The organism is Phocaeicola intestinalis (assembly GCF_014837065.1).
GTDB classification, from domain to species: Bacteria; Bacteroidota; Bacteroidia; order Bacteroidales; family Bacteroidaceae; genus Phocaeicola; species Phocaeicola intestinalis.
Map to the genome: position 1 here is coordinate 115343 of NZ_JACSPP010000002.1, position 48149 is coordinate 163491.

The 48149-nt window shown below is 47.8% G+C and carries 37 protein-coding genes and 1 pseudogene; 22 read left to right on the forward strand and 16 right to left on the reverse strand.

Annotated elements, in window-relative coordinates:
• Positions 1-222: 222 nt before the first annotated feature.
• Positions 223-1527: a Na+/H+ antiporter NhaC family protein gene (locus H9625_RS01130; RefSeq protein ID WP_087406219.1), complete on the forward strand. Its 1305-nt coding sequence runs from the start codon at positions 223-225 to the stop codon at positions 1525-1527.
• 38 nt (positions 1528-1565) lie between these two features.
• On the opposite strand, the gene H9625_RS01135 is transcribed toward H9625_RS01130, so the two are convergent.
• The 6 genes from H9625_RS01135 to H9625_RS01160 all read right to left on the reverse strand — a co-directional run bounded on the left by H9625_RS01135 (position 1566) and on the right by H9625_RS01160 (position 6742).
• Positions 1566-1745, reverse strand: a complete 180-nt coding sequence (locus H9625_RS01135) for a hypothetical protein (protein ID WP_191762769.1) — start codon at positions 1743-1745, stop codon at positions 1566-1568.
• A 112-nt stretch (positions 1746-1857) separates the two neighbouring features.
• Positions 1858-2460, reverse strand: a complete 603-nt coding sequence (locus H9625_RS01140) for a tetratricopeptide repeat protein (protein WP_087247445.1) — start codon at positions 2458-2460, stop codon at positions 1858-1860.
• An 84-nt stretch (positions 2461-2544) separates the two neighbouring features.
• Positions 2545-3999 (reverse strand): sodium:solute symporter, encoded by a 1455-nt coding sequence (locus tag H9625_RS01145; RefSeq protein WP_191762770.1) that lies wholly within the window; start codon positions 3997-3999, stop codon positions 2545-2547.
• A 2-nt stretch (positions 4000-4001) separates the two neighbouring features.
• Positions 4002-4343, reverse strand: a complete 342-nt coding sequence (locus H9625_RS01150; RefSeq protein WP_191762771.1) for a type II toxin-antitoxin system RelE/ParE family toxin — start codon at positions 4341-4343, stop codon at positions 4002-4004.
• Entirely contained in the window at positions 4333-4575 is a 243-nt protein-coding gene (locus H9625_RS01155; RefSeq protein ID WP_022038978.1) for a hypothetical protein, read from the reverse strand. Before H9625_RS01155 ends, H9625_RS01150 begins: the two co-directional genes overlap by 11 nt.
• Positions 4576-4660: 85 nt before the next feature.
• Positions 4661-6742: a TonB-dependent receptor gene (locus H9625_RS01160; protein ID WP_191762772.1), complete on the reverse strand. Its 2082-nt coding sequence runs from the start codon at positions 6740-6742 to the stop codon at positions 4661-4663.
• 558 nt (positions 6743-7300) lie between these two features.
• On the opposite strand from H9625_RS01160, the gene H9625_RS01165 reads away from it, so the two are divergent.
• The 5 genes from H9625_RS01165 to H9625_RS01185 all read left to right on the forward strand — a co-directional run bounded on the left by H9625_RS01165 (position 7301) and on the right by H9625_RS01185 (position 11402).
• Positions 7301-8803, forward strand: coding sequence for a sensor histidine kinase (locus H9625_RS01165; RefSeq protein WP_191762773.1), 1503 nt, complete (start codon positions 7301-7303; stop codon positions 8801-8803).
• Between the two features lie 2 nt (positions 8804-8805).
• On the forward strand, positions 8806-9516 hold the full coding sequence (locus tag H9625_RS01170) for a response regulator transcription factor (protein ID WP_191762774.1): 711 nt from the start codon (positions 8806-8808) through the stop codon (positions 9514-9516).
• A gap of 230 nt (positions 9517-9746) precedes the next feature.
• The gene (gene recR / locus H9625_RS01175; protein ID WP_013617063.1) at positions 9747-10367 is read left to right on the forward strand and encodes a recombination mediator RecR; all 621 of its coding nucleotides are present in this window, start codon (positions 9747-9749) and stop codon (positions 10365-10367) included.
• 34 nt (positions 10368-10401) lie between these two features.
• Positions 10402-10863, forward strand: a complete 462-nt coding sequence (locus tag H9625_RS01180) for a hypothetical protein (protein WP_022039251.1) — start codon at positions 10402-10404, stop codon at positions 10861-10863.
• On the forward strand, positions 10860-11402 hold the full coding sequence (locus H9625_RS01185) for a GNAT family N-acetyltransferase (RefSeq protein WP_022039252.1): 543 nt from the start codon (positions 10860-10862) through the stop codon (positions 11400-11402). Before H9625_RS01180 ends, H9625_RS01185 begins: the two co-directional genes overlap by 4 nt.
• Positions 11403-11490: 88 nt before the next feature.
• On the opposite strand, the gene H9625_RS01190 is transcribed toward H9625_RS01185, so the two are convergent.
• Genes H9625_RS01190 through H9625_RS01205 form a run of 4 tightly spaced genes read right to left on the reverse strand, consistent with a single transcriptional unit; the run spans position 11491 to position 14095 of the window.
• On the reverse strand, positions 11491-12438 hold the full coding sequence (locus H9625_RS01190; RefSeq protein WP_191762775.1) for a phosphatase PAP2 family protein: 948 nt from the start codon (positions 12436-12438) through the stop codon (positions 11491-11493).
• 7 nt (positions 12439-12445) lie between these two features.
• The gene (locus H9625_RS01195; protein WP_087208616.1) at positions 12446-13126 is read right to left on the reverse strand and encodes a CDP-alcohol phosphatidyltransferase family protein; all 681 of its coding nucleotides are present in this window, start codon (positions 13124-13126) and stop codon (positions 12446-12448) included.
• Entirely contained in the window at positions 13104-13622 is a 519-nt protein-coding gene (locus H9625_RS01200) for a GtrA family protein (RefSeq protein ID WP_394354906.1), read from the reverse strand. Before H9625_RS01200 ends, H9625_RS01195 begins: the two co-directional genes overlap by 23 nt.
• Positions 13619-14095: a phosphatidylglycerophosphatase A family protein gene (locus H9625_RS01205; RefSeq protein WP_022039256.1), complete on the reverse strand. Its 477-nt coding sequence runs from the start codon at positions 14093-14095 to the stop codon at positions 13619-13621. Before H9625_RS01205 ends, H9625_RS01200 begins: the two co-directional genes overlap by 4 nt.
• A gap of 236 nt (positions 14096-14331) precedes the next feature.
• Here H9625_RS01205 and H9625_RS01210 point away from each other — a divergent pair, with 236 nt between their 5' ends.
• From H9625_RS01210 to H9625_RS01235, 6 genes are all read left to right on the forward strand, one after another.
• Positions 14332-16968, forward strand: coding sequence for a DUF5686 and carboxypeptidase-like regulatory domain-containing protein (locus H9625_RS01210; protein WP_191762776.1), 2637 nt, complete (start codon positions 14332-14334; stop codon positions 16966-16968).
• Positions 16969-17065: 97 nt separating this feature from the next.
• A complete protein-coding gene (locus tag H9625_RS01215; RefSeq protein WP_191762777.1) occupies positions 17066-18328 on the forward strand; it encodes a sigma-54 interaction domain-containing protein in 1263 nt (420 codons plus the stop codon).
• Positions 18315-18842, forward strand: a complete 528-nt coding sequence (lptE, locus tag H9625_RS01220; protein ID WP_022039259.1) for an LPS assembly lipoprotein LptE — start codon at positions 18315-18317, stop codon at positions 18840-18842. Before H9625_RS01215 ends, lptE begins: the two co-directional genes overlap by 14 nt.
• Positions 18843-18844: 2 nt before the next feature.
• A complete protein-coding gene (locus tag H9625_RS01225; protein WP_022039260.1) occupies positions 18845-19579 on the forward strand; it encodes a hypothetical protein in 735 nt (244 codons plus the stop codon).
• A gap of 6 nt (positions 19580-19585) precedes the next feature.
• Positions 19586-19948, forward strand: a complete 363-nt coding sequence (gene secG / locus H9625_RS01230) for a preprotein translocase subunit SecG (RefSeq protein ID WP_087208620.1) — start codon at positions 19586-19588, stop codon at positions 19946-19948.
• Positions 19949-20147: 199 nt separating this feature from the next.
• On the forward strand, positions 20148-20891 hold the full coding sequence (locus H9625_RS01235) for a NigD1/NigD2 family lipoprotein (protein ID WP_087208622.1): 744 nt from the start codon (positions 20148-20150) through the stop codon (positions 20889-20891).
• Here H9625_RS01235 and H9625_RS01240 read toward each other — a convergent pair.
• A complete protein-coding gene (locus H9625_RS01240; protein ID WP_191762778.1) occupies positions 20888-21058 on the reverse strand; it encodes a hypothetical protein in 171 nt (56 codons plus the stop codon). The genes H9625_RS01235 and H9625_RS01240 overlap by 4 nt on opposite strands.
• Positions 21059-21446: 388 nt before the next feature.
• Positions 21447-23036 (reverse strand): DUF6377 domain-containing protein, encoded by a 1590-nt coding sequence (locus tag H9625_RS01245; protein ID WP_087247464.1) that lies wholly within the window; start codon positions 23034-23036, stop codon positions 21447-21449.
• Between the two features lie 272 nt (positions 23037-23308).
• Between H9625_RS01245 and H9625_RS01250 the strand changes: the two genes are divergently transcribed.
• The 9 genes from H9625_RS01250 (at position 23309) to H9625_RS01290 (ending at position 40134) form a co-directional block, all read left to right on the forward strand.
• The gene (locus tag H9625_RS01250; protein WP_191762779.1) at positions 23309-25165 is read left to right on the forward strand and encodes a glycoside hydrolase family 13 protein; all 1857 of its coding nucleotides are present in this window, start codon (positions 23309-23311) and stop codon (positions 25163-25165) included.
• A gap of 247 nt (positions 25166-25412) precedes the next feature.
• Positions 25413-27596 (forward strand): glycoside hydrolase family 97 protein, encoded by a 2184-nt coding sequence (locus H9625_RS01255; protein WP_087407010.1) that lies wholly within the window; start codon positions 25413-25415, stop codon positions 27594-27596.
• A gap of 160 nt (positions 27597-27756) precedes the next feature.
• Positions 27757-30849, forward strand: coding sequence for a SusC/RagA family TonB-linked outer membrane protein (locus H9625_RS01260; protein ID WP_191762780.1), 3093 nt, complete (start codon positions 27757-27759; stop codon positions 30847-30849).
• 15 nt (positions 30850-30864) lie between these two features.
• Positions 30865-32484: a RagB/SusD family nutrient uptake outer membrane protein gene (locus tag H9625_RS01265; protein WP_087247472.1), complete on the forward strand. Its 1620-nt coding sequence runs from the start codon at positions 30865-30867 to the stop codon at positions 32482-32484.
• Positions 32485-32515: 31 nt separating this feature from the next.
• Positions 32516-33637, forward strand: coding sequence for a SusE domain-containing protein (locus tag H9625_RS01270; RefSeq protein ID WP_158100098.1), 1122 nt, complete (start codon positions 32516-32518; stop codon positions 33635-33637).
• Positions 33638-34015: 378 nt separating this feature from the next.
• Positions 34016-34852 (forward strand): peptidylprolyl isomerase, encoded by an 837-nt coding sequence (locus H9625_RS01275; protein ID WP_191762781.1) that lies wholly within the window; start codon positions 34016-34018, stop codon positions 34850-34852.
• Positions 34853-34927: 75 nt separating this feature from the next.
• Entirely contained in the window at positions 34928-36169 is a 1242-nt protein-coding gene (locus H9625_RS01280; protein WP_087247478.1) for a M16 family metallopeptidase, read from the forward strand.
• Entirely contained in the window at positions 36166-37500 is a 1335-nt protein-coding gene (locus H9625_RS01285; RefSeq protein ID WP_191762782.1) for an MATE family efflux transporter, read from the forward strand. The genes H9625_RS01280 and H9625_RS01285 overlap by 4 nt, the downstream gene beginning before the upstream one ends.
• 138 nt (positions 37501-37638) lie before the next feature.
• Positions 37639-40134: a hybrid sensor histidine kinase/response regulator gene (locus tag H9625_RS01290; RefSeq protein ID WP_022040070.1), complete on the forward strand. Its 2496-nt coding sequence runs from the start codon at positions 37639-37641 to the stop codon at positions 40132-40134.
• A 307-nt stretch (positions 40135-40441) separates the two neighbouring features.
• Here H9625_RS01290 and H9625_RS01295 read toward each other — a convergent pair whose 3' ends face one another.
• Together H9625_RS01295 and H9625_RS01300 are read right to left on the reverse strand one after the other, a co-directional pair.
• On the reverse strand, positions 40442-41659 hold the full coding sequence (locus H9625_RS01295) for a glycoside hydrolase family 88 protein (RefSeq protein ID WP_191762783.1): 1218 nt from the start codon (positions 41657-41659) through the stop codon (positions 40442-40444).
• Positions 41660-41678: 19 nt separating this feature from the next.
• Entirely contained in the window at positions 41679-43616 is a 1938-nt protein-coding gene (locus H9625_RS01300) for a glycoside hydrolase family 97 protein (protein ID WP_191762784.1), read from the reverse strand.
• A 167-nt stretch (positions 43617-43783) separates the two neighbouring features.
• Between H9625_RS01300 and H9625_RS01305 the strand changes: the two genes are divergently transcribed.
• Complete coding sequence (locus tag H9625_RS01305; RefSeq protein ID WP_191762785.1) at positions 43784-45019, forward strand: DUF4861 domain-containing protein; 1236 nt, start codon at positions 43784-43786, stop codon at positions 45017-45019.
• Between the two features lie 379 nt (positions 45020-45398).
• On the opposite strand, the gene H9625_RS01310 is transcribed toward H9625_RS01305, so the two are convergent.
• Together H9625_RS01310 and H9625_RS01315 are read right to left on the reverse strand one after the other, a co-directional pair.
• A complete protein-coding gene (locus tag H9625_RS01310) occupies positions 45399-47462 on the reverse strand; it encodes a beta-L-arabinofuranosidase domain-containing protein (RefSeq protein WP_225226176.1) in 2064 nt (687 codons plus the stop codon).
• Positions 47463-47468: 6 nt separating this feature from the next.
• Positions 47469-48149, reverse strand: a pseudogene (locus H9625_RS01315) (hypothetical protein); the annotation flags it as partial.

Here is a 48149-nt window from a genome sequence, read left to right on the forward strand (position 1 = left end):
TTGTTTTGAATATCCGCAAACATCCCAATGGATGAAAAGGAGTCATGCCCGCTTCGCTCACAGAAGTTAAATGCCAATAGCCCTGCTATGGTTTCCATTAGTAAAAGTATTGGCTTCTAACTCCCTTTAACTCCCTGAAATAACTCCTTATTGGTGAAATGCGGACATTCATATAAAAATATTATCTTTGCACCAGCTTTCATTTTACAGATTTTTCGACTCATGGACTATAACAAACTGACTCCCATTGTAAACAAGCCGAACGGATGGGCACTGATGCCGCTCGTCGTTTTTCTGTGCCTGTACCTGATAACCTCCATCATCGTCAACGACTTTTACAAAGTTCCCATAACCGTGGCGTTCCTGGTAGCTTCGGTTTATGCCGTCGCCACAACCAAAGGGCTTTCGCTGAACGACCGCATCCTGCAATACTCTTCGGGAGCCGCCAATACCAACATCATGCTGATGATTTGGATATTTATCCTTGCCGGAGCCTTTGCCCAGTCGGCAAAAGCCATGGGAGCCATTGATGCTACCGTCAATCTTACCCTCTGGCTCCTTCCGGAAAACCTGTTGCTTGCCGGCGTATTTCTCGCCTCGTGCTTTATCTCGCTCTCCATCGGCACCTCGGTAGGCACCATTGTCGCCCTTGCTCCGGTAGCTGCAGGCATTGCCGCCAAGACCGACATCAGCATGGCGTTTATGACGGCAATCGTCGTTGGAGGGGCTTTCTTTGGTGACAATCTTTCTTTTATTTCCGATACCACCATTGCCGCGACACGCACCCAAGGCTGCGTGATGCGCGACAAGTTCCGTGTCAATTTTCTGATTGCTCTCCCGGCAGCCCTGCTGGTATTGATATACTACATTGTATACGGAATGCAAACCGAAGCCCATCCCGACATCTCTCCCATCGAATGGGTGAAAATCATCCCCTACCTTATCGTGCTGGGGACTTCCATCGCCGGAATGAATGTCACACTGGTATTGCTCTTAGGCTTGCTGTCGACCGGCATCATCGGATGGGGATACGGCACATTCGACCTTTTCGGATGGTTTGGCGCAATGGGAGAAGGTGTACTGGGAATGGGGGAACTGATTATCATCACGCTGATGGCAGGCGGTATGCTGGAACTCATCCGGTTCAATGGAGGCATCGACTATATCCTGCACCGGCTGACCGAACGCATCAACAACAACCGGGGAGCCGAATTCAGCATTGCCGCCCTCGTCAGCCTTGCCAATTTCTGTACCGCCAACAATACGATTGCCATCATCACAGTGGGTCCACTCGCCAGCCGCATAGCGGAAGAATACCGGGTAGACAAGCGGAAAAGTGCCAGCATACTCGACACATTCTCGTGCGTAATACAGGGCATTATCCCCTATGGGGCACAGATGCTGATTGCAGCCGGACTGACCCAATTGTCTCCACTCGACATTATTCCCTACCTTTATTATCCGATGGCATTAGGAATATTCGCCATCCTAAGCATCGCATTCCGTTTCCCACGACGGTACTCCTGATGGAATATTATAAAAAGCACCACAGATTACACGGATATTCAATTTTTCGATTTACGAAGTACGATTTTAGAAGCTGTTTTGAATTTCTCCAAAAAGTTTTTCTTGGCTTGATGTATCCGTTTTCGTGTGTGCTTTGGGCGATTTTTTGGTCCTTTCCGCTCCTGTTCTTCGTCAGATAGCCCGCTATCTTCCTCATCACAAAAGCGAAAATGCCTCAAAAACTCATCCCAAATCAGCGCACGATAAATTCAAAACAGCTTCTTAATATCAAAAATAGTAAATTATCAAATCGTAAATTGATTAATCTGTGTAATCTGTGGTGAAAAAGCGTCAACGCGCTGCCGTGGCATTGCTGAATGCACTGGTCACCTCATCGAAGAAAACCGGGTCGGGATTTGCCTGAAGCAACTGCATCATCAAATCATATACATCGGCATGGCTGTCCAATTTCATCGCCATCTGCAAATCGGCCAATGACTCTTCATACTTGCCGTTGTTCATATAAACTTCTGCACGTGCCTTATAGTTTTCCACATCCGAAGGAGTCAGGCGGATAGCCTCATCCAAATCGTCTTCCGCTTCGGCGTATGCCTTGGCATTCATCAGCAGCATGCCTCGCGTATAATACGCAAACGCACGATACTCGGTATCCGCTTCGGGTATAAAGCGTAAGCTTTCGTTTACTGCATGGAAAGCCAACTTAGCATCTCCGCAAAAATTACAGACCAAAGCCATATAGCAATGGGCATAGCCATTCTCCGGATTGGCGTTCAGTTCGTTAGTCAGATAAGTATAAGCCTGTTCGATATTACCTTCGTTCAAAGCCTCTACCCCTTTTTGATAATCGGCCGTAACCGGACGCTCGAAACCTTTTGCAAAAAGGGAATTTACCGCCAGCAGCCCGCAAATCAATGTTATAATCAGTGTCTTCATGATACCATTAGGTTGTTTTTGATTGTTGGCTGCGAAATTACAAGCTTTTCTCCGAACAACAAATACCTTTTTTTATGTTCTGCATCAGCTTTTTAACACTTTCCTGCTCAATGACCACAAACCTAAGAAGGTCAGCAGCCCGTTGAACATCAACATTTCATAACCGAAAGCATATCCTGCCAGGTAAAAACACAGGCGGTCGGTGGCATAACACACCAGCGGAGAGAGCAACGCCACATAAGGAACAAACCGGTCGCGAGGCAACCTGCGGGTAAACATTCCGAAAGCAAACATGCCCAACAGCGGCCCGTACGTATAGGCTGCCAGTACATAAATCGTATCGATAATACTCTGACTGCCTACCGCCTTGAACACCAACATACAGCCGATAAAAACAACAGAAATACCTATATGTACACACCGGCGGATGCGTTGTGCCTTACCCTCCGAAAACTGTCCTACCTCCAGAATGTCAATACAGAAACTGGTGGTCAATGCCGCCAATGCCGAATCGGCACTGGAAAAAGCCGCAGCGATTATGCCGATGGTAAAGAGCACCAGCACCACCGGACCTAAATATCCCTCGGCGGCAAACATCGGAAGAATATCATCCCCCTTGGCTGGCAAGTCTACCCCCAACCGGGAAGAAGCCAGCAACAACAATATCCCCAACACCAGAAACAGGAAATTGACCGGCAAAAACGAGAAACCGTAACAATACATATTCTTCTGCGCCTCCTTCAGGTTACGGCACGAAAGGTTCTTCTGCATCATATCCTGATCCAGCCCTGTCATAACGATGGTAATGAAAATGCCGCTGAAGAACTGCTTGAAAAAGTTTTGCTTCGAATGCCAGTCGTCGAGCACAAAGATACGGCTGTGCGCATTATCCGCCACAGCACCGGCAACCGATGGCCAGTCGCCACCGAGCATCGCCACTACCTTGTATATAATAAGGACTAAAGCCGCCAGCAGGCAGAAGGTCTGCAGGCTATCGGTCCAGACAATGGTACGTATTCCGCTCTTATGCGTGTATAGCCAGATGAGGACTACCGTACCGATGGCAGTCAGCAAAAAAGGGACACCGTATGCGTCGAACACATAATGCTGCAAAATCAGACAGACCAAGTACAGACGCGCGGACGCTCCCAGCAATTTAGAGACCAGAAAAAAAGAAGCGCCCGTCTTATAAGAACAGACACCGAAACGTTCTTTCAAATAAGTATAAATGGAAATCAGGTTCAGCCGGTAATAAAGCGGAAGCAGCACATGGGCTATCAGCAGATAACCGACAAAAAAGCCCAGACAGGTCTGCATATACGTCATATCAATGCTCCGCACCATGCCGGGCACCGAAACAAACGTCACGCCCGAAAGCGAAGCCCCTATCATACCGAACGACACAATGTACCACGGCGACTGGCGGTTGCCCCGGAAAAAAGCATCGTTGTCGCTGCTGCGAACCGACGTGATATGCGCCACCAGCAAAAGGATGCCGAAATAAACCGCTATGGTAACAAGGATGAATATGCCGTTCATTGTCATTTCAATCCATTCAACCGAAGCAGCTCTTCGATTTCTTTCTTGCTGATAGAAGAACGCTCCGCCTTATCGTAAATGTAAAGCAAGTTGATTTCGCTCTCTTCCACCGCTACCACTACCGTAAAGGTAATAACCCGCGCGCCGCCGCTCTTGCCTTTCCCTTTCGAGGTGATAGCCATGCGAATCTTGCGCAATCCGCCGCCCAAGTCGGTACCGAGGTGCGGATTGGCTGAAATCTCAAGAAGCAGTTTCGCATAATCGTCAGCAATGGACGCATAACGTTTACCTAATCTTTTAATTTCCTTATCAAAAGATTTTGCCGTTTTTATCTTATAGTCCATTCCGAAGCTCCTCTAATAATTCTTCGGCAGGCCGTGTTCGTCCAGCCTTCATATCTTTCAGCCCCGCGTCAATCCCCGCGAGGATTTCTTCCTTGCTGATATACTCGGTTTCCTCTTCCTCCTTGCGGGTGCCTTCCAGCAATTTGTCGGCAAGCCATATACGGTTCCGCTCGCTAAGCGAAAGCGACTGGATATATTGCCAAAGACTTTCCATCGATGCTGATACTCTCATAGCGTATTCCTCCTTATATGATTAAGTGACAAGGCAAAGATAGCAAAATATCTTCAAACTCCGCTACAAACGCACGAAAAAGACACTATTTGAAACGGGACGTATCCACCGCTTCCCGACGCTTCTCCTGATAGCCGCCGAACTTCCACGTAAACGACAAGCCTACGGAACGGTAGCACGAATAATCGTTCGTCACCCACTGGCGGGCGATGCGGATATACGGGTCGATGCCCGCGGTCTCGAAAATATCCTTGCACCAAACCGAGAGGATGCAGTTCTTGCCGGCGAAAGCGTAACGCAACGCTACGTCCACATTCCCGCTGGCAGGCAAATCGTACGTGCCTTGATGAGCTTTGCTGCGCACGAAACCATTCAGTGTCAGACGCAAGTCCGGACGAGTGGAAAGCGTAACTGTATTGTTCCACACCGCCATGCCGTAAGCGATGCGCCGGTCGAAAGGCATATCATAGAAGTCGGCGTCTTTCTCGCGCGTCCATACGCCTATCAGCGTCAGGCGCGAGTCGAGCCATTTCTTTATCTTGAACGGAAGGGAAGCCTGAATGCCCGCCTGACGCTGGAAATCAAAATTCAGATAACGGTAAATCTCCACCAAGCGTTCGGGCGACTGGTAAAGCGTCTGCGTGGCATAATCTTCCGTATGACTGAACCAGGCAGAAAAGATATACTTCGATTTCAAGACATACACCAACCTCACATCGTAATCTTTCGAAGGCTTCAGCAACGGATTGCCCTGCACTTCCGAATAACCTCCGCCCAGATAAGACACCGCATCCTGCACCGCCCAGTAACCGGGATAACGCTTGTCGCTGCTGAAAGAAAGCTGCACGATATGGCTGGCGGAAGGTTTATACGTAGCCGTCAGATTCGGATACCAACTCCATTCGTCCCACACCGGAGTCCGGTAACGCTCGGCTGCAAGCGAAAAGTCCACCGACAAATCTTCGCCGAACGACTTGCTGAAGCCCGCATATACGTTCAGCGTCTGTTCCCTCCGGCGCGAATCCATGTCCGAAGGCAATCCTTCATTCCCCGAATAACGCTGGTACGAATTGTCCACACTCGTAGAATACACCACTCCATAGTTCAGTCCCCAGCCGTGCTTCAGCTGATGTTCTTGCGACACGTAGAACTTCCAGGCATTGATGCGCTGCGCGTCTTCGGTATAAAAGTCCATGTCCGTCTCCTCCATTTCGCTGGCGAGACGCTGGCTGCCTGGCGCATGATACCATGTAAACTCTACGCCTGCCTTCAGCCCGAACGGAACCTGATAATCCAACCGCCCATCGTGAAGCCATGATTCCTGATTGCCCAAGGTCGTTGCAGTCTGTGTGCCCGTAGTATATTGGTTATAATGGCTGGTATCGTAACTCCCATTATAGACAAAGCCCAGCGTATGATTTTCGGCAAACCGGTAATCGGCGCCGAGGCGGAACGTATGCGTATGGTTCCGTCCGTGCCCCCTCTCGTGGTTCCGGACAGAATAAGCCTCACCCTCCGCCTCCTGCCAGTGGCGCGCCTCTTTGTCGGTCGTGTTGTAACTCTCGCCGTGCGTATGCGAATAAAGGAAATCCGCCGAAAACTTCCCTCCATTATATAATAAGGAGGCACGCTCCTCGAACGAAGCTTCGTGCCGCTGGTCATACTTGGCGAACGCTTCGCCCTGCACCGAGCCGGGGTCGCCGATGCGGTGGCGCAGGCGGACGTTTATCAACGCACCCCTCACCTGATAGCGCGCCGGAGCATTGTACATCACTTCCACCCGCTCGATACGGCTGGCAGGCATTGACTTGAGCAACGAATAAAGTTGTCCGGCACTCATATTCGTCACTTTCCCGTCCAGCACGACGGTCACGCCCCGTGCGCCCAACGTCAGCCCGCCGTTCATCTCCACCACACCCGGAAGTTCCTTCAAGGCATCATATACATTGTCTATCGGTTTCTGTGCTATCATCCGCGGCAGGTCGTATTCCAACCTCCCCGGCAATGCCTTGACCACGGGGCGTTCGCCTTCCACCATCACTTCGGGCAAAGCCTGAAACAAGCTGTCCGTCTGCACGTCGCCCGTCAATAAACTATCTGCTGCTTCTTGTGCCGGAAGCCCAGCTCCGAAAGCTGCCAGCCCGATAATCAAAATCATTCGTTTCATCGTATTTCCGTTTTTGTTTGATACGGCAAAATTCGGCATTTCCCGCGGAATCCGCCTTATCTTCCGTCTTACCGAGTGTTACCGGAAGTGTTATTTAGTCTTACCGTTTTCCGCAAGATTGAGCGGAAAGACCTATCTTTGCCTTGCGAAAGCTTCCCCACGGTGTCGGCAAGGAATTGCAGACCTGCGAAAGCTTCCCCACGGTGTCGGCAAGGAATTGCAGGCCTGCGAAAGCTTCCCCACAGCGTCGGCAAGGAATCCCAAACCGGGAAAGCTTCCCCACGGCGTCGGCAAGGAATCCCAAGCTGGGAAAGCTTCCCCACGGCGTCGGCAAGGAATTGCAGACCTGCGAAAACTTCCTGCACGTTGCAGGAAGGAATCGCAGAGAAAGAACAATATGAATATCCGCAAACAGCCCATGTAGGGGCGTATCGCATACGCCCGAATACGCACACTTATCTACGTGGATGTTTTTCAGGGCGTATGCAATACGCCCCTACAGCTAATTGGGCAAAATGCGGATATTCAATAAAAACAAACCTAAAAAAAGACCAACGCATGAAACTGCCCCTGAAATACATCGCCCTGCTGGTCATCCTCTCGCTGGCGGGCGTATTCGCCTACCAAGCCTATTGGCTGACCAGCCTTTACCGCACCCAACGGAGCGAAATGGAAAAGGACATCCGCGAAGCCCTGCGCACGAGCGATTACAACGAAATGATTGTGCGCGTCAAGAACCTGCAGAACGATTCGCTGGCACAAGCCGAAGTGACCGTCTCGACCGGATACGACGACGAACGGGCGTTCACGAAGACCCATACTATCCGCAGCGTCAAGTACGGCGACAGCACCCGCATCTCCATTTGGGAACACAGTGTAAAAGACACCGTCCCCGCCCCGCAAGCTGCCCTGCAAGCCGACATCGCCTCTATCCTCTTCGAAAACAAAAACTCGGCTGACGAACTCGCCTCCAACTTCCAGCAAGGGCTGCACGCCGCCATGGACGTACTGAGCGATCCCGATTTCGCCGTCTTCGACAGCCTCTTAGAGACCGAACTTCGCCGCATCGGCATCCGCGCCCCTTACCGGCTGATGTACCTGCACCGGGGAAGCACCGTCGATTCGAGCTATACGTTCACCGACACGCTCAATGTCAAAAGCACCGGCGGTTACCTCCCTTCGCCGAAAGCCATTACCTACGATTACAGTTACGACCGGCACGGCAATTGGCTCTACCGGCTCACCTTAGAGCCTATCGAGAGCATCGTGCTCACCCAAATGGCAGGCATCCTCACCGCCTCGGCGCTGATACTGGTTATCTTGGGGCTTGCGTTCGGCTTCCTCATCCGCACCCTCCTGCGCCAAAAGACGCTGGAAGAAATGACAAGCGACTTCACCAACAACATCACCCACGAACTGAAGACCCCCATCGCCGTGGCATACGCCGCCAGCGATGCCCTGCTCAACTTCGACTCCGGAACAGACCCGGCGAAACGCGCACGCTACCTGCGCATCTGCCAGGAACAATTACGGAGACTGAGCGGGCTGGTGGAACAGATACTCGGCATGTCAATGGAACGGCGCAAGACTTTCCGCCTGCATCCGGAAACCTTCGCGCCCCAGGAAGTCATCGCACCGCTCATCGAACAGCATAAGCTGAAAGCGGACAAGCCCGCCGGCATTACCCTCCGCATCGAGCCGGAGAACCTCACCGTATACGCCGACCGCACGCATTTCAGCAACATCGTGAGCAACCTGCTGGACAACGCCGTGAAGTATTCGCCCGGCGAGGCACAGATTGACATAACCTGCCACGAAGACAACGGCTGGTTCATCCTCTCCGTCCGCGACCAAGGCATCGGCATCCCGCACGACAAGCAACGCCACGTGTTCGACAAATTCTACCGTGTGCCTACCGGAAACCTGCACGACGTAAAGGGCTATGGGCTGGGGCTGTATTACGTAAAGACCATGACCGAGAAACACGGCGGAACGGTGGAAGTGAAGAGCGAACCGGAACGAGGAAGCGAATTCACGATTAAATTAAGAATGAAGAATTAAGAATGAAGAATAGAGAAGCAATAATCGATGTACTGCTGGTGGAAGACGAGGAGACACTCGCCCTTATCATCAAGGACACGCTGGAAGGGCAAGGCTTCGCTATCCGTTTGGCGGAAAACGGGGAAGAAGGAATCGAAAAGTTCTTCGACCAAAAGCCGGACGTGGTAGTGGCAGACGTGATGATGCCCCGCATGGACGGATTCGAAATGGTGCGCCGCATCCGGCGCAAGGACAAGCAGACACCCGTGCTTTTCCTCACGGCCCACTCTGCCACGAACGATGTGGTGGAAGGCTTCGAATTAGGAGGGAACGATTACCTGAAAAAGCCGTTCGGGATGCAGGAACTCATCGTGCGCATCAAAGCGCTCTTAGGACGGGCTTCCAACTATTCAGCCCCAGAAAAGCAAACGTCCGTAACAGAATTCGAAATAGGCAGGTACCGCTTCAACGCCATCACCCAACGCCTCTCCTACCTCGGAAACGAGACCGAACTTTCTTACCGCGAAAGCGAAATCTTGCGCCGCCTCTGTGAAAACCGGAACGAAGTGACCCTGATGCAAGACATTCTGATTGAGTTATGGGGCAACGATACGTTCTTCAACCAGCGCAGCCTGCACGTATTCATCACCAAACTCCGCCACAAGCTCTCGCGCGACGAGCGCATCCGCATCGTAAATGTCCGAGGCATCGGGTACAAACTCATCATCAACTGAAAAAGCCCACAATCACACAGACAACCAATCGCCACCCGCGAAACTTCCAGCCGCTTCAGGAGTTTCAACAGGCTGAAACTGCAGTTTTCACCGGTTAAAACCATCGTTTCAGCCTGACAAAAGCCGCAAGGCAACAGGCTGCGTTTGAAAGTTTTCCTTGCCGCATCGCTTAAAGAAGCGGGATTTTTCGTACATTTGCGCCTCGGAAACAGATAAGGAAATTAGAAACGATGAACCAACAATATCCGTCCGCATTACTCGAAAAGGCAGTAGACGAGTTTGCCAAGCTGCCCGGCATCGGCCGAAAGACCGCCATGAGACTGGTGCTCTACCTGCTGCGGCAAGACACGCAGGCAGTGGAATCGTTCGGCAATGCGCTCATCCGGCTGAAACATGAAGTGAAGTATTGCAAGGTGTGCCACAACATTTCGGACACGGACGTCTGCCAGATTTGCTCCAATCCCTCGCGCGATGCCTCGACCATCTGCGTGGTAGAAAACATCCGCGACGTAATGGCAATCGAAAACACCCAGCAATACCGCGGACTGTACCACGTGCTGGGCGGAGTCATCTCACCGATGGACGGCATCGGTCCCTCGGACCTGCAGATAGAAAGCCTGGTGGAACGCGTGAAGGCAGGCACCGTGTCGGAAGTCATCCTGGCGCTCAGCTCGACCATGGAGGGCGACACAACCAATTTTTACATCTTCCGCAAACTGGCACCCTACAACGTGAAACTGACCATCATCGCCCGGGGCATCTCCATCGGCGACGAGCTGGAATATACCGATGAGGTCACGCTAGGACGATCCATCGCCAACCGGATTGTGTTCACGGGCACCACGATTTGAATTTACGATTTAACGATTTACGATTTTACGATTTATGGAAAAAGAACTGAAACGCCTGATACGGATATTGAAAGCCGAATATGCCCTGATGTGGGTGCTGACTGTGTTGCTCGCCGCGCTATATGAATGCGACATCTTGCCTCAAGGGCTTTTTGCAGGCGATGCCCAGATGGAATACATCATGCAGGTAACCAGCATCCTGCTCACGATATGTCTCATCCCCCTGTCGCTGCGCCTCTTCAACCTGTCACTTACACGGCACATCGCTGCCCTTCCTCTCAAGAATGCCCTAAAGAGTTACCGCCGGTGGAGCGAAATACGCATCGCCCTGCTCACAGTAGCCTCTCTTGCAAGTCTGTCTGCTTACTATTGGACGATGGACACCACCGGATTGCTCTGCACCGGTATGACCGTAATAGCCTCACTGTTTTGCGTTCCAGGCAAAGAACGCCTGCTGAGTGAATTAAACCTCTCTGATACCTCTCTGTCCGAATGAACCCGTCCTTGCATTCCAGTAAAATCAGCCTACGCGCTCCAGAGCCTGAGGATATTGATGAAATGATGTTTTTCGAAAACGATGCCTCGTTTTGGGAAAACGGCCCTGCCACAGGTCCCTATTCGCGTTACCAGTTGAAAAAATACATCGCCGAAAACCAAAACGACCTGTTCGCCGACGGTCAACTCCGCCTCATGATTGAACATGCATCAGGAGAAGTGGCAGGCATTATAGATGTGTTCGCCTTTGACGCGCGTCACCGGCGCGCCGAGACAGGCATTGTTGTAAAACCTGCTTACCGCCGCCAAGGCATTGCCTTTGAGGCACTCTGCTTACTGGAACAACATTGTTTCGGGCTGTTGGGCATTCACCAGCTGTATGCCTACATCCGGAGTGACAATACAGCCAGTTTCCGCCTGTTCAAAAAGCTGGGCTACAGCCTCACCGGTACCCTGAAAGACTGGGTTCATACCGGGGAAGGCTATCGGGATGTATATTTGATGCAAAAATTGGCGACACAATCAGTCCAGTCATTCTAGAAGCTGTTTTGAATTTCTCCAAAAGTTTTTCTTGGCTTGATGTATCCGTTTTCGTGTGTGCTTTGGGCGATAAATTCAAAATAGCTTCTTAAGAAATATATCCCACGTATTTCCCGACAAACCTCCGGAAGGCTGGTATACGCATCAAACCCTGCTCAAAAAGAAGAATCCCTAAAAGTGCACACAAGATACCTAACATCACATCTATCAGATAATGATGTCCGGAATAGACAGCCGTAAACCATATTCCGCACATGATAACGGTAAACGTCAACCGAAGCCAACAGGCACAACGCGCCCTGAAAGCATAAAACAGGGTAACTACCATATAGGCGGAATGCAAAGAAGGTACCGCAGCAAAGACATTGGCATTACGGCCGTACAACCCATGAAAGACCGTAAGTCCCGTCATCTCATCAAAGCGTCCCAACCCAGCCACATCGCCCGGTGTGTTGAGAACCGGTTCGAAACCATAATGCATGACATACCAGGGTGGAGCTGCAGGATGAATATAATAACCGACAAAACCCAACAGATTGACAAAGAGGAATACCAGTGCAAAATGAAGATAGACCCGGCGCTGGCGCGTAAAATAAAGTCCCAGCCCGAACAAGACCGGCACCGGCACCCAGCACAAATAAAACACTCCTGCCATAAAATCCATAACCGCACAATGGTGAACCGCAAAAAATTCATTAGGTGTCAGTATCCCTTGTGCAGTAGCAATGCCGAAGAGATGCTTCTCGGCTTCGTACAATCCTTTCACATCAATCGGATTAACCTCATAGTTAGGCACGATACGCATCCAGTCATACGATATGGCAAAAACGACAAACGGCAATAAGGCAATTGCCAGCTTACGTGTAAAAGAACCGGAAAAAAACAAGACTATCAGCAAAAGTGTCATTAACCAATGTTCGGGACGTATCCCAACAAACACAGCAGTAACACCCATCCACACCGCAAGTGCCGCCACAAGCGTAATGATTTCCCTGACAGAAGGGAAACCTGCCTTCAATTGTCTCTTAAAATCCATATCAAAATCACTTTATCAGCTGACGACGGCTGTATTCGATACGTGCCAATGCTGTAATATTGGCAAAAACTGCAATAAATGCCATCGGTATAATCAGAATCAGCATGGCATCAAACGAAAGCCCGCGGGCACAAGTCGCCGTGATACCACATACCAGCAAAGCTACACTGGTCAGCACGACACGTTCGGGACGTTGCATAAACCCGATTTTACATTCCAGCCCCAATCCTTCGGCACGGGCACGCACGTAACTTACCATCAGCGAACCGATTAAAGCGGCAAAAGTTATAACGGCACCTGCCAGATAGCCATGCCCGATAAGACAAAAACAAATACCTCCCAATGTCACCAGCTCACTATACCGGTCAAGTACCGAATCGTACATGGCTCCGAAAGTAGATGCCATCTTCCCGATGCGTGCCACCTGCCCGTCCATCATGTCAAACAAAGAAGATACCAATATCACTCCACCCGCCCAGGCAATAAGCCGGTAGGGCGTTTCGTCCGGATGAGCCCCTGCATAAATCAAAATACAGGCTCCTGCAAGGTTTCCCAGGAAACCGATAGTTGTCACCATATTAGGCGTAATACCTATCTTTATCATTCCATGAACCAGCGGGTCTATCACTTTATAAATAAACTGCTGCAATGCGTCCCGCATCTTTTTAGCTTGTTTTTTTATTTCCATGTCGGTGTTTGATTTGTTTTATTCTGTTTTTCAATCGATTATTTATTTGAGCATCTTTAAATACGAACATACGGTGCAGATTGTAATTCCAACACACAGCTACCGTTACCGAAGTAATAACCTTCGAAAGAATAAAAGCGGTAGAGTCTGTCAGATGCAGACGACTTTGTTGCATCGTCAGAAATTCGGTCAGCAGGTATGTGCCCCACAAATTAAGCCCAATACTTCCCAACCAGACCAGAAGATATTTAAACAACACATACATCGGACCGCAATCTTCAGTATGGAAAGTCCATTTATAATTAATGGCGCAATTCACCAATCCTCCGCTGACCGAGCCTGTCAAGGTAGCATAAACATAATAGATGCCGAATCCCTGATTCAGTACAATACTGACCAGAAAATCGACAACAGTCGCTACCTGTGCCGAAAGCTGGGCACGGATAAACATAAACAAACCTTTCCCCTGAGTGAAACCTATAAGCCAGTCCTTCACGTCACAATCCATCTATAAAAATAAATAACTATCAGCCCATAAATGCCCGACAATATATCATCTGCCATAATACCATATCCTCCCCGGAAACGCTCCATCTTCCGGATGCCTAACGGCTTGAGGATATCAAAAAAGCGGAATAACAGAAACGCCGCAACCATGTATCCCCAATGCCCATGAGCAGGCACAGCCAAGAGAGCGATCCAGGTTCCCACCATCTCATCAATGACTACCCGTGACGGGTCGGCTCCCCAATATTTCTCGGATACGCCAGCCGACCATACACCTAATACAGTAAAGACAACGACCAACGATGCTGTTATAACCTGTATAAATACATAATCGAGCAAAGACGCATATCCCCACCATACCAACATTGCCAAAAGGGCACCTGCCGTACCTGGAGCCACCGGACTGTATCCGCTACCGAATCCACTTGCTATCAACTGATGAAAAAAAGGTATCTTCTGCATACTCTTGTTTATTAACCGACAAGCTGTCACCTTGAAGTCTCTTCTGTAAGAGCCTACAAAAGTACGGTTTTTCTTTGAAATGTCTTTCCTTAAAATCTAAATTAATAATGGTTAATACTACATAAAAGTCGGTTTATTTATCAGTTTTCAACGTTTTTCATTTGTCAGAAACAAGAAAGTGGTGTAATTTCGCCTTCGTTTTCAAATTTAATAAAAAGCGTAGTAAGATTATTGATATGGTGAAACGATTACTCCTTATATTTATAGGTTGGTTCTGTATGATGGAGATTGCAGCCCAGATTCATGGGGTGGTTGTCGACGCAAATACAGGCGAACCTATTCCTTATTTAAATATATATTACGACGGGAAAGGAGTGGGAACTGTAACAAATAATGATGGCGAATATTCGATTGCATATCATGCAGGATGGACTAAACTGACTTTTTCCATGGTAGGATACGAAACACAAGAAATCATCGTATCAGCAAAAACAAGCGAACTGAACGTCAGCATGAAAGAAATAGACCAGATGCTTGACGAAATCATCATACGACCTAAAAAAGAAAAATACTCCCGCAAGAACAATCCTGCCGTAGAAATGATAAAGAAAGTCATTGCTTCGAAGCGGAGAACAGACCTGAAGCAAAAGGACTTCTACCAATATTATAAATACCAGAAAATCATGTTTGCCAAAAACAACATCACGGCAGACACTTTACGCGAATCCTGGCTATTCAAGCAATATCCTTTCTTCCGCGACCAGGTAGAGGTATGCGACGTAACAGGCAAGAACATCCTTCCCCTTTCGGTCGACGAAACCGTCTATGAAAACGTATACCGTAAAGAACCGCATTCGGAAAAGACCTATGTGCGTGGCATCAACTCTACGGGGGTGAACGAGCTGTTCAGTACCGGCGAAATGCTTACAACTGTCCTGAAAGACGTCTTTCAGGATATTGACATCTACCAAGACCGTTTCCGTTTTCTTCAATATCCGTTCGACAGCCCGATATCGGAAGCAGGTATCCGGTTTTACAAGTTCTATATCATGGATACCATTTATGTGGAGCGCGACAAGTGTTTCCGCCTCTCGTTCGTGCCCAACAACTCACAAGACTTCGGATTTACAGGAAGCCTGTATATCCTTGCCGACTCTACCTATCGTGTCAAACAATGCCAGTTGAACCTGCCAAAGAAAACCGATATCAACTTTGTCGACCACATGGTGATTGACCAGAAGTTCGGCGAACTGCCCACAGGAGAATGGACCTTGCTGGAAGATGATATGCTGTGCGAAATGTCTTACCTGAAAAAAGTACTGGGAAGCTTTCTAGTAAGACGGACCACCCGGTATTTCGACTTCAACTTTGACCCTTTACCCAACAGACTTTTCAAACAAAAAGGAAAAGAAATAAAGGATGTAAATGCCATGATGCGCGACAACGAATTCTGGAGCAAGTACAGGCAAGAAGACTTGACCCAATCGGAACAACGTATGGGCAGTTTTGTGGACGACCTGACCAAAATAAAAGGTTTCAAATACTTCATGTTTTTCTTAAAAGCACTTATCGAGAATTTTGTGGAAACCAGTACCCCCGACAGCAAGGTAGATATAGGTCCTATCAATACCATGATTACCTCTAACTACATTGACGGGTTACGCCTGCGTGCATCGGCACAAACTACAGCCAACTTGAATCCACACCTTTTCCTGAAAGGATATTATGCTTACGGATTCAAAGACAAGCGGTCGAAGTATATGGGTGAAGTGGAATATTCGTTCGACAAGAAAGAATACCTTCCGCGCGAATTTCCGAAACATTCGATGACGTTCACCTACCAGTATGACAACATGCTGCCTTCCGACAAGTTCATCCATACCGACAAAGACAACGTGTTTACATCGCTGAAAGTATGTACGGTAGACCAATACAATTACGAACGGAAAGCCACCATTAAATACGAACGCGAACGCGAATTCGGCTTCAAGACTACCGCCTTTGTACGCTATGCCAATTATGAGCCATGCGGAAAATTGTTCTACCGCACCATGGCTGGCGAATCGCAACTGCAATCTGCCATTGCAAACGGCAGGCTATCGGGTACGGAATGGGTACATTCACCATTCAACACACACGATATTACCGTTGCCGAAGCTTCGATAGCTTTCCGCTATGCACCGGGAGAAACATTTGTCAATACCAAACAACGCCGCCTGCCGGTAAATCTGGATGCACCGGTATTCTCCATTCAGCATACCCTTTCCGTGAAAGGTATACTGGGAAGTGACTATACATACAATATGACCGATTTCAGTGCCTACAAACGCTTTTGGCTCAACTCTTGGGGAAATATTGATGTATACCTGAAAGGCGGCATCCAGTGGAACAAGGTACCTTTCCCCCTCTTGATTATGCCGGCAGCCAACTTGTCGTACATCATTCAAGAAGAAACATTCAATCTTATCAATAACATGGAGTTTCTGAACGACCGCTATGCCTCGCTTGATGTATCGTGGAACATGCAAGGCAAGCTGTTCAACCGCATTCCTCTGCTCAAAAAGCTGAAATGGCGTGAATTTATCGGCGTGAAATGCCTTTGGGGAAAACTGACCGACAAAAACAATCCATTTCTGGAACAAAACCGCAACGATAACGTCTTAATGATGTTTCCAGGACATTACAATGCAGCCGGAGGATACGATTACTCCAGTCATGTGATGGATCCACATAAGCCGTATGTAGAAATCACAGCAGGTATACACAATATCTTCAAGTTACTGCATATTGAATATGTACGCCGGCTGAATTATAATAACCTGCCTACCGCCAATAAATGGGGCATCCGTTTCATGATTCGTACCGTATTCTAAAAAAGGTGACCAGGCTCTTAACACCAAATAAAAAGCTGCCAAAATTGCTGGATATAACAAGATTTTTGTAATTTTGTCATATAAAGAAGTCACCCATATGAATAAGACAGAAATCCAAAGCGTAAAACTCAGGTTCGGCATCATCGGAAATACCGAGGGGCTGAACCGTGCCATTGATATAGCTATACAAGTAGCTCCTACCGACCTGTCGGTATTAGTAACCGGTGAAAGCGGTGTAGGTAAGGAAAGTTTTCCTCAAATCATCCATCAGTTCAGCAGCCGTAAACACGGCCCTTACATAGCCGTCAATTGTGGCGCCATCCCCGAAGGAACAATCGATTCCGAATTGTTCGGACACGAAAAAGGATCCTTTACAGGTGCTATCAGCGACCGTAACGGATACTTTGCCGAAGCAAACGGAGGAACAATTTTTCTTGATGAAGTAGGCGAACTCCCCTTATCGACACAGGCACGCCTTCTCCGGGTACTCGAATCAGGCGAGTACATCAAGGTAGGTTCATCAAAAGTACAAAAAACAGATGTACGCATTGTAGCAGCGACCAATGTCAATTTCACCGATGCCATTGCCGAAGGAAGATTCCGTGAAGACCTTTACTATCGCCTGAACACAGTGCCTATCAAAGTCCCGCCTTTGCGGGAACGTACAGAAGATATTGTCTTGTTGTTCCGGAAATTTTCCTCAGACTTTGGCGAAAAATACCATATGCCCGCCATCCAACTTACGGAAGAAGCCAAGCAGCTTTTGGTTCACTATCCGTGGCCAGGCAATATCCGCCAGCTGAAGAACATCACCGAACAGATATCCATCCTGGAAACCAATCGGGATATCACTCCCGCCATATTGCAGAGCTACCTGCCTCCACAGCCAGAGTCACGCCTGCCTGCCTTATTAGGCATCCATGCATCTGAGAAAAAAGGATTCGAAAGCGAACGCGAAATCCTGTATCAGGTCTTGTTTGACATGCGCCGGGATGTAACCGAACTGAAAAGACTAGTTCATGACATTATGGCCGAACACCCCAGCTATACCGTGTCACAACCCACTGAGGTGCCGGTACACTATCTGCAAAATACAGTAAATGTCATACCCGAATCGCCTGTGGTAGTCAAACCTGTATCTGCAACAGAGCACCCTATCAACGTCACCCCCGTAGAGCCTTCAGAGGTACAAGATACCGAAGAATATGTAAAAGAAAACCTGGCATTGGAAGACGTGGAAAAAGAAATGATCCGCAAAGCTTTGGAGCGACATCATGGCAGACGCAAAAACGCTGCTGCCGACTTGAAAATATCAGAACGTACACTTTACCGAAAAATCAAAGAATATGGACTTGAATAAAAAACGCAGTAAACTTATAGGCATGTGTGCAGTCTTTGCCTGCATACTGACAGCTTGCTCCATCTCGTATAAGTTTAATGGAGCATCTATCAACTACGACAAAGTAAAAACCATTTCATTCGAAAATTTTCCCAACCGTTCGGCAGCCTTTGTCTGGGGTCCGATGGAATCGATGTTCAACACGGCTTTGCAAGACATCTATATGCGGCAAACCCGTTTAAAACAGGCACGTCAGGGAGGCGACCTGGAACTTTCGGGCGAAATAACCAATTACGACGCATATAATAAAGGTGTAGGTTCCGACGGTTATTCTACAATGGCAGAATTGCGCATGACCGTCAATGTGCGTTTTGTCAACAATACCAATCATGCCGAAGACTTTGAACAACAGTTCTCGGCAAGCCGTGAATACGATGCCAGCCAGCAGCTTTCTTCTGTGCAAGAAGGACTGGTGAGTGAAATGATTGATGAGATTGTAGACCAAATATTTAATGCTACTGTGGCTAACTGGTAAAAATGATACAAGAAAACCTACAACAGTGGATTTTACATCCCGAATCGTTATCGGAAGAAAGTCTGGAGCAACTACGCGAACTTTTGTCGCGCTATCCTTACTTTCAGACGGCACGTTTACTTTACCTCAAGAACCTGTATCTGCTACAAAGCCCCGACTTTAAAGCCGAGTTACAGAAAAGCGCACTCTACATTGCCGACCTGAGTGTACTTTTCTACTTCATCGAAGGTGAACGTCTTTCCATCAAACAGCATACGAACGACAAGAAAACACCAGCAAATGCTTCTGATACAGACCGCACCCTCGACCTCATCGACCGTTTCTTATCTGGCACACCCGAATCCTTGGGAAATGACCTGCCCCTTCCTGCAGAAGCCAACATGGACTATGCAACCATACTGCTGAAGGAAGGAACAAAGCCTGAAAAAGTCACTCCAATGAAGGGCCAGGAACTGATAGACCGTTTTATCGAAAATACACAGTCGCACGAAACGCCCGCCGCTCCATCCCTACAGGAAGAAAACGAACCGGATGATGAAGAAGCACAGACAGAAACCGAAAACGATGAAAACTATTTTACCGAAACTTTGGCTAAAATATACGTCAAACAGCACCGTTATGAGAAAGCTCTTGAAATTATCAAGAAATTAAATTTGAAATATCCAAAAAAAAATGCTTACTTTGCAGACCAAATGAGATTTTTGGAAAAATTGATTATTAACGCTAAATCAAAATAAAAGAAAATGTACTTATTATTAGTTGGATTAATCGTACTGGCATCTGTATTAATGTGCTTTGTGGTATTGATACAGAATTCAAAAGGAGGAGGATTGGCTTCCAGCTTTGCTTCTTCCAATCAGATTATGGGTGTAAGAAAAACAACCGATTTCATTGAAAAACTGACATGGGGACTGGCTGTTTTCATGGTAGTTTTAAGTGTTGCAGCTGCTTATGTATTGCCAAGTGCCACTCAAGGTTCGTCTGTAATCATGGATCAGGCTGTTCAGGAACAGAAAACAAATCCGTTAAATGCCCCCGAAGGCTTTGCTGCACCCCAGACCGAACAGGCTACCACACCGGCAGCAACAGACTCAACAGCCCAATAACCTACCCCTCATATTCTTAAAAAACGAGACGCAGATATACATACACAGCAAGGCTTGTCGAGAATTTCCCAAACCGCTGTCCCAATGTATATCTGCATCTTTTTATTCCCCCCCCCGATATTTCCTTAATTTATGCTAAATGCATGCAGTATTCAAACTCTTTCCGTCTTTACTTATTGAATAGTAAAACCACACAAATATGAAAAGATTATTGAAATACGCAATGGGTCTCTGTGCACTGACAATAGGCATGCTTCAAACCTCATGCGATGACGGAGACGGATATTCTATCGGTGATATTGCCTACGACTGGGTGACCATACATGTAGAGAGTGATGGAATCTATACTTTTACAGGCGACACATGGGGAACCATGTATCCCGCTGCTTCGGGAATATGGGGGTATCAGATAACAGAAGGTACACGCGGACTGCTGGTCTTCAACCCGTTATATGACAATTATTACGGATACGATGTGGGAATCAAGCCAGAACAGCTACGCACTTTCCTGACCAAAACGGTAGAAGACCTGACTAATGAAAACGAGAACGAATATGCCAACGACCCAGCCTATGTACGTGAAGCATGGATAGCAGGAGGATACATGAACATGCTGTTCGATATGAAAATGCCACTGGAGAAAAAGCACCGGGTCAGCCTGATAAGACATGCAGATGAACAAGAGATAGGAGAAGACGGATATATCCATCTGGAATACCGCTACAACACATATGGAGACACGACAGACGTGTTCAATCCCGGAACGGAAGTGGTATGCTATAATCTCAACACACTCCCGATTGACCGTGCCAAAGGCATCAAGATGGAGGTCAACCATGCCGTTTACGGAAAACAAACACTCGTATTCGAAAACATGAATGAACCGACACCCGAACAGGCAAAATCCGTCCAGGCACCTTCATCAGAACAAGATATTTACTAAGAAGCTGTTTTGAATTTCTCCAAAAAGTTTTTCTTGGCTTGATGTATCCATTTTCGTGTGTGCTTTGGGCGATTTTTTGGTCCTTTTCGCTCCTGTTCTTCGTCAGATAGCCCGCTATCTTCCTCATCACAAAAGCGAAAATGCCTCAAAAACTCATCCCAAATCATCGCACGATAAATTCAAAACAGCTTCTTAATGTGCCAATGAATAATAGGGCAATGTGCTAATTTATTTTCACATGAGCATATTGTTTATTGACCTATTCTTCTGTGTCCTTTGTGGTACCCTGTGGTCTCTGTGGTGAATAGTTATGTTTCCATATAGTATAATATGATTATCCGCATTTTGCCCAATTTGATAAATGTCCGCAACTTGCTCTGGATGCAAATAACGCAGTAGTACTGCCTTTGCCGATGCAATATATATTCATCAGCAGTTGCAGTATATATTCATCAGCAGATGCAGTATATATTCATCAGCGGTTGCAGTATATATTCGTTTTCATAAGATACGTCCGACTCACTTATGTTCATCCAAAAGCATGCTTGGCGTGTTCTACAACTTCATCACCTCCTGCTCAAAATCTTCTTTATTTACTTTCACCTTATTGCGGATACGGCTGCGGTAATTATATACCGTAGCAAGCGAATAGCCTAAGAAATGAGCTATACGGGCTGTATCAGTTACCCCCAAGCGGATCAGGGCAAAAATACGCAACTCCGTACTCAAAAGCTCTCCTTTTTTGGGGTATATTTTCCCGTCGTCCGTTAGCAATGCATTGAAATCATCAATAAAATTAGGAAAGAGTTCGAGGAAAGACTTGTCGAATTCCATATAAAAATTCTTTCGTTCATCGCGCAAAAACTGGTCGGAACGGATAGTCTTGAACAAATCATCGATGCGTGAAGCCATTGCCAGTTTTTCCAACAAACGCCGGTATTGCTCCAGTTTGTCGAGATAACTTACGCATTTATCCAAATATCTGGCAATATACACTTCCTTTATTTTACCAGTTTGCGCCAACTTTTCGTTCACCGTCTTCAGTTCTTCGTTAGCCGCCGAAAGATTCACCCGCATGAGCGATAATTTCTTGTTCCATGAATACAGGCGTAACGCTACGATGACGAGCAGCAGCGCTATCACCGCCAACGTAAAGAAAAAGATATTCATCATACGCCGTTCGTTCGCTACACTGTCAGAGTAGCCATCGTTGACGATGGGAAACACTTCAGTCACTTCTAAAAAACGCAAACGGGCGTTGCATGCAACAGCATCTTCCATTGAACAACGAAGGTAGCGGTAAGCCCGTTCGATATCTCCCTGCCGGTAAAGAACCCATGCCAGCCGCTGGAGGGAAGCGTATTCACGCACTGCCATGGTGAGGTCGATAATGGCGGTCTGGGCCAAATAATAAATCTGCATTTCGACATCGCCTTTCGCTTCATAGACTGATGCCAGTGTATAGTTGACGTATGCCTTTTCTTGCATGCTCATCGGAGCGGACAAGGTTTTGTTCAGTACTGGAATGGCGGCATCGAATTGCGATTCGAGCAACATCTTTTCAGCCAGCGAAATGCTCCGTCCGGGACCTTCGGGCACCAGCATCAGCACCGAATCACGGTAGCAGGCGGTCTTGCGGATGTATTTTTCCTTTTCCGAAAGGATAATGGTGTAATCCGCCATCCAGCCGTAATAGGTACGCATGGCGTAGTAATACTTCAACCGCACGTCCGGAGTCACCAGGTTGCGGTCTATCTGCTCTAAAGTCTGTAAGGCTTCGTTATATGCTCCCATAACACCCATCGCATCGGCACGGTTGATAATCACGTCGGCTTCCGCTCTCTGTGGCTTTGCCGAACCGACATACCGTTCCATCTCATCGACATAATGCAAGGCGGAATCCGCCTGATAATGCAAGTATTGAGTGAACAGTTCACTACAGATTGTGTATCTTTGTGCATTATCGTATTCGTTGGCAAGGCGTTGCTTCAGTTGGGCTATCGTTCTTTCCCGTTCTTCGCAGTGCTCTTTTTTCTTCCCGATTACTTCGTCCAATTCTTTCAGAATCCGTTCGTTTGAAGACTGCCCCATGCAAGCAAATGCAAGAACATGCGACAATACAATTAATATAATAGTTTTTTTCATACAATCTGATTTATATTTTTCACCTTTAAATTTAAGATAACTATCTTATTCTCATTACTTTAATAACATACCCCACTTATATTCCGCTTCCAAATGTACGAAATATTCCTCTATTTTCCTATTTTTGTTTAAAAGAAAAGTAAATAGTTCCAACGGGCTATGCACACACTTGCATCAGCCTACGCATATACTTGCATTGGCTTACGCCGATATATGCATCAAGGCATGATGGCATTAACATTAATTCATACTATCATAAAACAATTATTATCATGAAAAAACTATGGCTTACCCTGCTTGCCGCTTTTGCTTTCTTGGGATTCAGCAAAGCGGCTCCGGTAATGGAAATCGACCGGATAGCCCCTAACTTCTGGTGGTCAGGAATGAAAAATCCCGAGCTTCAAATCATGCTTTATGGCAAGAACATCGCTACATCTGCGGTTTCGGTTACAGGCAAGAACATCGTCTTGAAAGAAACCGTAAGGCAAGACAGCCCGAATTATCTTTTTCTTTATCTTGACCTGACGGATGCTCCCGCACAGACATTCGATATCGTCCTGACTCAAGGGAAAAAGAAAACGGCTGTCTCTTACGAATTGAAGCAACGTGTGCGCAAGGGGAGCGACATACAAGGATTCACTTCCGAAGACGTGCTTTACCTGATTATGCCCGACCGCTTTGCCAACGGCAATCCGGAAAACGACATTGTAGAAGGTATGAAAGAGAACAAGGTAGACCGCAATGACCCGTTCGCGCGCCATGGGGGCGACTTGAAAGGCATTGCCGACCATCTGGACTATATCGCCGACCTGGGCGTAACGGCCATCTGGCTCAACCCCACACAGGAAAACGATATGCCCGACGGATCTTATCACGGTTATGCCATCACGGATTATTATCAGATAGACCGCCGTTTCGGAACAAACGAAGAGTTCAAGACTTTGGTTGACCAGGCACACAGCAAAGGACTGAAAGTCGTTATGGACATGATATTCAACCATTGCGGAAGCGAAAACTACCTGTTCCGCGACAAGCCATCGAAAGAATGGTTCAACTTCCATTCCGAATACGTACAAACCTCATTCAAGACGGCAAGTGTAATGGACGTACATGCCAGCCTGTATGAGAAGAAAATCGCCACCGACGGATGGTTCACCCAAGTGATGCCCGACCTGAACCAGCGCAACCGCCACGTGGCACGCTATCTTATCCAAAGCAGCATCTGGTGGATAGAATATGCAGGCATCAACGGTATCCGTCAGGACACTCATCCGTATGCCGATTACGATTTCATGAGCCAATGGTGCAAAGAAGTACTGGAAGAATACCCATATTTCAACATTGTAGGCGAAACCTGGCTGAACACCAACGTATTGGTGTCTTATTGGCAAAAAGACAGCAAACTGGCTGCTCCGAAGAATTCTAATCTGCCTACCGTAATGGACTTCCCCTTGCAGGGACTGATGAACCAGGCTTTCGATGAAGAAACGACCGAATGGGCAGGAGGATTGTACAAACTGTATGATTATCAGACACAAGATCTGGTATATGCCAATCCGATGAATCTGTTGACTTTCCTTGACAACCACGATACTTCACGCTTTGCCACTACTGATGAAAAAGCCGAGAACCTTACACGCTACAAACAAGCCATTACGTTTTTGCTCACCACTCGTGGCATTCCTCAAATCTATTATGGAACAGAAATACTGATGACTGGCGATAAAGGCAAAGGCGATGGCGACCTGCGCAAGGATTTCCCTGGAGGCTGGCAAAACGATACCACCGAAAACTTCACAGCAAACGGACGCACAGCTATGCAGAATGAAGCGTTTGATTTTACACGCAAGCTGCTGAACTGGCGTAAAGGAAACGAAGTTCTCGGCAAAGGGACACTGAAACACTATTCCATTCAGAACGGAACGTATGTGTACGAACGCAAGTATAACGGACGTTCGGTGGTGGTAATGATGAACGGAACCGGTCAGGCTCAGACGCTCAACCTCACTCCGTACCGTGAAATCCTGCCTCAAGCGGAAGCCAAAGATTTTCTAAGCGGACGTACTGTAACATTGGGCGAGACATTGGAATTGCAACCGAGGGAAATCCTCTTGCTGGAGTTCAATTAAATGAAAAATGGAGAATGAAGAATAAGAAATAAAGGTATTCTTCATTCTTAATTCTTCATTCTTCATTTAAATCCCGTTTCTATTTTACTACTTATAAACAATACTTAGCATATTAATTACCAGTAAATTACACTTTATACATCTTTATATTTTCCGTCATACGGGAAGAAATCGTTTGAAAGACACATAATTTTGCTTTCAGAAAATTGTAACGCAAATTTCATTAACTTTTAATACCTGATAACGTATGAACATCAAGAAAAGTTTTGCCCTCATGGCCATGTGTGGCTTCGCCTTTTGTGCAAGCGCGCAAAAGTTGACTTCGCCGGACGGAAATCTGGTGATGAACTTCAGCCTCAATGAGCAAGGCGCACCTGTGTACGACCTTACCTTTAAAGAAAAAACAGTCATTAAGCCCAGTACATTGGGATTGGAACTGAAACGGGAAGACCCCGAAAAGAAAACCGACTTCGAATGGACCGAAATGAAAGACAAAGCCGGAGTAGACAAACGGGCTAATCTGATGACCGGATTTAAAATCAAAGACACACGCACCTCTACATTCGATGAAACGTGGCGTCCGGTATGGGGCGAAGAAAGCGAAATACGCAACCACTACAATGAGCTGGAAGTTACCCTCGACCAGCCTATGAACAACCGTTACATCGTTATCCGCTTCCGCCTCTTTAATGACGGACTGGGATTCCGTTATGAATTTCCACAACAACAAAACCTAAACTATTTCGTTATAAAGGAAGAGCATTCGCAATTCGCTATGAGTGGCGACCACACTGCTTTCTGGATTCCGGGCGATTATGACACGCAGGAATATGACTACACGACTTCGCGCCTGTCAGAAATCCGTAGCAAGATGAAAGAAGCAGTTACCCCCAACTCATCGCAATATGTATTCTCTCCTACCGGCGTACAGACTGCACTGATGATGAAGACCGATGACGGACTTTACATCAACCTGCACGAAGCGGCATTGGTAGATTATTCGTGCATGAGCCTGAACCTGGATGACAAGAATATGGTATTTGAATCCTGGTTGACTCCTGATGCCAAAGGGGATAAGGGCTACATGCAGACTCCATGCAATTCGCCTTGGCGTACCGTTATCGTAAGTGATGATGCACGCGACATTCTTGCTTCACGCATCACCTTAAACTTAAACGAACCCTGCAAGATAGCCGACACGTCATGGATTCACCCCGTAAAATACGTAGGCGTATGGTGGGATATGATTACCGGACGCGGCACATGGGCTTATACCGATGATGTATACAGTGTGAAATTGGGCGAAACCGATTATTTGCAGACCAAACCGAACGGCAAGCACTCTGCCAACACCGAAAACGTAAAACGCTACATCGACTTTGCAGCCAAGCATGGATTCGATGCCGTATTGGTGGAAGGTTGGAACCAAGGCTGGGAAGACTGGTTCGGAAAGAGCAAGGATTATGTATTCGACTTTGTAACCCCTTATCCCGACTTCGACGTGCAGGAACTTCACCGTTATGCCGCAGGAAAGGGTATCGAGATGATGATGCACCACGAAACTTCCTCATCGGTACGCAACTATGAACGCCACATGGACAAGGCATACCAGTTTATGGTAGACAATGGCTACAGTTCGGTAAAGAGCGGTTATGTAGGCGACATCATTCCGCGGGGCGAGCATCACTACGGACAATGGATGGTAAACCATTATCTCTACGCCGTGACCAAAGCGGCAGACTATAAGATTATGGTCAATGCCCACGAGGCAGTGCGTCCTACCGGCTTGTGCCGTACGTATCCGAATCTTATTGGTAACGAATCAGCCCGCGGAACGGAATACGAATCTTTCGGCGGAAGCAATGTGAACCATACGACTATCCTTCCGTTTACCCGTCTGGTAGGGGGACCGATGGATTACACACCGGGCATTTTCGAAACAGATTGCAGCAAAATGAATCCGACCAATACGTCGCGTGTACGTTCTACCCTTGTGCGCCAGCTTGCTTTGTATGTCACGATGTACAGTCCGCTCCAAATGGCTGCCGATGTGCCGGAAAACTACGAGCGTTTCATGGATGCTTTCCAGTTCATAAAAGACGTGCCTGTAGATTGGCAAAGGACTGAATACCTGGAAGCTGAACCGGGAGAGTATGTCACTATCGCCCGTAAAGACAAGCATTCGAACGACTGGTATGTAGGATGTTCGGCAGGATATAACGGACACGAGTCGAAGCTCACGCTCGACTTCCTCGATCCGGACAAAAAATATGAGGCAACTATCTATGCCGATGCAAAAGGCACCGCATGGGACAATAACCCGCAGGCATATACCATTACCAAAAAGAAAGTGACCGCCAAGACCAAGCTGAACTTGAAAGCCGGCATCGGCGGAGGATACGCGATATCGATAAAGGAAATAAAAGATTGATTTTTTCAGGATTAGTTGGATTTGTAAAAAGAAACACATAGTTCTTCAATAGGTAAATACATAAACAAAGCATCCACAAGTCCCCTCCTCTGGGAGGGGATTTAGAGGAGGCTACAGAAAGAGAGAACCAATTTTATTATTCATACTTAAACTAATAAACATGAAAATGAAAGATTTGAAAAGACGAAACAAGCTCCTGCTGCTATGGCTGGCGGGAATGCTGTTCTCCGTACAAGCCTTTGCGCAAAGCATTACGGTCAGCGGAGTAGTGAAAGAGAAAACAGGCGAAACCGTCATCGGAGCCAGTGTAGTGGTAAAAGGTACCACCAATGGAACGATTACCGATTTCGACGGTAATTTTACCCTTAATGCCCAAAAAGGTGACATTATCGTCATCTCATTTATCGGATATAAAACCCAGGAACTTCCTGCAGCGGCTAACATGAACGTAGTAATGGAAGACGATAGCCAAATGCTGGAAGACGTGGTAGTCATCGGTTATGGTTCGGTAAAGAAAAGCGACTTGAGTGGTTCTGTTGTAGCCATCGAAGCTGAAGAAATCAACCGCGGTGCGGTTACTTCTCCTCAAGAATTAATGCAAGGAAAAGTGCCGGGACTTTCTGTTACCAGCGGTGATGGTGGTCCAGGTTCAGGTTCTACTATCCGTATCCGTAGCGGCGCCTCATTGAACGCCAGCAACGACCCGCTGATTGTCATCGACGGTATTCCTGTTTCTAACGATGCTGCTCCGGGCACGCCGAATGCCTTGGCAACCGTAAACCCGAACGATATTGCTACGTTCACCGTATTGAAAGACGCTTCGGCTACAGCTATCTACGGTTCGCGCGCATCAAACGGTGTCATCATCATCACCACTAAGAAGGGAGCGGAAGGAAAGATTAAAGTGACTTATAACAGCACGTATTCTTATAAAGATCCGTACAACCGCGTGAACGTGATGAACGGCGACGAATTCCGCCAAACAATGCTGAACCAATATGCCGGACAAGACGTGTACAACACCATCGAAGCCAATTTAGGCATGTATCCCAACGTAAACACCGACTGGCAAGATGAAATTTTCCAAGGAGGCTTAAGCACCGACCAAAACATTGCAGTTGCAGGTAAGGCAGGTTTCCTTCCTTTCCGTGTATCGTTCGGTTATAACAAAGAACGTGGTACGCTGAAGACTTCCGACTATGAACGTTATACTGCAGCCATAAACTTAAGCCCGAAGTTTTTTGATGACCATTTAAGTCTAGACATTAACGTAAAAGGAACCATCAATAACAATCGTTTCGCGGATTCAGGTGCGGTAGGTGCAGCTATTTCATACGACCCGACCAAACCAGTCTACGCTGAAGGGAACTATACCGAAGGGCTGAATGGCTATAATGGTTTCTACAACCATACGAATGCACAGGCTGACGGCACCTACAAACCGGATATAAATGCTACGACCAATCCGTTATCATTGCTTCTTGATGTAAATAATCAAGGCACGACCAAACGCAGCCTGGGTAACATTCAGTTAGATTATAAGATTCATGGATTTGAAGACTTGCGTTTGAATTTGAACTTAGGATACGATGTCGCAAAGACCACTGGAGATAACTTTGTGAATCCTTATTCATTCCAAGCAACAAAAGATACCGACTTCCCCATGCTGGGACAAGGAGGTTCATGGAGCAATCTGCGCCGAAACCACTTGCTGGATTTCTATGCCAACTATGTACACTACTTCGAACCTATTAAAAGCAATGTAGACTTGATGGTAGGTTACTCTTGGCAGCACTTCTACTACAATGACTTTACACAGCAAAAATCCAATCCGGCTGTAGGAGATTTCGCAGGCATCAGTGCCCCCACAGGCTGGACATGGAACGAAAGCGAACAACGTTATTTACGTGATGATAGCCGCCATAATCCATGGGAAAATTACTTAGTATCTTTCTTCGGACGTTTGAACTATAACTTAATGGACCGCTACTTATTAACAGCAACCTTACGCCGCGATGGTTCTTCACGATTCAGTGAAAACAACCGTTGGGGTCTGTTCCCTTCTGTAGCTTTGGCATGGAGCATCATTAACGAAAATTTCATGGAAAATACCCGTGATGTATTGTCCAACTTAAAACTCCGTTTAGGTTATGGTGTAACAGGACAGCAAGACATCGGTGACTATATGTATCTTACCAAATACGCTATCAGCAGCAACACCAATACAATGTATAACGGCACTTTCCTATTAAAGCCCGATGGCTATAGCCCAGACTTGAAATGGGAAGAAACACATACATATAATGTAGCTGTTGACTATGGATTCCTGAACGGACGTATCAGCGGTAGCTTGGAATTCTACATCAAGAAGACCAAAGACTTGCTGAATACGGTTAGCGCACCTGCTGGAACTAACTTCACTAACCAGATTACCGCAAACGTGGGTGAAATGGAGAATAAAGGTGTCGAATTCAATGTCAACGCCGTAGCTATCCAAACAAAAGACTTCTCTTGGAACATTGGTTATAACGTAACATGGAATGATAGTAAAATAACCAAACTGACTACAGGGTTCAACCCTGACTATGAAGGTATTGTAGCTGCAACAGCACCTTTTGGTACAAACACACCATTATCGAGACATCAAGTAGGATACGCTCCCTATACATTCTGGACTTACCAACAAGTGTATGACGAGAATGGCAACCCTATCCAAAATGCGATTGTAGACCGTAACGGTAACGGTACGATTGACGATGGTGACCGTTATTTCACGAACAAGAGCCCGTTAGCTGACGTATATATGGGATTCAGTTCACAATTCCAATGGAAAAACTGGGATTTGGGCTTTAACTTGCGTGCCAGCATCGGCAACTACGCATTTAATGCTCAAGCAGCCGACAATGGTTCATACAACAATTATGGAGGTTTGGGAACTTTGTCCAACATCAACAAAGATGCCGTAGAATACACCAATGGGTTCAAGTACACCAGCAGCACTGAAGGTAAATTGACCGACCTTTATTTGGAAAACGCTTCTTATTTGAAGATGGATAATATCACATTGGGATACACTTTCGACAAGTTCTTTACCGATAAGATTTCAGGACGCATCAGTGCATCCGTACAGAATGTGTTCACCATTTCGAAATATTCAGGACTTGATCCAGAAATACCTGGTGTAAACGGTATCGACGGTACGATATGGCCACGTCCGCGCACATTCACTTTAGGACTCAATCTTAACTTTTAATACCATTAGATAATTATGAAACTGAAATATATCACAACATCCTTACTTGCAGCTGGTTTATTTTCTTTTACAAGCTGCGTAAACGATCTTGACGTATTCCCGTTGGATCCCAATGTGGTAACTTCCAATGTTGCATACGACAGTGCTGAAAGCTATACGATGGCTTTAAATAAAATCTATTCAGTATGGGCGCTATCCGGACAAAACGGTGCAGGCGATTCTGACATTGCCGGACTGGATCCAGGTAATACGGTATTGCTCCGCTGCTGGTTTACCCTGCAGACTACCCCTACTGACGAAACCAAGAACGCATGGCCTGATGCTTGGGTTTCTTCCATGAACTCCATTACATGGACTACGGCACAAGTTGAACCTATTGAAGGAGCTTACCAGCGCGCCATGTACATTGTAGCTTTGGTGAACGACTTCATGAAGAACATCGGCAACGCACCCACTGAAATCAATCAAGCCCAATATGCAGCCGAAGCCCGTTTCTGTCGTGCATTGGCATATTATTCATTGATGGATTTATTTGGACGTCCGCCTTTCATCACTGAATCCAACTATTCATTGACACCCACACAGTTATCACGTGCTGAATTATTCAATTGGATTGAAAGTGAATTGATTGCCATCTATGATGCTTTACCAGTGAAAGCTGATTATGGACGCGCTGGAAAAGCAGCGGTAGACGCTTTGTTATCCCGCATGTACCTCAATGCAGAAGTGTACACCGGTACAGAACGCTATACCGACTGCATCATCCGTTGTAATAATGTGATCAATGCAGGATACAGTCTTGCTGATAACTATGCCGAACTATTCATGGCAGACAACGGTGAAAATACAGCAGCCAATAAGGAAATCATTTTCCCCATTATGGCAGACGGCGAAACCGCACAATCATACGGTATCGGAGCAATTATCCTTGGAACACGAGGAAGTAACCAAGGTGCAGAAAGCGGCATTAGTGGCGGATGGGCAGGATTCCGCGGTACAGGCAATTTGGTGCGTGTATTCGAGTTCCCCAGCAGCGATGAATCTACTTGGACTGCCGACAACATCACCGACAAGCGAGGCATATTCTATAGCGAAGGAAAAAGTGTAGATATTACCACATCGAACCTTACTTTTGATACGCAGGGATGGTCTGTGTTCAAGTTCACCAACCTTGACAGTAACGGGAATCCAGGCAAGAACGCCACCTTCCCCGACACTGACTTCCCTTTCTTCCGCTTGGGTGAAATCTACCTGAACTATGCCGAAGCCGTAGCACGTGGCGGACAAGGTGGAAATTTAGAAACGGCTGTAGGATATATCAATGCCCTTCGCCTACGAGGCGGAGCTTCTACTATCGGCAGCAGTTGGCTGACTGCTAACGCCAATGTGGGTGGCACTAGTACCAGTGTACAATACGGCAACTTGTTGAATGAACGTCAACGCGAAATGTACTTCGAATGTACACGCCGTACAGATCTTATCCGTTATGGATTATTTACTTCGAATAACTATTTGTGGGTTGAAAAAGGAGGGACACCGACTGGTGTAGGCGTAGACAACCATTACAATCTTTATCCTATTCCAACCACAGATTTGAGCGTCAACGCTAGTCTGACACAAAATGAGGGTTATTAATTTACCGTTTAACTTTAAAGTAGAACAGAACATGAAAAAGCTACTCAACTATATATCTGTATTAGGAATAGCCCTAGCTTTCACCGCTTGTGAAAACGACTTGGAAAAAGTTACCTACAATGTGGAAAGCACAAAAGCTGCCGTTTTGGCTACTCCTGCAACAACCAGCTATGTACTGGAATCACGCTATTCGGAAAATACGGCGTTTACCTTGGAATGGACAGCACCAGACTTTGGATATGATGCCATTGTCACTACAACCATTGATTTTGACTTAGCGGGTAATGATTTTGCTAATGCCATACAATTAGCATCTGTATCAACCGCTACATCACAAGAAATAACCATAGGTACCCTAAATGCTAACATTCTCACATTGCTACGTACATACGGCATTGAAGAAGATTTTAGCGCACGCGATTTTGAAATCCGTTTGTCATCTTCTATTTCTGAAGCTGCAAACCCACTTCTTTCAAATGTACTGACGCTAAATATCACCCCATACAGTGCCGACATCCAATACCCTGAAGTGTACGCCGTCGGTGATTACAGCGGATGGGGATGGGATACCGCACAATCACTCTTCAGTTTCAGTGAGGATGCTGTTAACTTTGAAGGCATCATCGACTTTGGAGAAAACAAAGGCAAAGGCTTCAAGCTGACAGGAGACACTAATTGGGATAATGGAAACTGGGGACTTGACGGAAGTGCGGCTGCACCCGAAGCCGAAGCACCCAGCATACAACTGATTAACGATGGAGGATCGGGAAATATCGCTTGCTATAGCCACCGCTACTACCGCTTCCAGTTCAATAACTCAACGCTGTTGCTGACCAACAACCTCAGCTTCGATGCCTTGTTCTTGGTAGGCAGCGCGTCAGGGCTGACTTGGGATACATCCAAACCCGAAAATGAAATGCAATTCGATCCGGAACGCCAACGTTTCTATATTGACTACACATTTGCGGCAAACGATGAAATCAAATTCCTGACCGACAACGGTACATGGTTCGGAGGTACAAGCGACGGTGGATTGAACACGCAAGACAATATTAAGATCGCTACTGCGGGCAGCTATCGTATCTACGTTAACTTGAACAACTCAAGCAACATGACCTACGAACTTAATGATGAAGATTACGGAGCAGAATGATGAGCCGTTAAATGGCATATTCCGAATATTACTCAAAAAGTAATAGTTAAACTTACACTCAAGACAAAGCCCCCAGCTGCAAAGAGCGGTTCGGGGGCTTTTGTTATCCAGAAATGCGTATCTTTTCTCTAAAAAATGTTTTCTTTATCCTGCCAGTGTAGAATCTTACAAATTTGTATTATCCATATATGACATCTGTCATACGTAACAGGCAAGTGAGCGTTTTTCCCCACATGCAGTGTGGGTTGTGTCCAATATAGCATCAATCCAAATGCATAATTTTTCATATCGCGCAAAGGATAACAACAAATTTCTGCATCCAATTTTCCCAAAAACTGGATGCCTTTTCGTACCTTTGCACAGCAAACACCTCGAATTATGAGAAAAGCAATCTTTTTATTAACCCTGATAGCCTGCAGCATCGCCTGCACGGGCAATCGCAAAACGAACAAATTTATGACAAACGGAGACGAAACTTTGGTATGTCTGGAAACCACAATGGGCGACATTACCGTAAAGCTATACAATGAAACCCCGAAACACCGCGACAATTTCATCAAGCTGGTGAAAGAGGGCGTGTATGACGGCACACTATTCCACCGCGTTATCAAAAACTTCATGATTCAGGCAGGAGACCCCACCAGCAAAACCGCCAACGATACGGCTTCATTGGGAAGCGGAGACGTGGGTTACACTATACCGGCCGAATTTGTCGACACACGCTACCACAAGCGTGGTGCACTGGCTGCCGCACGCCAGCCCGACAACGTCAATCCTGAACGCGCCTCATCGGGATGCCAATTTTATATCGTGACAGGTAACGTGTTCAGTGAAGACCAGCTTATCCAAATGGAAAAAAACATCAACCAAGGACGTCTGGACACCATCTTCCAAAACCTCGCCCGCAAGCACATGAAGGAAATCTACAAGATGCGCAAGGCTAATGATATGGCTGGCCTGCTTGCCCTTCAAGACACCTTGGAAGCACAAGCCAAATCGCAACAGTTGCAAGAAGGTATCCGCAGATTCACCCCCGAACAAATCAAGATTTACACAACAGAAGGCGGAGCACCCCATTTGGATGGCGACTATACCGTATTCGGTGAAGTAGTGGAAGGAATGGATGCCGTGGCACGAATTGAGGCAGCCAAAACCAACAAGGCAGACCGCCCGACGGAAAACATCCGTATCACCAAAGCAAGCATTATTAATTAATGAAGAATGAGGAATGAAGAATTTTCCATGCGGGCGAAGCGGTTCTTCATTCTTCATTCTTAATTCTTCACTTATATGATAAAGGTAAACCATTATACATTGGAAAACGGACTGCGTATTGTGCATAACGAAAACCGCTCCACCCAAATGGTAGCGCTCAATATCCTGTACAATGTAGGGTCGCGTGACGAAGACCCCGACCATACAGGATTCGCACATCTGTTCGAACACCTGATGTTCGGAGGTTCAGCAAACATCCCCGACTACGACACTCCCGTACAAAATGCCGGAGGCGAAAACAACGCCTGGACCAATACTGACATCACCAACTACTACATTACACTCCCCTACCAGAACGTAGAGACCGGCTTTTGGCTGGAGAGCGACCGTATGCTGAGCCTAGACTTCAGTCCTCAAAGCCTGGAAGTGCAACGGCAAGTGGTAATAGAAGAATTCAAACAGCGCAACCTGAACCAGCCTTATGGAGATGCCTCACACCTGCTTCGCGAAATGGCTTATCAGGATCATCCTTACCGCTGGCCCACCATCGGGAAAGAAATCAGCCATATCGCCAATGCCACACTGGAAGAAGTGAAAGACTTTTTCTACCGTTTTTATGCGCCCAACAATGCCATCTTATCCGTAACAGGACACATCCCGTTTGAAGACACCGTGCGTCTGGCACAAAAATGGTTCGGTCCCATACCGGCACGCGAAATACCCGAACGCCACCTACCCACCGAACGGAAGCAAACCTCCGTCCGCCGGCTTACCGTAACGCGCAAAGTACCTATCGATGCCCTATATATGGCATTCCATATATGCAACCGGTTCCAACCCGAATATTACGTGTACGACCTCATCACCGACCTCTTGTCGAACGGCAGGTCATCGCGTTTTATCCAAAACCTGGTACAGGAAAAGAAACTTTTCGCATCCATTGATGCCTACATATCAGGAAGCCTTGACGAAGGATTGCTGCACATTACCGGCAAGCCTGCCGCAGGCATATCTCTGGAAGAAGCCGAAAAAGCCGTGTGGGAAGAACTGGACAAACTGAAAACGCCATCCGTCTCTGAAGCTGAGCTGGAAAAAGTGAAAAACCGCTACGAAAGCGAACAGATATTCAACAACCTGAATTACCTGAACGTAGCCACCAACCTGGCTTATTTCGAACTGATAGGCAAGGCAGAAGACATCAACCGCGAAGTAGACAAGTACCGGGCCATCACCACCGGACAAGTACAGGAAACTGCCCGGAAAACATTCGTGCCCGAAAATTGCAGCATTCTTTATTATAAAGCAAAAAACACATGAACACACACTACCGTGCCCTGCTTGGCTTAGGGCTTCCCATCGTTATCGGACAGATAGGTGTCATTGTGCTGGGCTTTGCCGACACAATTATGGTGGGACACCATAGCTCGGTAGAGCTTGCCGCCGCCAGTTTTGTCAATAATATGTTCAATCTTGCCATCATCTTCAGCACCGGGTTTGCTTACGGACTAACACCGGTGGTGGGACGGCTTTTCGGAGAAAAAAAAACATTCGAAACCGGACAGGTACTGAAAAACAGCCTGCTGGCAAACACCGTGCTGGCGGCACTGGTATGTGTCCTGCTACTGGCACTCTACCTCAACCTTGACCGGCTGGGACAACCCGACGAACTGATTCCCTACATGCGTCCGTACTTTATGGTGCTGTTCGTCTCATTACCGTTCGTGCTGTGGTTCAATGCCTTCAAACAATTCTCCGATGGTATCACCGACACGAAAGTGTCAATGTGGATCCTGCTGGGCGGAAACCTGCTGAACATCATCGGCAACTATATTCTCATCTATGGCAAACTGGGGCTTCCTGAAATGGGACTGACCGGTGCCGGACTTTCCACCCTCATCTCCCGCATCCTGATGGTAGTGGCATACGTGGTTTTGTTTTTCTTCACCAACCGCTACCGGCATTTCCGCAAAGGTTTCTCCACAGGCAAGATCAATCGGGCCGACTTCACTCTGCTCAACCGGCTGGGATGGCCCATTGCTGCACAGATGGGTATGGAAACGGCCTCTTTCAGCCTCAGTGCCATTATGGTGGGCTGGCTGGGAAGTACCGAACTTGCCACTTACCAAGTAATGATAGCCGTGTCGCAAATCTGCTTTATGATGTATTATGGCATGGGAGCAGCCGTATCAGTACGCATCAGCAATTTCTTGGGGCAACGTGATTTTTACAACGTGAACCGTACGGCTAATACAGGTTTCCATATCATTCTGGTAATGATAATCTGTACCTCCGTACCCATCTATCTGCTACGTCACCATATCGGCGGATGGTTTACCGATGATGCCTCTGTCAGCCTGATGGTGGCACAAGTCATTGTACCATTCCTGCTCTACCAGTTCGGCGACGGACTTCAAATCAACTTCGCCAATGCCCTGCGAGGGATAGCCGATGTACGTCCAATGATGTTGTTCTCTTTCATTGCCTACTTTGTCATCTCACTCCCCCTTGGCTATATCTTCGGATTTACCCTCAATTGGGGCATCACGGGTATCTGGATGGCATTCCCGTTTGGACTCACCAGTGCAGGAATCATGTACTACCTCCGCTTCCGGTATAAAGTAAAGACACTGGGCAATACCCGTTATTAATTGTAAGCGATGTGAATCAGGGGTTAAAAGCCTAGAGTCTTGCTGATGAAACCGGTGCAAAAGGGTATCGGCACCTGACTACAACTTGATGTTAATTGCTAATTGTTAATTATTAATTGATAATTGTTAATTACAAAAATGTTTTCCACTTCCACTAAAATAGCATTCGGATTTATCCTGCTGACCGCCCTGCTTTTCGGTGCTATCGGCTACATCTACCGCCAAATGAACTTACTTACTGCCCCTACAGGCATTGAGGAAACCATCAGTGCACGCCGGAAAACAACCCATCAGATAGTAACCAAGCTCTACGATGCCGAGATTATCGGACAGACACTGCGCGCAGGCAGCCTGGACGAATATCCGCGCTACAGAAAAACAATGAAAGAAACCGGCGTACTCATCGACTCACTCCGCAACCTGCTGACCGACACCCTCCAGCAAGCACGTCTGGACACCGTAAGCTTACTTCTGAAACAAAAAGAATGGAACATGTTGCGCGTACTGGAAGTAATACGCGAAAGCCCTACCGATGAACTTTACCGCCAGCAGATAGACAGCCTCATTCTGCAACAAGACTCTATCCTGAGCGGCACACATGTGCAGCGCCGTATCGTAACACACCGCAATACCTACACCATTCATCATAAACCCAAGAAATTCTTCCGCCGGCTAGCCGACCTCTTTGCTCCGGGAAAGCCCGACTCTACCCAGGTGAACAACGTTGTGCAAGAGGTATATACCGATACCATCGATGAAGCATACAATCCTGTCGATACCATCGCCAGTATGCTCACCACCATTCAACACAAGGTGTTCCAAAGCCGGCAAGAACAACAACGCACCCTTGACGTACGCATCAACCAGCTCCGCATAGCTGGAAACATGCTAAGCAAACGGGTAAACCAATTACTGGATACCATTGAAGCCGATGAACAGGCAGCCATGGAGCGCCGCGTAATGCACGAACACGACATCCGCCAGCAAGCCGCGCATACAATGGCTACCATAGCCATCCTTGCCGTACTGTTGGCACTGGTGTTTTTCATCATCATCTGGCGCGACATCACCCGAAGCAACCACTATCGTCACGAACTGGAAAAATCGAAGCAATATGCCGAAAACCTCCTTCTGGCACGCGAAAAACTGATGCTCACCATTACACACGACATCAAGGCACCCGCCGGTTCCATTATCGGATACATAGACCTGCTCATCCGCCTGGTGAACGACCGGCGCCAGCTGTTCTACCTGCACAATATGCAAAACTCGGCACGCCACCTGCTCGACCTTGTCACATCCTTGCTCGATTACCACCGGCTGGAAGCAGGCAAAATGGACCTGCATCCTGTCAGCTTCAATCCTCACGAACTGTTCGATAATATTTACCACAGCTTTTTACCTATTGCCGAAAAAAAACAACTTGCTTTCATATTCGATGAACATGTAACTCCATCCCTGAACCTGGAAGGTGACCCCTTCCGTATCCGGCAAATAGCAGAAAACCTGCTGTCGAACGCGCTGAAATTCACAGAAAAAGGTTCTATTACCCTAAGCATCAGCTATAGAAATAACTCTTTCCAGTTCAGTGTGAAAGATACTGGATGCGGTATGACTTCCGAAGAACAGGCACGCATATTCCATGAATTCACCCGCCTGCGCAGCGCACAAGGGCAGGAAGGTTTCGGACTAGGCCTGTCCATTACACGCAAACTGGTGGAACTGCTGAAGGGAGACATCCACATCCAGAGCAGCCCCGGAAAGGGCAGCGTGTTCCACATATCGTTTCCCCTTCCCCTAGCCCAGACAATACGTCCGGAAACGACCGACCCCATCAGACTACATGCCGACAGGCAGGCACACATCCTGCTTATCGACGACGATCGTATCCAGCTGAATCTCACCGAAGCTATGTTCCGCAACCTCTTCGCACACCTTCCAGCAAGCCAAATCCCTTTCATACACTGCTGTACCCGTCCCGAAGAATTGTTCCGCCTGCTACAGTCGGAACCTGTCGACCTCATCCTGACCGATATCCAGATGCCAGTCATGAACGGTTTCGAACTGCTGAAGGAAATACGTAAGCAAGACACACCACAAGCACACACCGTGCCCGTTATCGCCATCACCGCACGAAGCGACATGAGTGAAACGGACTTCCACACGCAAGGATTTGCAGGATGTCTTTACAAACCTTTCAACCAACAGGAACTGCTGAAGATATGCCAGCACACGCTGCATACCGACTGGCAAACCACTCCGGTTCCGACCAAACAATTGCCCGACACATCTATAGAAAAACGGTTCAACTTCAACCCTCTGACTGCTTTCTCGGAAGATGATCCAGAGGCTGCCCGCCAAATTATGAACACCTTTCTTGCCGAAACACAGAAAAACCGCGAACACATCCTACAAATACTGGAAAACGGCACCGTACGCCAGTTGGGTGAAATTGCCCATAAAATGCTGCCCACTTTCACAATGATAGAAGCCCGGCATGCACTCCCTTCGTTACTATGGTTGGAAACACACCGTGGAGATACCACCTGGAGCGAAGAAACGCGCACACATGCCGACAACCTATTGAAGTGTATCGATGAAGTGATGGAAGAAGCAAAACGGTTTACAACCTGAGAAAACTGTTTCAGAGGCAGAAGATGGAATATTTCCCAATGAATCCGCAAACAGCCAATTTGGCAAAATGAGGATATTCTTTAAAAGAATAATATATAAAATTCACCACAGAAGGCACACAGAGTCTTTTCTATTTACGAGTTGACAATTTACTATTCCGACATGAAATCGTATATCGTAAAATCGGATAACAGCAAACAGATATTCCCCAGTGTCCTCTCTGTGGTGAATTGTTTTATCATTTACCGCAAAGATATACTTTTTAAGCCATAATCAAACTATCCGGCAAGAATAATCATCTGCCTGCCTACGATTTCATCTGCTTCAGCCTCATCAATGCTTCAATGTAATAATAATCGGCATAAATGATGGCTGCATCGATTTCGGAATGACTCGGATAATTTCCGGTGGAATGCAACAGGAAAGCCGGCTTGCTTTTCCCGCTCCGGTATTTGTCCGAACTCAGGCTTTCCAGCATACAGACTGCAGCCTTCTTGTATTCCTGCCCCTTTTCCGGTGATACATATCCGGATAATTCAAGCAATGCCGAAGCTACTACACAGGCAGCCGAAGCATCGCGGGGCGCGTATGGAATGGCAGGGTCATTAAAATCCCAATAAGGAACATAATCATCGGGCAAATGCTCCAGATACACGTCTGCTACCTTTTGCACGAAATCGAGGAAACGCGGCTCTTTCGTTTCGCGATATACCACCGTATAGCCATAAATAGCCCATGCCTGTCCACGTGCCCACATGCTGTTATCGTCATATCCCTGATGGGTGACTCCCTTGACAAACTCGCCCGTCAAGGTATCATATACAACCACGTGATACGATGTATAGTCGGGACGGAAATGATATTTCATCGTAGTATCGGCGTGGGACACCGCCATATCATACAGCTTTTTATCGCCTCCGTTCTTTGCCGCCCAAAACAACATCTCCAGGTTTATCATATTGTCCATTATGGTGTTATGCCCACCAAACATGGCTACATTACGGGGCCACGAAAGCATGGTACCCACCTTCGGATTGAACAATGCCGAAAGGGCTTCGGCACTGCGCAAGATAGCTTGCCGATAAGATTCATTACGTGTCAGGCGGTAGCCGTTCCCATAACTGCAAAACATCAGGAATCCCAAATCGTGGTCGTATGCAGGCTCATAGGTGAGATATTCTAACGAAGCGGTAAACTTCTCTGCCTCCTGCCGGATGGCAGGGTCGTTCGTATACTCATAATCATACCACAGGATACCAGGCCAGAAGCCGGCACACCACTCATCCTTTGTCACTTTGCTGCAGTACCAATGCGAGGCACTGTCGGCTATGTTCCGGGGCATCATCGTATAATCTACTCCCCCGTCGCGTTGAGCCAGCTCGTCTAACGTGCGGCGCACCTGAGCATCACAATATGCCAATGCTTCGTCTGCATCAAACCGCCCGGACACATCGCCAGATTTTGTATCTGCACAAGCCGTCAGACAAACTAACCCGATTCCAATCAACCAATTTCTTGTTTTCATATTTTCCTTCTATTGTATGTTATAATAATTGTCCTTGATAAGATTCCACTTTTCTGTCATCCTGGTCCGACACGGGAACCAGGCGAACCGCCGCCCCTCCGCGTGGCTTCAAGGCAAAGCGCAACGCCTGTTTGCCATCAACCAACCATTCGGAACATTTCACTTGCGTACGTGTGCCCGTCTCTTCTCCACCGTCGGCATACACATAGGCAATGTATGTCTGCCCTTCATCAAGAAAAGACAAGTCAATCTGCCGGGAAGAAGCTTCGTTGTTACCCAACAGCCCTACGAACCAAGTCTTTCCGCTGCGGCGGGCTATGCTCACATACTTGCCCGGCTCCCCTCCCAAGACTTTCGTGTCATCAAACACCGTCTGCAACTGCTCGAACCACGTTATTTCGGGTTCGCCTCCATAGAACGAAGGCTTATCATACCAGAACAGTGTCTGCAACGGGCTGTAAAATACCAGCGATGCAGCCAATTGATGAGCGTGGGTGGTTTTCAGACGCTTGTCGTAATAACAGATGGTATAGTCTGCCGCCCCGTTTATCATACGGGTAAAAGGCAGAATGGTATTATGCGTGGCATCGGGAAACTCCTCGTTGCCATGGATGCCTTCCTGCGTCAGCAAGTTGGGATAGGTACGGCTGAAACCCGACGGACGGAACTCGTCGTGGATATTTATCATCAGCCGGTTCTCGGCAGCATAGCGCACCATGTCGTGCAACCATACCGCCCAACGGTGGGAAGCATATTGCACAAAACCCGACTTCACGCCCACTACGCCCCATTTGCGCAGCAGCGGGAACAGCTCACGCATCTGCTTCTGCAAGGCGTGCTGGTTGACGTAAAGCCATACCCCTACACCTTTCTTCTTCCCGTATGCTATCACCTTGGGCAAGTCGAGTTTGGACACCACCTGCGTGGCATCTCCGTCGAATGAAGTACAGGGCATATACCATTGCCAGTCGAACAACATATAAGGAATCTTGTGCGCCGCGCAAAAATCAATTGTCTCCATAGCCCCAGCCGTGGTAAGCGTGGTCTCGCGCATAATCTTGCCGGGCTTTATCCACGAGACATCGGCTATCTCGCACGGCGGGTTCAGATTTTGGATGATATCGTTATGCTCCAGCAATTCACCGGACTTGTCCGCCACCATAATCACTTTCCACGGCGAAGCGAAGTAGGTCACGGCATCCACCGGACTGTACATCACCGACGTCAAGGTATTCGGCTTCTCCTGAGAGGCGAGGAACTTGGTCAGGCACCAGTCGTCTACATCGGCATCAGCCAATGCCATCCACGTTCCGCCGGGAAGTTCCAGCGTCAATGCACGCTCCACCGGCTGTTTGAGCGCATTCACATCCACGTGCTCGAACGGAGCCTGCGCCCACTGCTCCGCCCATGCCTTCGTGCCTTCGGGCAGCGTATATTCTGTCAAGTCACCCACGACCTTATGGAAGATGGCCTGCGGATGCTCAGGGAAGAAATAGCGGAAGGCGATGCCCTCATCATACGCACGTACCTCGATGTTCATCCGGTAACCCGAACCGTCCTTGCGCGACAGGTACAGCGTACCGCTATTGTGGCGGTCGCGCACCGTGCCCCGTTCGCCATACAGCGGATGCCATGTCTCGTCACAACTCCCGTACGACACCGAGTCAGCCTCCATCGTATCCATCCAGCAGTCGGGCTGGGGAAGGCTGCGCTTGCCCAATGCCATCTCCCATACCCGGTTGTCCAACTCCAGTCCTGCACGCGACGAACCAATCACCTTTTCACCTTTATAATACACTTGATAACAAAGCACATTCGCCCCCGAAGCCGAACGCGACATGTAGAACTCGACCTGCTGCGTCCCGCCAGGGGACTTCACTTCCAATTTCTCCGGTGCGGCAGCGTACATCGAAATGCCCGCCACACACATCATTATTCCTGCTACAAAATGTTTCATACGAATTTAGTCTTTTTGTTAAGGAATACGAACGAACTGGCAAAACCACTCAACCGAAACACGATTATTTTTCATCCGGACGAATTTTTCTGCAAAACCGTTGGCTAAACGCAAGAAATCCATACCTTTGCCCCCAAAGAAACAAACCTACTTAATATAAAAGAACTATGAACAAGATTGTACTTCTGACGGCAACGGCTCTGGGAGCCTGCCTGTGGGGATGCGGAAATCCCCAAACGGTCACCGTGACCGTAACCAACCCGCTCGATGCCGAACGCACGGGCGAAATGATAGAAGTGCCCGCCGCACAAGTGTTCCAATCGCTGGACCTGCCCGACACGGCACACGTCATCGTCTGCAACGCACAAGCCCAGGAAATCCCTTACCAGCTTACCCACGACGGAAAACTGATATTCCCCGTATCGGTATCGGCAAAAGGAACCGAAGCATATACCATCCGGCAAGGGACACCGGCTGAAACCGACACCGTAGCATACGGAAGGCATTACCCCGAACGTCTGGACGACATAGCCTGGGAAAACGACCGCGCCGCCTACCGTGCCTACGGACCCGCCCTGCAACAGAAAGGCGAACAGGCATACGGCTACGACGTGTTCACCAAGAACACCGACCGCCTGGTAGTGGAAGACCGCTACGCAATGGAACTGGACACCGCCGCCTGGGCAAAAATCAACGCCCTGCGCAAGGCTGGCAAAAAACAGGAAGCCGACGAACTGGTACGTCAAATCTCCTACCACGTAGACCACGGCAACGGAATGGACTGCTATGCCGTAGGCCCCACACTAGGCGGAGGCACCTCGGCACTGATGCCCGACTCTGCCATCGTCTATCCGTATTGTTATAAAGAATATGAAATTCTGGACAACGGTCCGTTGCGCTTCACCGTGAAACTTACCTTCAACCCACTGGTAATAGGCAATGACTCGGACGTAGTGGAAACCCGCATCATCCGGCTCGACAAAGGCTCGCAGCTGAACCAGACTACCGTAACGTATGCCAACCTGAGCCAACCCACACCCGTGGCAGGAGGAATCGTGCTCCATGCCGCCAATGCCGAAGGCTATGCCCACAACGCCCAGGAGGGATATATCGCCTATGCCGACCCTACCACCGAACCTCAATCGGACAACGGCATCGTCTACGTAGGTGCCGTATTCCCCGATACGACGGTGCAGACCAAAGTGCAGCTCTTCGACAAGCCCGCGGGCGATGCGTTGGGACACGTATTAGGAATCTGTACCTACCGTCCCGGCGACACCTTCACCTATTACTGGGGTTCGGGCTGGAGCAAATACGGCTTCGACACGGATGAATCGTGGACCGATTACCTGAAAGCCTACGCAAAACAGGTGCGCCACCCGCTGCAAGTGACCGTAAAGTAAGCTTTCCGGCACCTTGAAAAACATGTAAAATGCAATTCAGAGGTCTGAATCGGGCTTTGCAGACGTGCAAAATCCATTTCAGACCTCTGAATTTGACTTTGCACCACTTGCAAAGTCTGTTTTAGACCTCTAAAATCCATTTTGCATCACTTCGAAAGCCGATTTAGACCTCTGAAAACCATTTTGCAAGTGGTGCAAAGCCTGTTTCAGACCTCTAAATTCCATTTTGTATCACTTCGAAGGTGCCAGTAGGACGAATTGTTTTGAAACGCAGATTTTCGCAGATTCACGCAGATTTGATTCACATTGAAATTTATAATCTGCGAAAATCCGCGTGAATCTGCGTTTCTTCATCGTGCCGCTTCATTTATACGTTTACCTATTCTTTTATGTCCCAATACAACACGTAACGCTGGCGGTGCACATCGTAAAGGGGCAACACCGTCACGCCGTCTGCCGTGCAGAAGCGCAAACCGTCCTCCGTAATCCGCTGCACGCAGTTTTCGGGATGTCCGGCATCCCATATCAAGCCGGTGGGCAACCCTTCGGGGATATGGTAATCGTAGGTGTAATAGTCGTTATACTTCGACGGGTCCGAATCGGGGGCAGGCGGCAGCATTCCTTCCGTACCCAAGGCTCCGGCAAGCACCACCGGACCGTAGAGCAGGGCGGCGCGGTGAGGATTATCAGGCGCGGCCTCCAACGTCAGGTGCATCGGATAGGTCGCTTCGATGCGATCACCATCCTTCCACTCCCGTTCTATCGCGATATACGAGCCGGGCTGCTGGCGTACTTTCACCCGCTTGCCATTAACACGGACTTGCACATCTCTGCTCCATGAAGGATAGCGCAGGCGGAACGTAGTGCGCACCGGCTCTACCGGCTCGGCAGTCTGTACCTTTCCGGCGATGCCGTATTGCCAAGCCACTACGGTAACCTTTATCGGGAATCTGCCGCGAGGAGGTATCGGTGTAAAACGCAATTCATTGCCGCTTACTTCGGCGGGTCCCTCCTTTACGTAATAACGGACAGGCAACCCACAATCGGATTCCGCATGCAAAACGAGACGTTCCGTGCCATGCCGGACATCATTCAAGCTGGGAAACAATATGCTTTGCCTCTTCCCCTCTGTTATCCGAAGAGGTACTTTCATCTCCAACTCTTGCACCACACCTTTATACACTTTATCTCCCGGATGGCTTGCGACCAATGTAATGCTTCCGCTCCTCCGTGGATTATCCATCCCTATCCGGCTAAAACTGAGCACAAACGTTGTATCGTCCACTTTCTCAACCGGACCACACACACAATCTATACGAATAGTGCCTGCGGCATGTTCATCAGTCCTAACGCTGCGCGTACTGTCTGTAAAACAAGTATTCAAATGAAAAGTCACCCCGTCTGCATCAGGAGAAAAAGGCACAGATATACGTACGTGAGCTTTCGAATCATACTTCACCAACCCGCCCTTTTGTCTGATGCCGATGTATTGCATCCGCTTCCCCAGATGCTTGCGGTAACGGGCTTCGGTAAGCTCTGCCATTTCTTCATCGAAATACCAAAACGCATCGTGAGTATCGCCTTTATAATCCGAATAGGGAGCTGGTTCCGGACGCTTGCCTTCCATTGGACTCCAACGGGAAGCCAGCCAGCCTGCCCGTACATTTACCGGCTTCAGCTTACCCGAAGCCTCATCCAGCCGATGCTCCATCGCTTTTCCGATAAACAATGCGATATATGCTGCCGTCTCGTCCGCCACATCGAAATGTCCCCTGCCCGTATCGCACAAGAAAGAGATACAACTTTCGGGATACATCATGCGGAAAGCCAATGCCGGATTGACCCGCGCTTCCCACCATTCGTATTCGCCTTCAATCATCAGCCCCGGTATGCCATCGATGTTCCGCGTGCGCCCCCATTCCAGATTTGCTCTCCCGTATCCGGTCAGATTGGTGCGCGGAGCATCGCCATGTAAGGAAATGACAGCCAATGTCCGCTCCGGATTCCATGCGGCAAAGTTCCATGGGAAAGTAGCTTGCGCCGAGTGTCCTATCGGCACAATCGGCACGTCAACCAGTTCCGTATATCCGCTCACTTCCGCCAAGTCGGCAAGCATCTTGTCGAAAACTTCCTGTACACCGGTTGTCACATCCCACCGCTGGTCTAATTCAGGCGTAATCCATATCAAGGCAATTCCTAACCGCCCCATCGCCTCACGGAATGCAGAAAGATGAAACAACGTTTCTTCCGACATATTCTGTTGTCCCACCATTACCGCCTTCACCCGTTCGCACGCAGGAGGTATCCACAGGAACGCTTCCTGCGATTCCCCTGTTTCTCTTGACACGCATCCTTTCACCTTTACCGACCATTGCCATTCGGCAGCGGAAAGAACTGTTCCACACAACAAACATATTAAACATACAATACCTAATTTTCTCATTCTACTCTATTTTTTATATTTCACATCCAACAAACCATTCTGATAATTCACATGCATTGCTTCGCCGTTCACAATCAAGCGGGAAGGACGTTTTCCTGAACGGAAAGACGCATTTACATAAGGTTGTCCGTCTATCCATAAGTTCAAATCTCCACCGGCTGCCTTTTGTACAAAAAACAACTTAGAAAGTGAAGCAAAATACGAAACCCCATCACGGCGCAATGCACTGCCATAAGCCAGGAACAGTTCATCCGCCTCCGTAGGATTATCTCCCTCCGGATAAGACACGGCAAACATATAGGCATCGGTTACCCAACCATCCGCTTCTATCCACGAATTGCTATGCATCAACCGTCCGTCTGCCAACTGGTTGATGTAAATGTCCGTCACTTTTCCCTTATTCCGGATGCGAAGTCCAATCCAGTCTTTTCCTTCCCTTCGCTCCATAACCGGAAGCTCTTTTTGAGCCACACTGTCTTTCAAGATGATAGCCGTCAGTCCTTTTACCCTGTCAAACTTCCCAGGCAAATGCAATGAATAATAGAGTTTATGTAATTTAGATTTGTTATATATCGCGCATACGCGTATCTTTGCGACATGAATTACCACGACCATAAAGACAACAGCAAAAGTTTCCGTGCCTTGACGGGAGTTAGCCATGAACAGTTTTGTGCGCTTCTCCCTTAT

Bases quoted from the DNA above. Each gene is read 5' to 3' on its own strand.
- H9625_RS01170 (WP_191762774.1), top strand. From the start codon at position 8,806: ATGAAGAATAGAGAAGCAATAATCGATGTACTGCTGGTGGAAGACGAG.
- H9625_RS01285 (WP_191762782.1), top strand. From the start codon at position 36,166: ATGAACACACACTACCGTGCCCTGCTTGGCTTAGGGCTTCCCATCGTT.
- secG (WP_087208620.1), top strand. From the start codon at position 19,586: ATGTACTTATTATTAGTTGGATTAATCGTACTGGCATCTGTATTAATG.
- H9625_RS01205 (WP_022039256.1), bottom strand. From the start codon at position 14,095: ATGCAGAAGATACCTTTTTTTCATCAGTTGATAGCAAGTGGATTCGGT.
- H9625_RS01255 (WP_087407010.1), top strand. From the start codon at position 25,413: ATGAACATCAAGAAAAGTTTTGCCCTCATGGCCATGTGTGGCTTCGCC.
- H9625_RS01210 (WP_191762776.1), top strand. From the start codon at position 14,332: ATGGTGAAACGATTACTCCTTATATTTATAGGTTGGTTCTGTATGATG.
- H9625_RS01265 (WP_087247472.1), top strand. From the start codon at position 30,865: ATGAAACTGAAATATATCACAACATCCTTACTTGCAGCTGGTTTATTT.
- H9625_RS01195 (WP_087208616.1), bottom strand. From the start codon at position 13,126: ATGGAAATAAAAAAACAAGCTAAAAAGATGCGGGACGCATTGCAGCAG.
- H9625_RS01280 (WP_087247478.1), top strand. From the start codon at position 34,928: ATGATAAAGGTAAACCATTATACATTGGAAAACGGACTGCGTATTGTG.
- H9625_RS01270 (WP_158100098.1), top strand. From the start codon at position 32,516: ATGAAAAAGCTACTCAACTATATATCTGTATTAGGAATAGCCCTAGCT.
- H9625_RS01165 (WP_191762773.1), top strand. From the start codon at position 7,301: ATGAAACTGCCCCTGAAATACATCGCCCTGCTGGTCATCCTCTCGCTG.
- H9625_RS01310 (WP_225226176.1), bottom strand. From the start codon at position 47,462: ATGAGAAAATTAGGTATTGTATGTTTAATATGTTTGTTGTGTGGAACA.
- H9625_RS01240 (WP_191762778.1), bottom strand. From the start codon at position 21,058: ATGATTTGGGATGAGTTTTTGAGGCATTTTCGCTTTTGTGATGAGGAA.
- H9625_RS01305 (WP_191762785.1), top strand. From the start codon at position 43,784: ATGAACAAGATTGTACTTCTGACGGCAACGGCTCTGGGAGCCTGCCTG.
- H9625_RS01145 (WP_191762770.1), bottom strand. From the start codon at position 3,999: ATGAACGGCATATTCATCCTTGTTACCATAGCGGTTTATTTCGGCATC.
- H9625_RS01295 (WP_191762783.1), bottom strand. From the start codon at position 41,659: ATGAAAACAAGAAATTGGTTGATTGGAATCGGGTTAGTTTGTCTGACG.
- H9625_RS01250 (WP_191762779.1), top strand. From the start codon at position 23,309: ATGAAAAAACTATGGCTTACCCTGCTTGCCGCTTTTGCTTTCTTGGGA.
- H9625_RS01180 (WP_022039251.1), top strand. From the start codon at position 10,402: ATGGAAAAAGAACTGAAACGCCTGATACGGATATTGAAAGCCGAATAT.
- H9625_RS01150 (WP_191762771.1), bottom strand. From the start codon at position 4,343: ATGGACTATAAGATAAAAACGGCAAAATCTTTTGATAAGGAAATTAAA.
- H9625_RS01275 (WP_191762781.1), top strand. From the start codon at position 34,016: ATGAGAAAAGCAATCTTTTTATTAACCCTGATAGCCTGCAGCATCGCC.
- H9625_RS01155 (WP_022038978.1), bottom strand. From the start codon at position 4,575: ATGAGAGTATCAGCATCGATGGAAAGTCTTTGGCAATATATCCAGTCG.
- H9625_RS01190 (WP_191762775.1), bottom strand. From the start codon at position 12,438: ATGGATTTTAAGAGACAATTGAAGGCAGGTTTCCCTTCTGTCAGGGAA.
- H9625_RS01140 (WP_087247445.1), bottom strand. From the start codon at position 2,460: ATGAAGACACTGATTATAACATTGATTTGCGGGCTGCTGGCGGTAAAT.
- H9625_RS01185 (WP_022039252.1), top strand. From the start codon at position 10,860: ATGAACCCGTCCTTGCATTCCAGTAAAATCAGCCTACGCGCTCCAGAG.
- H9625_RS01260 (WP_191762780.1), top strand. From the start codon at position 27,757: ATGAAAATGAAAGATTTGAAAAGACGAAACAAGCTCCTGCTGCTATGG.
- H9625_RS01130 (WP_087406219.1), top strand. From the start codon at position 223: ATGGACTATAACAAACTGACTCCCATTGTAAACAAGCCGAACGGATGG.
- H9625_RS01215 (WP_191762777.1), top strand. From the start codon at position 17,066: ATGAATAAGACAGAAATCCAAAGCGTAAAACTCAGGTTCGGCATCATC.
- H9625_RS01225 (WP_022039260.1), top strand. From the start codon at position 18,845: ATGATACAAGAAAACCTACAACAGTGGATTTTACATCCCGAATCGTTA.
- lptE (WP_022039259.1), top strand. From the start codon at position 18,315: ATGGACTTGAATAAAAAACGCAGTAAACTTATAGGCATGTGTGCAGTC.
- H9625_RS01290 (WP_022040070.1), top strand. From the start codon at position 37,639: ATGTTTTCCACTTCCACTAAAATAGCATTCGGATTTATCCTGCTGACC.
- H9625_RS01235 (WP_087208622.1), top strand. From the start codon at position 20,148: ATGAAAAGATTATTGAAATACGCAATGGGTCTCTGTGCACTGACAATA.
- H9625_RS01300 (WP_191762784.1), bottom strand. From the start codon at position 43,616: ATGAAACATTTTGTAGCAGGAATAATGATGTGTGTGGCGGGCATTTCG.
- H9625_RS01160 (WP_191762772.1), bottom strand. From the start codon at position 6,742: ATGAAACGAATGATTTTGATTATCGGGCTGGCAGCTTTCGGAGCTGGG.
- H9625_RS01245 (WP_087247464.1), bottom strand. From the start codon at position 23,036: ATGAAAAAAACTATTATATTAATTGTATTGTCGCATGTTCTTGCATTT.
- recR (WP_013617063.1), top strand. From the start codon at position 9,747: ATGAACCAACAATATCCGTCCGCATTACTCGAAAAGGCAGTAGACGAG.